46 protein-coding genes are annotated in these 46,501 nt (G+C 49.4%); 14 read left to right on the top strand and 32 right to left on the bottom strand.

Going from position 1 to position 46,501, the window contains the following annotated elements; genetic code table 11:
* Nucleotides 1–103: 103 nt before the first annotated feature.
* The 12 genes from HMPREF2700_RS08210 to HMPREF2700_RS08155 all read right to left on the bottom strand — a co-directional run bounded on the left by HMPREF2700_RS08210 (nt 104) and on the right by HMPREF2700_RS08155 (nt 11,353).
* Nucleotides 104–2,086 carry a monovalent cation:proton antiporter family protein gene (locus HMPREF2700_RS08210; protein ID WP_070591474.1) on the bottom strand — a complete coding sequence of 661 codons (1,983 nt, stop codon included), beginning with the start codon at nt 2,084–2,086 and terminating at the stop codon, nt 104–106.
* 268 nt (nt 2,087–2,354) lie between these two features.
* Nucleotides 2,355–3,101, bottom strand: coding sequence for a 3-oxoacyl-ACP reductase FabG (fabG, locus tag HMPREF2700_RS08205; protein WP_070591472.1), 747 nt, complete (start codon nt 3,099–3,101; stop codon nt 2,355–2,357).
* A gap of 45 nt (nt 3,102–3,146) precedes the next feature.
* Nucleotides 3,147–4,184, bottom strand: a complete 1,038-nt coding sequence (locus HMPREF2700_RS08200) for a glycosyltransferase family 8 protein (protein ID WP_070591471.1) — start codon at nt 4,182–4,184, stop codon at nt 3,147–3,149.
* Nucleotides 4,177–5,247, bottom strand: a complete 1,071-nt coding sequence (locus HMPREF2700_RS08195) for a WaaS/CpsH family glycosyltransferase (RefSeq protein WP_070591621.1) — start codon at nt 5,245–5,247, stop codon at nt 4,177–4,179. The genes HMPREF2700_RS08200 and HMPREF2700_RS08195 overlap by 8 nt, the downstream gene beginning before the upstream one ends.
* 55 nt (nt 5,248–5,302) lie before the next feature.
* On the bottom strand, nt 5,303–6,304 hold the full coding sequence (locus HMPREF2700_RS08190; RefSeq protein ID WP_070591468.1) for a WaaS/CpsH family glycosyltransferase: 1,002 nt from the start codon (nt 6,302–6,304) through the stop codon (nt 5,303–5,305).
* 72 nt (nt 6,305–6,376) lie between these two features.
* A complete protein-coding gene (fabD, locus tag HMPREF2700_RS08185) occupies nt 6,377–7,303 on the bottom strand; it encodes an ACP S-malonyltransferase (RefSeq protein ID WP_070591466.1) in 927 nt (308 codons plus the stop codon).
* Nucleotides 7,304–7,312: 9 nt separating this feature from the next.
* The gene (locus HMPREF2700_RS08180) at nt 7,313–7,660 is read right to left on the bottom strand and encodes a DUF1294 domain-containing protein (protein ID WP_070591465.1); all 348 of its coding nucleotides are present in this window, start codon (nt 7,658–7,660) and stop codon (nt 7,313–7,315) included.
* 51 nt (nt 7,661–7,711) lie between these two features.
* Nucleotides 7,712–8,674 carry a beta-ketoacyl-ACP synthase III gene (locus HMPREF2700_RS08175; protein ID WP_070591463.1) on the bottom strand — a complete coding sequence of 321 codons (963 nt, stop codon included), beginning with the start codon at nt 8,672–8,674 and terminating at the stop codon, nt 7,712–7,714.
* 152 nt (nt 8,675–8,826) lie between these two features.
* Entirely contained in the window at nt 8,827–9,897 is a 1,071-nt protein-coding gene (gene plsX / locus HMPREF2700_RS08170; RefSeq protein WP_070591461.1) for a phosphate acyltransferase PlsX, read from the bottom strand.
* A gap of 122 nt (nt 9,898–10,019) precedes the next feature.
* Nucleotides 10,020–10,544 carry a phosphoribosyltransferase gene (locus HMPREF2700_RS08165; RefSeq protein ID WP_003684500.1) on the bottom strand — a complete coding sequence of 175 codons (525 nt, stop codon included), beginning with the start codon at nt 10,542–10,544 and terminating at the stop codon, nt 10,020–10,022.
* Nucleotides 10,545–10,636: 92 nt separating this feature from the next.
* Nucleotides 10,637–10,816: a 50S ribosomal protein L32 gene (gene rpmF / locus HMPREF2700_RS08160; RefSeq protein ID WP_003751054.1), complete on the bottom strand. Its 180-nt coding sequence runs from the start codon at nt 10,814–10,816 to the stop codon at nt 10,637–10,639.
* Between the two features lie 33 nt (nt 10,817–10,849).
* Nucleotides 10,850–11,353, bottom strand: coding sequence for a YceD family protein (locus tag HMPREF2700_RS08155; protein WP_004520416.1), 504 nt, complete (start codon nt 11,351–11,353; stop codon nt 10,850–10,852).
* 55 nt (nt 11,354–11,408) lie between these two features.
* On the opposite strand from HMPREF2700_RS08155, the gene HMPREF2700_RS08150 reads away from it, so the two are divergent.
* Together HMPREF2700_RS08150 and HMPREF2700_RS08145 are read left to right on the top strand one after the other, a co-directional pair.
* Complete coding sequence (locus tag HMPREF2700_RS08150; protein ID WP_070591620.1) at nt 11,409–11,999, top strand: Maf family protein; 591 nt, start codon at nt 11,409–11,411, stop codon at nt 11,997–11,999.
* Nucleotides 12,000–12,053: 54 nt separating this feature from the next.
* Nucleotides 12,054–12,764 (top strand): SAM-dependent methyltransferase, encoded by a 711-nt coding sequence (locus HMPREF2700_RS08145; protein WP_070591459.1) that lies wholly within the window; start codon nt 12,054–12,056, stop codon nt 12,762–12,764.
* Between the two features lie 91 nt (nt 12,765–12,855).
* On the opposite strand, the gene yidC is transcribed toward HMPREF2700_RS08145, so the two are convergent.
* The 4 genes from yidC to rpmH form a co-directional block, all read right to left on the bottom strand.
* Nucleotides 12,856–14,502 (bottom strand): membrane protein insertase YidC, encoded by a 1,647-nt coding sequence (gene yidC, locus HMPREF2700_RS08140; RefSeq protein WP_070591458.1) that lies wholly within the window; start codon nt 14,500–14,502, stop codon nt 12,856–12,858.
* Nucleotides 14,503–14,620: 118 nt separating this feature from the next.
* Entirely contained in the window at nt 14,621–14,842 is a 222-nt protein-coding gene (gene yidD, locus HMPREF2700_RS08135; protein ID WP_003682178.1) for a membrane protein insertion efficiency factor YidD, read from the bottom strand.
* On the bottom strand, nt 14,839–15,180 hold the full coding sequence (gene rnpA, locus HMPREF2700_RS08130) for a ribonuclease P protein component (protein WP_070591456.1): 342 nt from the start codon (nt 15,178–15,180) through the stop codon (nt 14,839–14,841). The genes yidD and rnpA overlap by 4 nt, the downstream gene beginning before the upstream one ends.
* 2 nt (nt 15,181–15,182) lie before the next feature.
* Complete coding sequence (rpmH, locus tag HMPREF2700_RS08125) at nt 15,183–15,317, bottom strand: 50S ribosomal protein L34 (RefSeq protein ID WP_002214728.1); 135 nt, start codon at nt 15,315–15,317, stop codon at nt 15,183–15,185.
* A gap of 320 nt (nt 15,318–15,637) precedes the next feature.
* Between rpmH and dnaA the strand changes: the two genes are divergently transcribed.
* On the top strand, nt 15,638–17,206 hold the full coding sequence (gene dnaA, locus HMPREF2700_RS08120; RefSeq protein WP_070591455.1) for a chromosomal replication initiator protein DnaA: 1,569 nt from the start codon (nt 15,638–15,640) through the stop codon (nt 17,204–17,206).
* A gap of 106 nt (nt 17,207–17,312) precedes the next feature.
* Complete coding sequence (dnaN, locus tag HMPREF2700_RS08115; protein WP_070591453.1) at nt 17,313–18,416, top strand: DNA polymerase III subunit beta; 1,104 nt, start codon at nt 17,313–17,315, stop codon at nt 18,414–18,416.
* Nucleotides 18,417–18,562: 146 nt separating this feature from the next.
* Here dnaN and HMPREF2700_RS08110 read toward each other — a convergent pair whose 3' ends face one another.
* From HMPREF2700_RS08110 to orn, 6 genes are all read right to left on the bottom strand, one after another.
* Nucleotides 18,563–18,925, bottom strand: a complete 363-nt coding sequence (locus HMPREF2700_RS08110) for an ACP-like domain-containing protein (RefSeq protein WP_049328541.1) — start codon at nt 18,923–18,925, stop codon at nt 18,563–18,565.
* Nucleotides 18,926–19,222: 297 nt separating this feature from the next.
* A complete protein-coding gene (locus HMPREF2700_RS08105; RefSeq protein WP_070591452.1) occupies nt 19,223–20,809 on the bottom strand; it encodes an L-lactate permease in 1,587 nt (528 codons plus the stop codon).
* 331 nt (nt 20,810–21,140) lie between these two features.
* Nucleotides 21,141–21,776 (bottom strand): 7-carboxy-7-deazaguanine synthase QueE, encoded by a 636-nt coding sequence (locus HMPREF2700_RS08100; RefSeq protein ID WP_070591450.1) that lies wholly within the window; start codon nt 21,774–21,776, stop codon nt 21,141–21,143.
* 106 nt (nt 21,777–21,882) lie between these two features.
* The gene (locus tag HMPREF2700_RS08095) at nt 21,883–22,254 is read right to left on the bottom strand and encodes a DUF1304 domain-containing protein (RefSeq protein ID WP_070591449.1); all 372 of its coding nucleotides are present in this window, start codon (nt 22,252–22,254) and stop codon (nt 21,883–21,885) included.
* Nucleotides 22,255–22,327: 73 nt separating this feature from the next.
* Nucleotides 22,328–22,750, bottom strand: a complete 423-nt coding sequence (gene queD, locus HMPREF2700_RS08090) for a 6-carboxytetrahydropterin synthase QueD (protein ID WP_003748900.1) — start codon at nt 22,748–22,750, stop codon at nt 22,328–22,330.
* A 63-nt stretch (nt 22,751–22,813) separates the two neighbouring features.
* Nucleotides 22,814–23,371 carry an oligoribonuclease gene (orn, locus tag HMPREF2700_RS08085; protein ID WP_039862353.1) on the bottom strand — a complete coding sequence of 186 codons (558 nt, stop codon included), beginning with the start codon at nt 23,369–23,371 and terminating at the stop codon, nt 22,814–22,816.
* A gap of 133 nt (nt 23,372–23,504) precedes the next feature.
* Here orn and dxs point away from each other — a divergent pair, with 133 nt between their 5' ends.
* Genes dxs through HMPREF2700_RS08070 form a run of 3 tightly spaced genes read left to right on the top strand, consistent with a single transcriptional unit; the run spans nt 23,505 to nt 27,880 of the window.
* Nucleotides 23,505–25,394 carry a 1-deoxy-D-xylulose-5-phosphate synthase gene (gene dxs / locus HMPREF2700_RS08080; RefSeq protein ID WP_070591447.1) on the top strand — a complete coding sequence of 630 codons (1,890 nt, stop codon included), beginning with the start codon at nt 23,505–23,507 and terminating at the stop codon, nt 25,392–25,394.
* Between the two features lie 35 nt (nt 25,395–25,429).
* Nucleotides 25,430–26,440, top strand: coding sequence for a glycosyltransferase family 2 protein (locus HMPREF2700_RS08075; RefSeq protein ID WP_070591446.1), 1,011 nt, complete (start codon nt 25,430–25,432; stop codon nt 26,438–26,440).
* 39 nt (nt 26,441–26,479) lie between these two features.
* Nucleotides 26,480–27,880, top strand: a complete 1,401-nt coding sequence (locus HMPREF2700_RS08070; RefSeq protein ID WP_070591444.1) for an L-serine ammonia-lyase — start codon at nt 26,480–26,482, stop codon at nt 27,878–27,880.
* A gap of 67 nt (nt 27,881–27,947) precedes the next feature.
* Here the strand turns inward: HMPREF2700_RS08070 and HMPREF2700_RS08065 are convergent, their stop codons facing one another.
* The 6 genes from HMPREF2700_RS08065 to HMPREF2700_RS08040 form a co-directional block, all read right to left on the bottom strand.
* Entirely contained in the window at nt 27,948–28,391 is a 444-nt protein-coding gene (locus HMPREF2700_RS08065) for a hypothetical protein (RefSeq protein WP_070591443.1), read from the bottom strand.
* On the bottom strand, nt 28,388–28,813 hold the full coding sequence (locus tag HMPREF2700_RS08060) for a hypothetical protein (protein WP_070591441.1): 426 nt from the start codon (nt 28,811–28,813) through the stop codon (nt 28,388–28,390). Before HMPREF2700_RS08060 ends, HMPREF2700_RS08065 begins: the two co-directional genes overlap by 4 nt.
* An 18-nt stretch (nt 28,814–28,831) precedes the next feature.
* Nucleotides 28,832–29,212, bottom strand: coding sequence for a hypothetical protein (locus HMPREF2700_RS08055; RefSeq protein ID WP_070591440.1), 381 nt, complete (start codon nt 29,210–29,212; stop codon nt 28,832–28,834).
* Entirely contained in the window at nt 29,209–30,153 is a 945-nt protein-coding gene (locus HMPREF2700_RS08050; protein ID WP_070591438.1) for an ATP-binding protein, read from the bottom strand. Before HMPREF2700_RS08050 ends, HMPREF2700_RS08055 begins: the two co-directional genes overlap by 4 nt.
* A gap of 331 nt (nt 30,154–30,484) precedes the next feature.
* Nucleotides 30,485–30,706, bottom strand: a complete 222-nt coding sequence (locus HMPREF2700_RS08045; protein ID WP_070591437.1) for a hypothetical protein — start codon at nt 30,704–30,706, stop codon at nt 30,485–30,487.
* Between the two features lie 8 nt (nt 30,707–30,714).
* Nucleotides 30,715–31,344 (bottom strand): C40 family peptidase, encoded by a 630-nt coding sequence (locus tag HMPREF2700_RS08040; RefSeq protein ID WP_070591436.1) that lies wholly within the window; start codon nt 31,342–31,344, stop codon nt 30,715–30,717.
* A gap of 260 nt (nt 31,345–31,604) precedes the next feature.
* On the opposite strand from HMPREF2700_RS08040, the gene hslO reads away from it, so the two are divergent.
* Nucleotides 31,605–32,501: an Hsp33 family molecular chaperone HslO gene (gene hslO, locus HMPREF2700_RS08035; RefSeq protein ID WP_070591434.1), complete on the top strand. Its 897-nt coding sequence runs from the start codon at nt 31,605–31,607 to the stop codon at nt 32,499–32,501.
* A gap of 170 nt (nt 32,502–32,671) precedes the next feature.
* Here hslO and tyrS read toward each other — a convergent pair whose 3' ends face one another.
* The 4 genes from tyrS to ppc all read right to left on the bottom strand — a co-directional run bounded on the left by tyrS (nt 32,672) and on the right by ppc (nt 41,049).
* The gene (gene tyrS, locus HMPREF2700_RS08030; RefSeq protein ID WP_070591433.1) at nt 32,672–33,967 is read right to left on the bottom strand and encodes a tyrosine--tRNA ligase; all 1,296 of its coding nucleotides are present in this window, start codon (nt 33,965–33,967) and stop codon (nt 32,672–32,674) included.
* Nucleotides 33,968–34,042: 75 nt separating this feature from the next.
* A complete protein-coding gene (locus tag HMPREF2700_RS08025) occupies nt 34,043–35,902 on the bottom strand; it encodes an acyltransferase family protein (RefSeq protein ID WP_070591431.1) in 1,860 nt (619 codons plus the stop codon).
* 486 nt (nt 35,903–36,388) lie between these two features.
* The gene (ychF, locus tag HMPREF2700_RS08020) at nt 36,389–37,480 is read right to left on the bottom strand and encodes a redox-regulated ATPase YchF (protein WP_003741207.1); all 1,092 of its coding nucleotides are present in this window, start codon (nt 37,478–37,480) and stop codon (nt 36,389–36,391) included.
* An 866-nt stretch (nt 37,481–38,346) separates the two neighbouring features.
* Nucleotides 38,347–41,049: a phosphoenolpyruvate carboxylase gene (gene ppc, locus HMPREF2700_RS08010; protein WP_070591428.1), complete on the bottom strand. Its 2,703-nt coding sequence runs from the start codon at nt 41,047–41,049 to the stop codon at nt 38,347–38,349.
* A 187-nt stretch (nt 41,050–41,236) separates the two neighbouring features.
* Here ppc and HMPREF2700_RS08005 point away from each other — a divergent pair, with 187 nt between their 5' ends.
* From HMPREF2700_RS08005 to HMPREF2700_RS07980, 6 genes are all read left to right on the top strand, one after another.
* Complete coding sequence (locus HMPREF2700_RS08005; protein WP_049328553.1) at nt 41,237–41,701, top strand: cyclic pyranopterin monophosphate synthase MoaC; 465 nt, start codon at nt 41,237–41,239, stop codon at nt 41,699–41,701.
* Nucleotides 41,702–41,750: 49 nt separating this feature from the next.
* Complete coding sequence (locus HMPREF2700_RS08000) at nt 41,751–42,497, top strand: HesA/MoeB/ThiF family protein (protein ID WP_210389889.1); 747 nt, start codon at nt 41,751–41,753, stop codon at nt 42,495–42,497.
* A gap of 186 nt (nt 42,498–42,683) precedes the next feature.
* On the top strand, nt 42,684–43,028 hold the full coding sequence (locus tag HMPREF2700_RS07995) for a CidA/LrgA family protein (protein ID WP_049328555.1): 345 nt from the start codon (nt 42,684–42,686) through the stop codon (nt 43,026–43,028).
* Between the two features lie 5 nt (nt 43,029–43,033).
* Complete coding sequence (locus HMPREF2700_RS07990) at nt 43,034–43,726, top strand: LrgB family protein (RefSeq protein WP_137041576.1); 693 nt, start codon at nt 43,034–43,036, stop codon at nt 43,724–43,726.
* Nucleotides 43,727–43,768: 42 nt separating this feature from the next.
* Nucleotides 43,769–44,989 (top strand): bifunctional glutamate N-acetyltransferase/amino-acid acetyltransferase ArgJ, encoded by a 1,221-nt coding sequence (argJ, locus tag HMPREF2700_RS07985; RefSeq protein WP_070591424.1) that lies wholly within the window; start codon nt 43,769–43,771, stop codon nt 44,987–44,989.
* A gap of 77 nt (nt 44,990–45,066) precedes the next feature.
* On the top strand, nt 45,067–46,437 hold the full coding sequence (locus tag HMPREF2700_RS07980) for a chloride channel protein (protein WP_049352046.1): 1,371 nt from the start codon (nt 45,067–45,069) through the stop codon (nt 46,435–46,437).
* The last annotated feature ends 64 nt before the right edge of the window (nt 46,438–46,501 follow it).

The raw sequence follows: 46,501 nt of genomic DNA, 5'->3' as shown, positions 1-46,501 counted from the left end.
AAGGCAGACGCTCTACCAACTGAGCTAATCACCCATGCGCAAAATTGCGAAGACGCTATTAAACCAAAAAATCCTGATGCGCGCAAGATTTATTTGCCGATAATTAGATATCTCCCTGCAAGCACCAGTTTTCAAAGGAAATAATTTCTTCCTGCTTGCCTGCGACAACCAAAATGTCACCGGCTTCCAGAACAAAATCAGGGTCAAGGTCTTGGATTTTTCCGGTATTGCGGCGGATAAACAATAGTTTCAGATAATGCGCTGCCAATGGCAATTCACGGATGGTTTTACCGATGGCGTGCGCTTCGCCTTGCAATGGGAAGGCATGGCGGCAGACGGCCTTGCTGTCCTCGTCGGAGAAGCTGTCATCATCACTGCCGACAAACAAGTCTTGCAAAGATGCATAGCGGCTGTGACGGATGTGGGTTATGGTTTGATAAACATGGTTGTAGGAGAGACCGTGGCCCAACATGGCATAGCTTGCCAGCACCAAGCTGGTTTCTTTGGTATCGGAGACGGTTTCTTCCGCACCCATTTCGGTAAAGGTTTTGACGTAATCGTCATTGGTGGCGCGAACATAAACCGGCATGCTCGGATGCATGGACATGATGTTGCCGAGAACATGTTGGGTCTCGTGCATATTGTTCAGCGTGATGACCACCATTTTGGCGCGTCCCAAGCCGGCGGCTTCCAAGACTTCACGGCGTTTGGCATCGCCAAAGGAAACCGGTTCGCCTGCGTTGCGTGCCACTTGTACGCGGGCAATATCCAAGTCAAGGGCAAAGTAGGGGATGCCTTCTTGCGCCAATACACGGGCAACCGATTGACCGCCGCGTCCGAAACCGATAATCAGGACGTGTTCTGATTTGCTCATGGTTTCCACCAGCATGGAGTGCAAGTCCAAGGCTTTCATGTCCCAGTCGGATTTAACGAAGCGGCTGACGATGGCATCGCTGCTGCCCAAAATGAATGGTGCAGCAATCATGGAGAGCAAGACGGCTGCAGTGGCTGCTTGTTCCAATTCGGGCGAAACCATATTGATTTTGCTGGAAATGGCCAGCATCACAAAGCCGAACTCGCCGCCTTGCGCCAAATAAAGCGCACTTTTGAGGCTGTCGCCCACAGGGTTTTTCATGCGCAAAGCGATGATGAAGACGACCAGTGCTTTCAAGACCAACAGGATTGCCAATAAAATCAGGATTTGCTGCCAGTTGCCGATCAGCGCCTGAATATCCAGCTTCATACCGACGGTAATGAAGAAGAAGCCCAGCAGGATATCGCGGAATGGACGGATGTCGTCTTCCACCTGAATGCGGTATTCGGTTTCGGAAAGCAACATACCGGCGACGAATGCGCCCAATGCCATAGACAGGCCTTCAAGCTCTGTCAGATAGGCCACACCCAAAGTAACCAGCAAAACGTTGATCATGAAGAGTTCGGACGATTTGCGTTTGGCAACCAGTCTGAACCAGCGCGACATCACACGGCTGCCGACAACAAACAAAATGCCCAAGGTCAGCAACATTTTCAAACCGGCCAAGCCTAGCTCTACCCACAAGTTGCCTTCGCTGCCGCCAGCCAGTGCCGGAATCAGAATCATCAGCGGTACAACGGCAATATCTTGCATCAGCAAAACGCCCATGGCCATTTGACCATGCGGCTGACCCAGCTCGGTTTTCTCCGACAGAATGCGGCTGACGATGGCGGTGGACGACATGGTCAGTGCGCCCGCAGTGGCAAACGCCCAGTTAAATGGTGTGCCCATTGCCATCAAAATGCCCATAATCGAGAGCATGGTAATGATGACTTGCAAACCGCCCAAGCCGAATACGAGGCGGCGCATGGCTTTGAGTTTGGGCAGGGAGAATTCGAGACCGATGCTGAACATCAAGAATACAATGCCGATTTCGCCCAAATAGTCGGTAGCGTGGCTTTGCGGAATCAGTTTGAACATACCCGGACCGGCAATAAAACCGACCAAAAGATAACCGAGCATGGAAGGAATGTTGAACTTGCGACAGTAGATAACCGTAATGACGGAAACCAACAGGACAATGACAATGGGACCGAGGGAGAATTCGTGCATAGAGTGGGCGGCCTTTCGTTAAAAGTAGCTATTGTTATATAGGCCGTCTGAAACACGTCGAAAACCGACAGCAAACCCAAATAAAAACGCACAGAATGAACTTCATTTCTGCGATTTGATTTCCCGTATCATGCTTATTTGGACTTACTGTTTCGAGCGTTATCTAACGGATTATTAAGATTATATCAAGATAGAATGTAAAGTAGTGTTTTGATTGAAAAAAAGGGCCGTCTGAAATATTCAGACGGCCTTTAAATAAACAAACGGTTTAAGGCATCAACATGCCGCCGTTGACATGAAGTGTCTGACCGGTAATGTATTTTGCCTGATCAGAAGCCAAGAACAAGACTGCATCGGCAATATCTTGTGCTTCACCGAATTTGCCCAAAGAAGTTTGCGCTTCAAAGGTTTTGCGGGTTTCTTTCGGCAGGGCGCGGGTCATATCGGTGTCGATAAAGCCGGGGGCAACGCAGTTGACGGTAATGCCGCGGCTACCGACTTCACGCGCCATAGATTTGGAGAAGCCGATTAAGCCTGCTTTTGCCGCCGCATAGTTGGTTTGGCCGGCATTGCCCATCACGCCGACAACAGAAGTGATGTTGATGATGCGGCCGGCACGCTGTTTCATCATGCCGCGCAATACGGCTTTGGAGGCGCGGAACACAGATTTGAGGTTGACCTGCATGATGTCGTCCCATTCTTCCTCTTTCATGCGCATCAGGAGGTTGTCGCGGGTAATGCCGGCGTTATTGACCAGAATATCCAGTTTGCCGAATTCTTTCTCGATGTCGGCAATCAGGTTTTCGATGGTTTCAGGTTCGGCAGAATTCAATGCACGGCCTTCGCCGCCCCATTGTGCCAAGCGTTCGCCGATTGCAGCCGCACCGCTTTCACTGGTGGCTGTGCCGATAACTTTTGCACCAGCCGCAGCCAAAGTATCGGCAATCGCCGCACCAATACCGCGTGATGCGCCGGTTACCAAAGCGATTTTGCCGCTCAAATCTTGTGTACTCATGTTTTATTCCTTAATTGCGATTGGGAAAAATGGTTTCAGACGGCCTTATTTACCTAGGGAGGGTGCTTGATACCGTCGTTTGTTGATTCTTCGTAATAAATATTCTTTGTAGTATGCCCATGCTTGCTTTTTTTGTCCTTGTTTCCAAAGTCGTTTGGCTGCTTGTCTAAATTTCCTTTTAGGATTTGGAAAGGGCAACCAAGTTGATAGAGGTTGTTCTAGATATCCGTTATTCCATGGGGAATTCTTAAAATATTGATCATATGCAGGGTGGAAGCCTAATTGATGCCACGGTTTGATATGACCAACAAAATGGACTAAGCGGATATTGTTGGGATTGTCGATTAATTCACTGTATTTTTGATGCCAATGTATCCAGTTAAAGTTTTCTGAAAGCCAGTGCACATGACCTATACAGGCTAAATTCAAAATATCTTGGTCCGGACAGGAGAGTTTAAAATTCTGTTTTTCTACGGCTTGCATTTTTTCAGACAAAATTTTATCTATTGCCATATCATTCCATTTGTCAATATTGAATAGAATGACCCCAGAGTTGAAATAAGGCTCAGTATCTGTAAAACCAAATTGATTGAGTTGTTTTATATATGCTCTGTATAAGATTACATCAGGTACGGCAGCAATCAAAGAATTTGAAATGTCGATTTCAAATAAATCATCAATGTTGCCCAAGCACAGTACATCAGTATCTAAATAAAGCGCAGTATGAGCAATACCTTTTAATAAGCAAGGAATACTCATACGGTAATACATAGCGATAGTAAAATAATGGGTAGTCTGCAGGGTAGAAAAGTATTCTGTATTTAAATGGTAAACGCTTATTGCGTAGTTTTGATTTGATGTTTCAATTTGATCGAAAATATTAAAATCATAACCTTCTGAACCACTAACTAACAAATGAAAATGTATTGGACTGGTATTGTTTTGCAGCACAGAAAGTAGCGCAGTGCCGATGTGTTTGATATAGTTTTGATCGGCTGCATAAACAATATGTTTCGGCTGTTCAATAAATTCTCGTTTGCGGATATGAACAGTTTCTAATACTAATTTTTCTCTATCAAACATTTAAATTCTCCACAACTTCTCTATTGATTTCAGGTAATCTGATAGGGATATTCGGTTCAATATCAAATGCGCAGCTGATCCAGTTGCTGAAGCTGTATTTGTGCTTCAGGCCGGGGGCAAGCGGTACATACGGCAAGGTCAGGAAGGCTTTGAGTTCGTCAAGGTTGCTTCCATTCCAGTAGAACATATTGTTCGGGTGATAAAAATCGTAATGTACGATGGTCGGATTGGTCGTAATCAGTTTTTTGTCCAAACCAATCGCTTCGAAAATCCGCAAAGAGAGGCCGTAGTGCTTGCGGTTGAGGAAATCTACCAATACGGAGGATTTGGCTGCTTCTTCTAAGTTTTGACGATAGGAGAGGGCGTTTTCAAATGAGAAGAACTCGACCTCGGGAATGCCCAAAGCCGCTTTTTCTTCTTCAATTTTCTTACTGGCCAAGCGGAAATCTATTTCTAAACCGATTGAACGTGCAGCTTCGCAAAATGCACGGATGTCATTGTTGCGGTCGGCAGCGTACGAGCCGATAAACAAGATTTTGTTTTGCGGGTTTTCAGACGGCCTGAAGCTGTCAAAGTAGAAGCTGGTGGTTGGAAAGAGTTTTTCGGCGTATTCGGGGTGTTTGCCTTGGTCAAACGGATCGAAAAAGTAAAATTTGTCGAAAAATTCGATGTTGTCGAAGTCTTCTTTTAAGAAGGTCAGGGCTTCCCAGTTGTAGTACACCATCAATTTTGAATGCGCTCTGAGCTTGGCGATGAAGTCTTTCGGGTAGGCGCCCAGCCAAATCATGAAGCAATAATCCGCTTGTTCGGGATGTTCGCTTAACAGGGTATTGAGGCGTTCTTCTACGGCGCGGAACATGGTCCGTTTTTTGAAGTCTTTTTGTCCAAGAATATTTCGATACCAAATTTTTTTCAGCCGTTGAAATACATTTTTGTATTTGAACTCTTTTTCTTCATAGGTCAGGGACAGCACTTCAAATCCGCATTTCTCCAAGTTCTCAATAATGAGTTCGTGGATCTTGAAGAGCTCCGGCATGGCGAGAATGACTTTTTTCTTACTCATAATGTATTCAATATAATATTTTGTCAGGCAGGTATATTTGCCATAGGCAATAAGGTTAATCAATGCCGAGCAGGCGGTTTAGCCATTGTGTAAACGAATAATAGGCTTTGATTTCAGGGGCAGGTTGCTGATACGGACCTGCCAAAAATTCAGGCAATGCGTCTAAATTACCACCGTCCCATACGAACACGCGGTCCGGGTGGTATAGGTCGGTTTCCAAGATATGTTTGTTGGTGGTAATCAGTTTTTTATCGAAACGCAACGCATCGAAGATACGGAATGATAAGCCGTAATGTTCGAATTGTGCAAAATCGACGACCGCACCGCAACTTTGCACTTGGCTGAGGTTTTCTTCAAAGCTGAGAATGCTGCTGCGGTCGAGATAGCGGATGCCGTTGTGTCCAAAAGCTTTTTCAGCCCTGTCGTCTTTGCAGTAGATATGAAAATCCAAGGGCAGGTTGAGGCGTTCGGTTTCTTGGATAAAGCGTTTGGTTTGCTCTTCGCGTCGGAGTTCGTAGCCGCCTAAAAAGTAGAGTTTGTTGGTGGGTGCATATTCTGCCACAGGAAAGTCAAAGTAAAAATTGGTGGTGGCTTTGAAATGGCATTGTGGATATTTTTGAATATCATCGGGGTCGAAAACCCAGCATTGGTCAAAATAATCCAAATATTCAATAATGTCTGGGAAACGACCTACGCCATCCCATTGATAATTCACGCAAACATTGCTGTGTTCGCGGATGGTGGCGATAATTTCTTTGGGGTAAATATTGGCGCGGATACAGAGCGCATAATCGGCTTTTTTGCCGTTTAGCAAGGCCAATTTTTGCTGAATGTCGTCGAGGTGACGGCTGTATTTGAGGTATTTTTTATAGTTGCCGTTTTTGGTGATGTGTTTGTGGTAGAGGTTTTTGAGTCTGCTGCCTAAGTTCGGATAATAGGAATCTCGGTCGTCATAGCAAAGATTAATGACATCAAAACCAAGAAAACGCAGATTTTTTTCGATACATTGATCCAGTCCGTATATGTAGGGAACGGCAAGAATAATGGTTTTTTTCATAATGTATTCGGATTGGAGTGGACTGATTTTTCAGACGGCCTTGCCTGACAGGATAGGCCGTCTGAAAACGTTTTAGTGGGCTTCGATAAATGCAGCTACTTGGTCGGCATTGGTCAATGCGCTGCACGCGGCTTCTTTGTTGATGCGTTTGGCGAGGCCAGCGAGGACTTTGCCGGGGCCGCATTCGGCGGATTCGGTGATGCCTTCGGAAACAAGCGCGTTGACGGTTTCTGTCCAGCGCACTGGGCTGTACAGTTGGCGTACCAAGGCATCTTTGATTTTGTCGGTATCATCGTAAGAGGCAACGTCGGCGTTATGAATGACACGGATTTGCGGTTGTTTGATGGTGATGTCTTTCAATGCTTCGGCAAGTTTTTCCGCTGCAGGCTTCATGAGACTGCAATGTGAAGGAACGGAAACGGGCAGTGGCAGGGCGCGTTTGGCTCCGGCTTCTTTGGCGGTAGCCATGGCGCGTTCGACTGCGGCGGTATTGCCGGCAATCACGACTTGGCCTGGGGAGTTGAAGTTGACGGCTTCAACGACTTCGCCTTGTGCAGCTTCGGTACAAATGGCTTTTACTTGTTCATCTTCCAAACCCAAAATAGCGGCCATTGCGCCTACGCCTTGCGGTACGGCAGATTGCATGAGTTCGGCACGCAGGCGGACCAGTTTGACCGCGTCTGCGAAATCCAATGCGCCGGCAGCGACGAGGGCGGTGTATTCGCCGAGGCTGTGGCCTGCAACGACGGAAGGGATTTTACCGCCGGCTTCCAAGTAGGCGCGGTAGGTGGCAATGCCGGCAGCCAGCATGATGGGCTGGGTGTTGACGGTTTGTCCGATTAATTCGGCATCTTCGCCGTTAATCATTGCCCACAGGTCTTGACCCAATACGGCGGAAGCTTCGTCAAATGTGGCTTTAACGATGGCTTGTTCGGCAAAGCCGTTCATCATGCCTAGGCTTTGTGAGCCTTGTCCGGGGAAGAAGAATGCGAAAGACATGGTAATTCCTTATTGGTTTGAATGTTTGAGGGTGTCTGCCAGCAGAAGGAGGGTGGCAACAGTATTGGTTGCGGCGGTCAGCCGGAAGGTGCGGACAAATCCGGGTTTGCTGGTTTTGTGCCTGAATGCGAGGCTGCCGCAATAACCGCCCGGCCAGCCGCCAAGCAGGTTGAGCAGGTGAAATTTTGCTTCGGGTATGCGTCTGCCGTGGTTACGTGCGCGCTGTTTGTCTAGGTAGTAAAGCAGGAAAACGTATGTACTCAGTGCGAGATAGGCGATTGCCAGTTTGGGCAATATTGCAGCTGTTATGCTGAAAAACAGGCTGCTGATGCAGAGTGCAAACGTTAGGGATTTCATGGGTTTGAGCAGAATAGGCCGTCTGAAAGGGGTGTTCAGACGGCCTAACCATTAGTATTTCACCAAAACCGCACCCCAGGCAAAACCGCCGCCGATGCCTTCGAGCAAGAGGTTTTGTCCGCGTTTGATTTGGCCGTTTTTAATGCCGACATCCAGTGCCAACGGAATGGAGGCTGCGGAAGTGTTGCCGTGGTCTTGGACGGTCAAGATCACTTTGTCCATGCTCAAACCCAAGTGTTTGGCGGTAGAGTCGATAATGCGCTTGTTGGCTTGGTGCGGCACAATCCAATCGATTTGGTCGGCGGTGTAACCGGCTTCTTCGATAACGTCATCTGCAATTTTTGCCAGCATTTTGACGGCAAATTTGAATACGCCGGGGCCGTCCATGCTGATGTAGGGCGAGCCGCAAACCTGGCCGTTGGCGATTTGTCCGGGGACGTTTAAAAGGTTGAGATAGTTGCCGTCGGCTTTGAGTTTGCTGTGGATGATGCCCGGTTCGTCAGATGCGCTTAAGACAACCGCGCCTGCGCCGTCACCAAAGAGGACGCAGGTGGTGCGGTCGTTCCAATCGACGATGCGGCTGAAGGTTTCCGCGCCGATAACCAAAGCGTTTTTCGCCATGCCGCTTTTGATGTATGCATTGGCAGTGGTCATGGCATACATAAAACCGGCGCACACGGCTTGGACGTCAAAGGCAGGGCAGCCGTTGGTTATGCCTAATTTTTGCTGAACGATGGTTGCCGTAGAAGGGAATTGCATATCGGGAGTGGCTGTGGCGACGATAATCAGGTCGATATCGTCAGCCTGTAAATTGGCATCTACCAAGGCACGGCGTGCTGACTCGGCGGCCAAATCGCTGGTTTTTTCGCTATCGTCTGCAATATGGCGAAATTTGATACCTGTACGCGTGGTAATCCACTCGTCGGAAGTGTCCACTTTTTTGGCAAGGTCGTCATTGCTGACGCGGTTGGCAGGAAGGTAGCTGCCTGTACCGGAAATTTTGGCATATTGCATGAGAACGGCCTTTTTAGAGAGTTGATTCAGATAGTCGGGTATTGTAAGCGAAAATGGGAAAATTCCCAATATTAAGAATGAAGCCGGTAATCAAAGATAAAAACAGGCCGTCTGAACATTTTGAAGTTTCAGACGGCCTGTGTATATCAGCCTTAAGCTTCCGTTGCTGGAGTAGCGGTTTCTTCCAGTTCGGCTGCTGCTTTGGCGGCTTCCAAAGCGACCAACTGGGTGGCTACGCCTTGTTCGATTTGGGCGAGACCGGCAGATTTGGCTTCGTGATAAGCTTCTTCCAAAGCATAACGGAAGCCGACTTCGTCGGTTCCGCCGTGGCTCTTAATCACGATACCGCGTAAGCCAAGCAGGATGGCGCCGTTAAATTTACGCGGATCCAGTTTGCCTTTCAAACCTTTGAGCGCGGGCAGGGCGGCAATGGCGGCAAGTTTGTTGAACAGGGTGCTTTGGAATTCTCGGCGGATGGCGCCGCTCATGAATTTAACCGCGCCTTCGATGGTTTTGAGCATAACGTTGCCGACAAATCCGTCTGCGACAACGACATCGGCTTCGCCATACAAAACGCTGTTGCTTTCGATATTGCCGATAAAGTTGAGTTTGCTGCTGCTCAACAGTTTAAAGGTTTGTTTGACGGCATCCGTACCTTTAATGTCTTCTGTACCAACGTTCAAAAGGGCGACACGCGGGCTGCCTTTTTCAGGGTGTAACGCGTGTACCAGCTCGCTGCCGATGATGGCAAATTGAACCAGTTGTTCGGGTGTGCAATCGACATTTGCACCCAAATCCAAAGCCAGGGTAACGTGTTCGCTGTCGGAAGGCAGGAATTTGGCGATGGCAGGACGCTCAATGCCGGGAATGGTTTTGAGGACGAATCGGGCGGTCGCCATCAGTGCGCCGGTATTGCCTGCCGATACGGCGGCTTGCGCGTTGCCTTCTTTGACTTGGTTGATGGCGATGCGCATGGAGGATTCTTTTTTGTTTTTCAGCGCGGATTGCGGCGCTTCATCCATTTCGACGACTTGCGCTGCATGGCAGACGGTAATGCGGTCCATAGGCGCGCCTGCCGAGCTTAATGCTTGGCGGACTGCTGCTTCATCTCCGACCATAATCAGGTGTACGTCGGATTGCTGTTTCAGGAAATCCACTGCACCGGGGACGGTCATCGCAAGGCCTGCATCTCCGCCCATGGCATCTACGGCCAGTGTAATCATGTTGTTCTCCGGTTTGTGTGTTTCAGACGGCCTCAAACAATCGGACAAGCACACTCATCTGATTTTCAGGAAATTGAATTGAAAATCAGATGAAAAGGCTTGTTGCGACGGTCGTGCCAGATTTATTGGTTTTGCGCGGCCAATTTGTTGTGTTCGTCAATGTCCAGCGCGTCCCAAGGATAGTTGATCCACCAGTCTTCAACGGTGATGCCGCTGAAATAAGGGATACCTTCAGGAATTTTGCCGACTTTGGCTTTGATTTTTTCATGCAATACTGCCACGCCGACAGTGCCGAAATCTTCTTTCAACAATTCGTTCAGGCAGAATTCCATGGTAACGCGGCTGTCGTCCACTTCGTCAACGACCAGTACGTTTTTGCCTTTCAGGGCATCTGGAACGGGATCAAGCCATTGGACTTTTTTCACTTCCTCGGTAACTTGGCCTTCGTTATCACTGTCGTAGTAGGCTGTGGTGACGGCGTAAATCGGAATTTCCAAGAAGCAGCGCAACATGCGGGCAGGGATAAAACCGCCGCCGCCAATGGCAATCATGGCATCGTATTTGGTGCCGGAGTTTTGGATTTTTTCCGCCAATCCTTTGATTACGCGGTGGATATCGTCGTAGGTGTACCAGATTTTACGTTTCATGGTGTGCTTCCGAAGAGGAAAATACAGGGTGCAATGCAAAAAAGCCAGTCATTGCATGGCAATATTCTGGCTTTTTCAGTCAGACGAACGGATTATTCGCCTTTAGCTTTTACCACTTTACGGCCACGGTACATACCGTTTGGAGAAATGTGGTGTGGACGATGTACTTCGCCGGTTGTGCTGTCAACAGACAGAGAAGGCGCAGTCAGAGCGTCGTGTGAACGGTGCATACCGCGTTTAGAAGGGGATTTTTTGTTTTGTTGAACGGCCATTTCAAGCTCCTAGATAAATAAACTGTGTCCTAATTAACTGCTTTTCAAACCTGCTAAAACAGCGAAGGGGTTTGGTTTGTCCCGATTGACTTCGTCCAGTGTTCCATTGTTGCCGCAGTCTTCGTGTCGAGGGGAGAAAGGGAGCGACATCAGGATTTGGTCTTCAACCAGAGTCCGCACGTCAAGCTCTTTTTCGAGCAGCATGCCTTCCAATTCTTCATCGGCAAGCATGGCTTCGTCCAAACTCTCTTCATCGGCAAACAGGACGATACGGCTGGTTTCATCGAGCAGAAACGGCATGGGCGTAATGCAACGCTGGCAAATCAGGGGCATGTCGGCTTTGACGTTTAAATCGAGAAACAGACGTTGCAGCCGGTCGCGACCGCCTTGCAGCGTAAACGACACGCGTGTCTGTTTGTCGGCCGGATAATCGTGCGAACTGACTCGTTCATCCAATTCTTCGAGCAGGAAGCTGCCTTGCAGATTCTGCCCTTCGGCGGCGAAAACTTCTGGGTCAATCAAATTAGGGTATGACATAAACGGAGTATGATATAATTTCGGCAGTCTAACGTCAATGTTTTTAAGTAAAAATATGGAAGTAAAACTGCCTTTGGTTTTAGGGTCGAGTTCGGTTTTCCGCTGCGGACAGCTTCGCCGTTTGGGTATCGATTTTCAGACGGCATCGCCTGATTTTGACGAAACGCCTATTGCGGGCGAGCATGCGAGCGAAACGGCGCTGCGTTTGGCGGAAGGCAAAGCCCGTTCATTGGCGGCAACTTTCCCTGCCGCGCTGATTATCGGTGCAGACCAAGTCGCATGGTGCGAAGGACGGCAGTTGGGCAAGCCGATGAACGTCGCAAATGCACAACAGATGCTGGCGGACTTGAGCGGGAAACGGATTGGATTTTACAGTGCAATCGTGCTTTTGAATACTGCTACGGGCAAGGTTCAGCATCATGTCGATCATACGGTGGTTGCCATGCGCCAGTTGACGCAGGAACAAATCAGCCGATATTTGGAACGCGAGCCGGATGCGGTTTATTGTGCCGGTGCGGCGAAGAGCGAGGGTTTGGGCGCCGCTTTGTTGGAGCGGATTGAAAGTACGGACCCGAATGCTTTGATCGGTCTTCCGATTTTCCGTCTGATTGATTTTTTGAAAAACGAAGGTGTGGAAGTTTTATAGTTTGAGGCCGTCTGAATGTGTTCAGACGGCCTGAGATTTTTTGGAGTTGCAAGAATGAAACCGATTTTGTATTTGATTCCCACCCCTTTGGGTGCGCCTGATACGCCATGCCTGTTGCCGCATGAACAACAGGCGATTGTCGGGCTGACGGATTTTGTTGTGGAAGCGGAAAAAACAGCGCGCGCGCATTTGAAGCATTTGGGCGTGACTACGCCTATCCGCGAGCTGAATCTGCAAACGTTGAATGAACACACGGATTTGAAGACTTTGCCGGAACTGCTGAAACCTTTGCAAGAGGGGCGCAGTCTGGGTATTGTCAGCGAGGCGGGCTGTCCGGCTGTTGCCGATCCGGGTGCGAATTTGGTGGCATTGGCGCATAAACACGGGTTTGAAGTACGGCCTTTGGTTGGGCCGTCCAGCTTGTTGCTGGCGCTGATGGCTTCGGGTGCGAATGGGCAAAACTTTGCATTTAAGGGTTATCTGCCGTCTGAAAAAAATGAGCGGATTCAGAGTTTGAAGGCTTTGGAGCAACGTTCGCGCCAGCAGAATGAAACGCAGCTGTTTATCGAAACGCCGTATCGCAACGATGCGTTGTTGGCTGATGCGGTGGAAAACCTGCATCCTGAAACGTGCTTATGTGTGGCTACGGACTTGACCTTGCCGACACAGGAAATCATCAGCCAGACGATTGCGCAGTGGCGAAAAAGAAAAGAAATGCCGAATTTGAAAAAACGCCCGACGATTTTTGTGTTGCATGCCGCTTAAAACTGGATTTGATTCAATCTAAAACTGTATTTGAGGAAATAAAAAAAGGCCGTCTGAACAACAGACGGCCTTTGTGTTGCCTAAACCTTTATCAAGAAACGACTTCACCTTGTGCGCGTTGTTTTTCGATGCTGCGGTTGATGTGCCATTGTTGGGCGATGGTCAAGAGGTTGTTGACTACCCAGTACAGAACCAAACCGGCAGGGAAGAAGAAGAACATGATGGAGAAAACCAAAGGCATGATTTTCATCATTTTCGCCTGCATTGGGTCGGTTGACGGCGGATTCAGATAAGTTTGTGCAAACATGGTTACCGCCATAATCAAAGGCAGGATGTAGAAAGGATCCGGACGGCTCAAGTCGGTAATCCAACCCAACCATGGCGCTTGGCGCAATTCTACGGAGGCGAACAATGCCCAATATAGACCGATGAAGACGGGGATTTGCAACAGCATAGGCAGACAGCCGCCCAGCGGATTAATTTTCTCGTCTTTATAAAGCTGCATCATGGCTTGTTGTTGCGCCATGCGGTCATCGCCGTATTTCTCTTTGATGGCTTGTAATTTAGGTGCGGCAGCACGCATTTTTGCCATAGAGCGGTAAGAGGCGTTGGTCAATGGATACAGTACGGCCTTGACGATGATGGTCAAAACGATGATTGCCCAACCCCAGTTGCCGATGATGTTGTGCAGTTGGTTCAAGAGCCAGAAGAGCGGGGAGGCGAACCAGTGTACTTTGCCATAGTCTTTGGCCAGTTGCAGTTTGTCGGCGATATTGGCAATAACGGAAGTGGTTTGCGGACCGGCATACAGGTTGATGGCGGTTTCAGCTTTTGCGCCGGATTGGATGGCGGCTAAAGGCACGCTGACGCTTGCGCTGTACAGGTTGTCGCCACGACGTTTGATGTCGATGTTGCATTCGCCTGCAGAGCATACGCTTTGGCCGTCTTTAGGCTGCAAAATCCAAGTGGACATGAAGTGGTGTTCAATCATGCCAAGCCAGCCGGTCGGGGTTTTGCGGATGTATTCGGCTTCGGATTTGCCGGATTTGGCATCGTCGTCCAAATCAGAGAAGCTGACTTTTTGGAAGCCGCCTTCAGGGGTGTAAACCACCGGGCCGACGTAAGAGCGGGTGAAGTAGCCTTGGCCTTCAGGTTCGCTGTGGTCGCGGACGATGCGGTAGTCTGCGCTCAGGTTGACGGGTTGGCCGTTGCTGTTGGTAATGTCAAAGCGGACGTTAACCAAGTAGCTGCCTTTGGTAAAAGTATAAACTTTGTCGATTTTCAGGCCGTTGGTTTCAGGTGCGCTCAGGCGGACTTCAACTTTGTCGCCTTCCAAACTGTATTGTTTTTGTGGAGCGGTAAAGCTGATGCCTTTCAGAACGTTGTTGCCTTGTGCGTCTAAAAGCTCAGATTGGGCAACGTAGGTGTATTCCTTGCCGTCGTTAAACAGGACGAAAGGTTTGTGTTCGTCGCCGGTTGCTTTGTATTGCAAGAGGGTCAGCTGACGCAGGTCGCCGCTTTTCTCATCGATGACGGCTTTAACCGTGTCTGTGGTAACGGTAATGGGAGAAGCCGGGGCAAGCGCGGCTTCGGCAGCGGCTTTTGCCGGAGTGGCGGCCGTTTGCTGTTGCGCGGCTTGTTGCGCCGGATTAGGTTTGGGGCTGGGAAAAAAATGTTCCCAGCCGGCAAAGATTGCCACTGAAATGGCAAAAAACGCCATTAGTCTTTTAAAATCCATAAGAGATTCCTGGAATTGACGGATAGGTAATCGAGATGAAAACTGCTTCAGACGGCATTATATAGAAACCGACGGGAAATTAAAGGAAATCGTGTTCTTTAAATGGTTGACAGCAGCATTATGGAACAGGGTCATGTCCGTGTCCGCCGAAAGGATGGCATCGTGCGATGCGTTTGATTGCCAGCCATCCGCCTTTGAATGCGCCGTATTTTTTGACGGCTTCGACTGCGTATTGTGAACAGGTCGGGGTATAGCGGCAGCGCGGCGGAATGAGGGGGCTGATGCAGTATTGGTAAAAGCGGATGAGTGCAAGGAGGAGCTTGGAAAGCAGGGTGTTCATCGGCGTTTTTTCATCAGCTGGGCAAGTTGGTTTCGGGCTTCCGGAGCAGTTTCCCGATTAAACGCCTGACGCACGCGCACAACAAAATCATGCGGCGGCAGCTGGTGTTGATTCAGCCTGAACCAGTCGCGGATGACGCGCTTCATGTAATTGCGCTCATGGGCGCGTTTGGCGGTCTTTTTGCTGATGACCAAGCCAAGGCGCGGATGGCCGAGTGCGTTGTCTGCGGACTGGGAGACTTGCAGCAAATCGCGGCTGCGTCGGTTTTTCAACGCAAAAACGGATGAAAAATCATCCGTTTTTAATAAGCGATACTGCTTCGAGAAGCCGTAATTCAAAATTATACAGCCAGGCGTTTGCGGCCTTTGGCGCGACGGGCAGCCAATACTGCGCGACCACCGCGGGTTTTGGAGCGAACCAAGAAGCCGTGGGTGCGTTTGCGTTTGGTAACGGAAGGTTGATAAGTGCGTTTCATGATGTTTCCTAAAAATTGGTAGATAATTAAACCGTGAATTACACTCCAATTTGCTGCTTTTGTCAATCAATATAAAAACTTTTCGTTGGCCAAAGTGTGACAACGGGTTTTATGCATTGATAGAATTTGTGGATAAAATTTTGCGGCGGTTGTGGATAAAAAAGAGCGGAATGGGTATAATCGCCCAACCTTGCTTTTCTCTGTGCGCAAGGCCGTCTGAAAGCAGCGGGAGTATCGTAAAAATTTAATTTTTTATCGGATTGCCTGTCTGCTCTGCCTTCTTGTATTTCCCAAATCTTCCATTTTCCGAGCTTAATCTCATGACGTTAGCTGAATTTTGGCCGCTGTGCCTTTGCCGCCTTCACGAAATGTTGCCTGCCGGGCAGTTTGCGCAATGGATTGCGCCTTTGACCGTGGGCGAAGAAAACGGCGTATGGGTGGTGTATGGTAAAAACCAATTTGCCTGCAATATGCTCAAAAGCCAGTTTGCTGCCAAAATTGATGCCGTGCGTGCCGAGTTGGTGCCTCAGCAGGCTGCTTTCGCGTTTAAGCCGGGCGTAGGTACGCATTATGAAATGGCGGCTCAGGCTGTTGCGCCGATGCAAGTGCAAGAAGTCATTGAAGTTGAAGAATTTGTAGAGCCTGTTCAAATGCCTTTGCAAACTGCTGCTGCAACGGAAGAAGATAGGCCGTCTGAAACGGTTTCCAAACCTGCCGCTGCTATGACGGCTGCCGAGATTTTGGCGCAACGCATGAAAAACCTGCCGCATGAGCCTCAAGTGCAAACTACTGCTCCGGCTGAATCTAAAGCAGTTGCCAAAGCCAAAACCGACGCGCAACACGATGCGGAAGAAGCGCGCTACGAACAGACCAATCTGTCGCGCGACTATACATTTGAAACTTTGGTAGAAGGTAAGGGCAACCGCCTTGCTGCCGCAGCCGCCCAAGCGATTGCTGAAAATCCTGGACAGGGCTACAACCCGTTTTTCTTATACGGCAGTACCGGTTTGGGTAAAACCCACTTGGTGCAAGCCATCGGCAACGAATTGCTGAAAAACCGTCCTGATGCCAAAGTGCGTTATATGCACTCGGACGACTATATCCGCAGCTTTATGAAGGCTGTGCGCAACAACACTTACGATGTGTTCAAGCAACAATACAAACAATATGACCTGCTGATTATCGACGATATCCAGTTCATCAAAGGCAAAGACCGTACGATGGAAGAATTCTTTTATCTGTACAACCATTTTCACAATGAGAAAAAACAACTTATCCTGACGTGCGACGTATTGCCTGCCAAAATCGAAGGTATGGACGACCGTCTCAAATCTCGTTTCTCATGGGGTTTGACGTTGGAACTCGAACCGCCCGAATTGGAAATGCGCGTGGCGATTTTGCAGAAAAAGGCAGAAGCAGCCGGTATCAGTATCGAAGATGAAGCCGCTCTGTTTATCGCCAATCTGATCCGCTCCAATGTGCGTGAGCTGGAAGGCGCGTTCAACCGTGTCAGCGCCAGCAGCCGGTTTATGAACCGTCCTGTCATCGACATGGATTTGGCGCGTACGGCTTTGCAGGATATTATTGCCGAGAAACACAAAGTCATTACCGCCGACATCATCATCGATGCGACAGCCAAATACTACCGTATTAAAATCAGCGATATATTGGGCAAAAAACGCACGCGTAACATTGCCCGTCCGCGCCAAGTTGCAATGAGCCTGACCAAAGAGTTGACCACGCTCAGCCTGCCTTCTATCGGTGATGCCTTTGGCGGCCGCGACCACACGACTGTGATGCACGGTGTCAAAGCGGTGGCAAAACTGCGCGAAGAAGATCCCGAATTGGCGCAAGACTACGAAAAACTGCTGATTTTGATTCAGAACTGACCCAATGCAATATTTAGACGGCCTGATGTCAATGTGAGACCGTCTGAATACAAAAAATATTTTAAAATACCCAAATCAACCGATTTCAAATTCAAAGGAATGGAACATGCTGATTTTACAAGCCGATCGCGACAGTCTGCTCAAGCCGTTGCAAGCCGTTACCGGTATTGTCGAACGTCGCCATACTCTGCCGATTTTGTCCAATGTGTTGCTGGAAAGCAAAGACGGACAAACCAAACTTTTGGCAACCGACTTGGAAATCCAAATCAATACCGCCGGCCCTGAAAGTCAGGCAGGCGATTTCCGCATTACGACCAACGCTAAAAAATTCCAAGACATTTTGCGCGCCCTGCCTGACAGTGCGCTGGTGTCACTGGATTGGGCGGACAACCGTTTGACTCTGCGTGCGGGCAAATCTCGTTTTGCCCTGCAAACCCTGCCTGCTGAAGACTTTCCGTTAATGAATGTCGGCAACGACGTCAGCGCAACTTTCTCGCTGACTCAAGAGACCTTCAAAACCATGCTTTCGCAAGTGCAATACAGCATGGCGGTTCAAGATATCCGCTATTACCTCAACGGCTTGCTGATGCAGGTTGAAGGAAACCAGCTGCGCCTTGTTGCAACCGACGGCCACCGCCTTGCTTATGCGGCCAGCCAAATTGAAGCAGAGCTGCCGAAAACGGAAGTGATCCTGCCGCGCAAAACGGTATTGGAACTCTTCAAGCTGTTGAACAATCCGTCCGAGTCCATCACCGTTGAGCTTTTGGACAATCAAGTACGCTTCCAATGCAATGGCACGACCATTGTCAGCAAAGTCATCGACGGCAAATTCCCTGACTTTAACCGCGTGATTCCTTTGGATAACGACAAGATTTTCCTCGTATCCCGTACCCAGCTTTTGGGTGCGCTCGAACGTGCCGCCATTCTTGCCAATGAAAAATTCCGCGGCGCGCGACTGTTCCTGCAGCCTGGTTTGCTGAGTGTCGTATGTAGCAACAACGAGCAGGAAGAAGCGCGCGAAGAGCTGGAAATCGCTTACCAAGGCGGAGAACTCGAAGTCGGTTTCAATATCGGCTACCTGATGGATGTGTTGCGTAACATCCACTCCGACGATATGCAGCTTGCTTTTGGCGATGCTAACCGTTCAACGCTGTTTACCGTACCGAATAATCCGAACTTCAAATACATCGTAATGCCGATGCGTATTTAATTAGTGTGTGAACAAACAAAAAGAGCGTGTACGGTTACGGTACACGCTCTTTTTTATAGGATCGAATCAAAAGGCCGTCTGAAAATTGTTTTTCAGACGGCCTTTCTATCAAACCGGGATGATTCGGTTAAATAGGAAAACTGGGATTAACGTGGACGTGGTTCGCAGTTTTTTACCAGGAATGAGCCGTTGGGGGCGTTCACGCCAACTACTTCAGAAGTAGTGTGGGTGTTTTTGTCGATGAAACCGGCAGACATTGTATAGCCGCGGCGGTTGGTGAAAGTAGTGCCAGTGCTGTCAGAACGTTTTTTGTCGACAACCAAAGAGGCTTTTTTGCCACCGGCGTTTACGTCGGCAGTAACTGCACGGCCGCTACGGTCAAAGCCGTACATCACGTTCAGTGATTTGCCACCGTCACAACTGTAAGAAACGAAGCCGGCAGGTGCAGCGGCAGCGGAGAAGGAAACAGTAGCCAATGCGGCTGCAGTGATAACAGAAAGTAATTTCATGATCTAAGCTCCATATGAGGGTTGTGTGTTATCTTGCAAAGTGAGAAAGAGTTTTCGTTTGCAGATGAAGCGTATTTTAGGCGTTTTGTCGGTAGTGGCAATTAGGTAAATTGCAAAACAGTGTTTACTTATGGTTACCCGATTGTTTATTAATAGAAAGTTGTTTGTGATTTGGTGTTGCAAAGTGGTTATGCGGGTTGTTGCGGAATATATACATTAATGATTCTTTAAGAAATATAGCGAAAGAATACAAAAAAGGCCGTCTGAATATTCAGACGGCCTTTGATATGAAGCGGTTTACAAGAAGAAAATTGCAGCTACAGTCACGGCGATGATGCCGTAGATGGTCATCGGGATGACAGTTTTCTTGATGATGGCACCTTCGGCGTTGTTCACGTTCAACACGCTGCACACGGCGATGATGTTGTTGATGCAGACCATGTTGCCCATTGCGCCGCCGACAGATTGCAGGGCGAGGATGAGGGTAACGGACAGACCGGTATCAAGCGCGATTTGTTGTTGAATCGGACCAAAGGTCAGGTTGGATACAGTGTTTGAGCCGGAGAAGAATGCACCGATTGCGCCCAGGTATGGGGAGAAGTACACCCAGTGTTCACCGGCCATATTGGCAAATTCTTTACCGATGATTTTCACCATGGAGTCGTCGCCGCCAACCATCATCAGTTGGACCATAATCAACGCACCCATCAGGGCAAGCAGAGGTTTTTTGGTTTGGTTGAAGGTTGCAGCGTAGAAAGACCACGCATCTTTGAATTTGGTTTTGTACAGCAGGATGCAAATCCAAACGGTGAAGACAAACGGAATCCATGCCGGAACGTAGAGGGTTTGGTAGGAAGCGTTTACACCTTGGCCGAAGATGTTGCCGAAGGTAATGGTCAGAGAGTCGCTGACGGTGATTTTGGACAAATCAAACGGCAGTTGGAAGCTGAACCATTCTTCTTTGCTGGTCAGCAGGCCTTTGATGCCGAGCTGTTTGATACGGGTAACCACCAGCATACCGATCAGCATACCCAGAGGGGCAAGTGCTTTGGCAACTTGGGCGAAAGGTACTTTTTCGGCATTCGGGTCTTTCGGATGGTCTTTGCTCAAGCCCCAGCCGTGGTTGGCCGCGAATACGGACACCATCAGACCGATTGCGCCGGCAACGAGTGATGGGAATTCTTCATTGACCATTGCCAATGCAACATAAGGAAGGGTACAGGAGAATACGGCGATACCGATGAAGCCCAAATTTTTGCGGATTTCAGCCCAAGGAACGATGAAGCTCAAGCCGATAACAGGGATCACGAAACCTGCGAAGAAGTGCATCACACCGGTTTGTCTGCCGATAGCCAAGATGTTTTCAGCACTCAAGTTCAACGGTGCGAAACCGAACCAAGTCGGGGTACCAACTGCACCGAAGGAAACAGGTACGGAGTTCATCACCAAAGCGAAGATAGCTACTTTTAACGGGTTAAAGCCCAAGCTCATCAGGATTGGCGCGGCAATGGCGGCAGGCGTACCGAAACCGGATGCGCCTTCAATCATAAAGGCGAAAGACCAGCCGATGATCATCAACTGGGCAATCGGATTCGGGCTGATGGTAGCCAGCCATTTGCGGATGACGTCGATACAGCCGGTGGTTTCCATCATGCGGTTGAACATAATGGCACCGAAAATCACGGTAATCGGGGTCAGGGTAGAGACGAGGCCTGACGCTGCCGTTGCGTTGAGCAACATGGCGTTGTCGCCGAAATAAAACAGTTTGATGACGTAAATCAGCGCGGCGGTAATCGGTAGCGCAATGTAAGACGGCATACTGTTTTTCTTAACCATCAGCCAAATCAGCAGGATGATGGGGAAAATGCTGAGAAAGAGAGCCATAGGAATATCCTCGGGGCAACAAGCACCATAACCGTCAATGCAATGGCGGTTTGATACGATGTGTTGAGCAATAAATGTTTTTCGAATAGATATTTGCATCCTCAGATGCGTTCAGTTATCAGGTAAATTGGTTATACCAATTTATGAAAACTGTTGCACACTTTACGTAATCTTATGTAATCGGTCAAGAGGTTTGTAACAAAAAAGGCCGTCTGAAATTGGGTTTTCAGACGGCCTGAGCGCTTTGCCAGTAGTGCATTTGGTCGAATATCGAATGGTATTTACATTCAATATTTTGTAAAGGTTTAATTTTTGATTGATTTCAAACGAATTATTCTATTCCTGCCCACTTATGCGTCTGTACGCTCAGTTGCCAATGGACGGGGGCATCGGCTCGGCTGTTTAACACGCCAATTTGGCGGATGGTGTCGTAGATATTCATCGCGCCGTCTTGTTCGCAGGGGGAAAGGTAGTAATGTCGGGCGCGGATTTTGCGTTCCATTTCCTGACAAAACGCAATGACTTCGCCGTCGGCGACAATGCGCACTTCGTCTGCTTTTTCGATGCAGCTTTTTTCATATTTGGCGGCGTAACAGGCTTTGGGGCTGGTGGCAACGTAGTCGATTTGCGGCGGAGCGGGGTTGAGGCCGTTGGTTTCGATACACAGAAAATAGCCTTCGGCTTTGAGTGCATTAAGCAGAGCGTCTAAATGCGGTTGGATGGTGGGTTCGCCGCCGGTAATAATGATGTTGCGCGCCGTGCAGGTTTTCAGACGGCCCAAAATATCGGACAGGCTCATCATGCCGAATTTGAGGTAGTCGGTATCGCACCAGCTGCACGCGAGATTGCATTTGCCCAGGCGGATGAAAACGGCGGGCATGCCTGTATTCCAGCCTTCGCCTTGCAGGCTTTCAAAAATTTCGACAATGCGGTATTGGGGATTGTTCGGCGTGATGTGAATGGTCATGAATATTAGGTGTGTGGGATTGAATTGTTGTCGTGAAGCGTTTGAAGAAGTGATGTGAGGCAGCCATTCTTTCTGTTAGGTTGAGGGGAAAGAATGGCTGGTGTGTTTAAGCGGTAATGACGGCTGCGGCGGCCAAAAATGCCGGCAAGCCTTGTTTGAGCAAAATGCCTTTGTTTCCGGATGAAAACGCGCCCCATGCGGCGGCGATGAGGACGAAGCCGAGGAACAGAATCGTCGCGCCGTAAACGGCGTTGTCGGGTGCGGCAAAGCGTGCCCATACCAAGCCGATGGCGAGGAAGCCGTTGTACAGGCCTTGGTTGGAAAACAGGGTTTGCACGTGCTTTTGTTCCATAAATTCGTAAGGCATGTTGAACAGCTCTGACGCTTTTTCGCTTGGGATTTGCGTCATTTCGAGCCAGGCGATGTAGAAATGTTCGATAGCGACGAAGAGGACGAGGAGGGTGGAGAGGAGTTTCATGAAGATTCCTTTTGATGTTTAGTGTATGAGGTATTTATGGGAACTGGCCGTCTGAAAAATACAGGATGGCGGTTTATTCCCCTTCATATTCCGCACACGAAGTCGGCGTTTCCCATAGTTTCACGCTGCATACTTTGACACCGGCGTTTTTCAGACGGCCGTACATTTCTACGCTCATGTTTTCGGCGGTGGTGCGGCAGGGCAGGCGCAGGGTTTTCATGTTCCAGCCTTCCAAAAGCGCGGCGATTTGGCTTTCGCGTTCGTTGTTGCCGTGATAGATGAAGGCATGGTCGAACGGGTCGGTAATGTGTTGTTTGACGATGGCTTTCAGGTCGGTAAAGTCCATCACCATGCCGTCTTTTGCGCCGCCTTGGATAACGGGTGCGGAGACGGTGATTTCGAGTTTGTAGGTGTGGCCGTGCAGGTTTTGGCACTTGCCGTCATGCCCGTCGAGCATGTGCGAGGAATCGAAGGTAAAGATTTTGGTAATTTTCATGAGATGAAGGACGCCGATGAGGCCGTCTGAACGGTGTAAAACCTGTTTCAGACGGCCTTGAGATTATTGTTCGGAAGGGAGTTTGAGGAAATGCTCGCGATAATGGCGCATTTCTTCGATGCTTTCGAGGATGTCGTCCAATGCCTTGTGCGAACCGCGTTTGACCACACTTTTGGCAACGGCCGGATTCCAGCGTTTGGCCAATTCTTTCAGCGTGGATACGTCTAAGTTGCGGTAGTGGAAATAGGCTTCCAAACGCGGCATGTATTTGACCATGAAGCGGCGGTCTTGATGGATGGAGTTGCCGCACATGGGCGTGGATTTCTCAGGTATCCATGCGGACATGAAGTCCAACAGGTTTTGCTCGACTTCGGCTTCGGTCAGTTTGGATTCACGTACGCGTTGGGTCAGGCCGGTACGGCCGTGGGTGGCGGTGTTCCACTCGTCCATGCCGTCGAGCAACTCGTCGCTTTGATGGATGACGTAAACGTCCGATTGCGCCAGTACGTTCAAATCGGAGTCGGTAATGATCATGGCGACTTCGATAATGCGGTCGTGTTCCGGATTGAGGCCGGTCATTTCCATATCGAGCCAGCAGAGATTGTTTGCGTTTTGGGTCATTTCAGACGGCCTTGTGTTTTCAGTTGGCAGTATTATAAAGGATAAAGGTTCGGGCCGTCTGAAAGCATTTGTAACAAGTTGTGCAATCTCTTGATATAATCGTCCGTTACACAAAAAATCACCGCCAAAAATCATGAACCCAAGCCCTTTGCTCGATATTATCGATACGCCTCAGGATTTGCGCCGTCTGGAGAAAAAACAGCTGCCGCAAGTCGCCGCCGAATTGCGCGAATTTCTGTTGGATTCCGTCGGTAAGACGGGCGGCCATTTCGCCAGTAACTTGGGCGCGGTCGAGCTGACGGTGGCGCTGCATTATGTGTACGACACGCCCGAAGACCATCTGGTCTGGGATGTCGGCCATCAAAGCTATCCGCACAAAATCCTCACCGGCCGCAAAAATCAAATGCACACCATGCGCCAATACGGCGGTTTGGCCGGTTTTCCGAAACGCAGCGAGTCGGAATACGACGCGTTCGGCGTGGGGCATTCTTCCACATCCATCGGCGCGGCATTGGGCATGGCCGTTGCGGACAAACAGTTGGGCAACAACCGCCGCAGCGTCGCCATCATCGGCGACGGAGCCATGACGGCGGGTCAGGCGTTTGAAGCCTTGAACTGCGCAGGCGATATGGATGTTGATTTGCTGGTTATCCTTAACGACAACGAAATGTCGATTTCCCCCAATGTCGGCGCGTTGCCGAAATACCTTGCCAGCAACGTCGTGCGCGATATGCACGGCCTGTTGAGCACCATCAAAGCCCAATCGAGCAAAGTGTTGGACAAATTACCCGGCGCGATGGAGCTTGCCCAAAAAGTTGAAAACAAAATCAAAACCTTGGCAGGCGAAGCGGAACACGCCAAACAATCGCTGTCTTTGTTTGAAAACTTCGGTTTCCGTTATACCGGCCCTGTGGACGGCCACAACGTTGAAAATCTGGTTGATGTATTAAAAGACTTGCGCGGCCGCAAAGGCCCTCAGTTGCTGCACGTCATCACCAAAAAAGGCAACGGCTACAAATTCGCCGAAAACGATCCTGTCAAATACCACGCTGTCGCCAAGTTGCCGAGCGAAGTACCTGCTCCGGAAGTCAAACCTGCCGCGGCCAAACCGACTTATACGCAAGTGTTCGGCCAATGGCTGTGCGACCAAGCGGCGGCGGACGAGCGTTTGGTTGCCATCACGCCTGCCATGCGCGAGGGCAGCGGCTTGGTTGAGTTTGAACAGCAATTCCCCGACCGCTATTTCGACGTCGGTATCGCCGAGCAACACGCCGTTACCTTTGCAGGCGGTTTGGCATGCGAAGGCATCAAGCCTGTCGTGGCGATTTACTCCACTTTCCTGCAACGCGCTTACGACCAGTTGGTACATGATGTTGCCTTGCAAAACCTGCCTGTTTTGTTCGCCATTGACCGCGCAGGTATTGTCGGTGCAGACGGTCCGACCCATGCCGGTTTATATGACTTGAGCTTTTTGCGTTGCGTGCCGAACATGATTATTGCTGCACCAAGCGATGAAAACGAATGCCGCCTGCTGCTCTCAACTTGCTATCAGGCAAATTCGCCGTCCGCCGTCCGTTATCCGCGCGGTACAGGCACGGGTGCAACCGTTTCAGACGGCCTGGAAACCGTTGAAATTGGCAAAGGCATCATCCGTCGCGAAGGCGAGAAAATTGCCGTTATCGCCTTTGGCAGCATGGTTGCCCCCTCATTGACCGCCGCCGACAAGCTGAATGCGACTGTTGCCGATATGCGCTTTGTCAAACCGATAGATGAAGAGCTGATCGTCCGCCTTGCCCGAAGCCATGACTACATCGTTACAGCCGAAGAAAACGCCGAACAAGGCGGCGCAGGCAGCGCGGTGTTGGAAGTGTTGGCGAAATACGGCATTTGCAAACCGGTATTGCTGCTGGGTGTAGAAGACAAAGTTACCGAACACGGCGATCCGAAAAAACTTTTAGCGGATTTGGGGCTGAATGCCGAAGCCATTGAAAAACGCATTGCCGGTTGGATAGAAGCCGTCTGAAAAATATTAAAACATCTCAATACATTGCGTAATTTATGGGAAAAAAATTAATCAGCATCAGTATGGTGCGCAACGAAAACGACGTTATAGAATCGTTTGTCCGTCATAATCTCGAGCTGATGGATGAAATGCACATCATCGATCATGGCAGCAGCGATGGTACAAGGGAAATCCTGATTCAATTGAAAGAAGAAGGTTTACCGGTATTTATCTATCAATATCAAGCGCTCAAGTTCAATCAAGACCAATTGGTAAACCTGCTTATGAAGCAGCTTGTAGCAAAAGATGAAGCGATAGATTTCGTTTTTCCGCTGGATGCGGACGAATTTATTTCATGTTCTAGCCGTACCATGCTGGAACAACTCTTGGATGTCATCGGAGAAAACAGGATCGGCATGTACCTTTGGCGTGGCTATTTGCCGACATCGTTGCAATACAACCCCGATTTCACCACACAATTTACCGAGCAACGCCTCGAAACGCTCTTTACTCCCAAAGTCATTATTCCCAGATGGGCTGCTGAATCTTGCAGCGTGATTATCGGCAGCCATTATATGTTGGATAAAGATGGCAATAAGGTTAAATCAACCCTGTTTCATTCGCCGGATTATCGAGGCTTACATTCTTGGTTTATAGAGCAGTTTTCCGCACAATTTGCAGAGACCGATTTGTTGTGGCTGGGGCATTTCCCAATCCGCTCCTTGAATCAGCACATCAAAAAAATCCTTGAAAAGTCCATCCTGATTGCCATTAAAGACGGAAGTACCGATATTGCCTGGGAAAACCAGTTGCGCGAATTGCTGGACAACGGCATGAAGATGGACTTGAACAATTTACGGCTGTTGGCGTACAAATACCGTGCCGGTTCTGTAAGTTTAGAGGCCTCACAGTGTGAAGTCAGCCATTACGAACCCTTGCGTAAAAAACCGCTGACGCTGAAATACACCTCGCCGGAAGCAGGCGATCCTTTGATGGTTGTCGGACATTTGGTACTTGCATTGGCAAGCGGCGCGAAAGATTCCTCTTTAGGCCTTAAGGCCGTCTGAAAAACAGCCAGCCCGCACACACAATGATAGGAAAACCTTATGATCAGCATCTTTGATATTTTTAAAATCGGCATCGGCCCGTCCAGCTCGCACACCGTCGGACCGATGAAGGCCGCGGCCGCTTTTGCCGATTTGCTGCATGCCGAAAACTTGGATACACAAGTGGCGCGCATTGTCATTGAAGTGTACGGCTCACTTGCTTTGACCGGCATCGGACACGGCACATTCGACGCATTATTGCTCGGTTTAGAAGGCAGCCTGCCGCACGATATCCCGCTTGCAGACATCCCCCAACGCTTGGAACGTATCCGCACGCAGCACGTTTTAAAACTCAACGGCCGTGAAATGGCCTTCAATCCTGAAAAAGATTTGGATATTCGCGGCGATAAAGTGTTGCCCAAACATCCGAACGGTTTGAACTTTATCGCCTACAATTCAGACGGCCTGAAGCTGAAAGAGCAGATTTATTATTCGGTCGGGGGCGGTTTTATCGTAACAGATGAAGGGTTTGCACAAGAAGCGCAGGAAAATTCGAACGTGCCATATCCTTACAAAAACTGCGACGAGTTGCTGGCACAATGCCGTCAGAACCAGTTGAATATTTCCGAAGTCGTGTTGGCCAATGAAGCAGCGTTGGCAGGTTGCGATGAGGAGGAAGTCCGCCGTCGTGTGGCTGCCGTGGCCGATGTGATGGAAAACTGCATCAAACGCGGCTTGGGTGCGGAAGGGAAGTTGCCGGGTGGCTTGAACGTCCGCCGCCGCGCGCCGCAGTTGGCGGCCAAACTCAAAGTCCTGCGCGAGAGCGAAATTGTCAATACCCAACTTTGGCCGATGGTGTACGCCATGGCGGTCAATGAAGAAAACGCCGCCGGCGGTCGCGTCGTAACCGCACCTACCAATGGCGCGGCAGGCATTATTCCTGCCGTTTTGCACTATTTCCGTAAATTTAATCCGCACGCCAACCAATCGCGTGTCGAAGATTTCCTGCTGACTGCCGGCGCCATCGGCATTTTGTACAAAACCAACGCGTCGATTTCCGGCGCGGACGTTGGCTGCCAAGGCGAAGTCGGCGTAGCGTGTTCCATGGCGGCGGGCGCATACGCCGAAGTTATCGGCGGTACACCGAAACAAGTGGAAAACGCCGCCGAAATGGCCATGGAACACCACTTGGGCCTGACCTGCGACCCTGTCGGCGGCTTGGTGCAAATCCCCTGTATCGAGCGTAACGGCATCGCCGCCGAAAAAGCCCTCAAGCTCGCCACCCTCGCGCTTTTGGAAGACGGCACAGACAAAAAAGTCTCACTTGATGAAGTGATTCAAACCATGTTGCAAACCGGCCGCGATATGAAGGCAACCTATAAAGAAACCTCACTCGCAGGCTTGGCCATTACCTTGCAGAAAAAAGCCATACCTGTATCCGTGCGCGTGGTGGAATGTTAGCAATAGAGTAAGGGATCTGCACGATAAAAAAGGCCGTCTGAAAAACTTTCAGACGGCCTTCATACAATCAGATATTGATAATTTGTTTTTGAATTTCAGCCCCTTCAAATGTAGAAAGCCAAACAGTATTCTCATTAATTTCGTTGTTGATTTCATCCGTTAAAGGCTGAATTATTCCTTGAGTACGCATATATCGTAGAGTGTCAGTGATGGTTTTGATGGCTAAATCGTCATCGTAAAGGCAATTATGTTCTTTTAAAAACATAATAACATCATGTATGCTCCCTACCTTATGACGTTGGAAGTATAGAACAACGTGATTTTCGGTTTTCTTAAGTTTGTCTTCTGTACTGTTAATAAAGCAAGAAAATAGGGATTTCAGGAAATATCCTGCTGCTAGAGTGGCAATTCCGTAGTAAATCCATGAAGATGTATGGCTGGCATCACTGATAGCAACAGAAAGACTGCCCAAGAAGATGATTGCGTAAAATATTGGGCGAAGTAGCTTCATGATTCTGTAACAGGCTTGGTTACAGCAAATTTCATTTCCTGAGCGATAAGCAGCTCCTCGGCAGCCATTTGATTTAAGTAAACATCTATATCCATCAACGGGCTTTCAATCTGTTTTTGAAACCAGCTACCTTCACTATTTTGATAGTAGAGATCTGCTTTAAACTGCATTTTTCTATCTGATGTTGTGCGAAGAATAATATTGCCGGCTTGATAGTCTAAAGATTCCTTTTTTTCTGTAGACAAAATAGTGTTATCCAATGTTTTGGAAAACATGGCAATAAAATCATTTAAAGACAGAAGCTGGTGGCGTTGCAGTTGCTCCAGTTTTTCTAGAAAATCGATGGTAAGATGTTTGCTTATAGCTTTCAAATCATCTATCAATTCTGAAGTTTGCGTTTTCTTTTTTTTGTTTTCAAACATAGTTTGTCATCCAATAAATTAGTTTGCAAGCTGCAATTCTTGGGCTACCTGCTGGCTTATTTCCATTTCTCGCCCATGGGTATTTTGAATTTGCAGTTTTATATCTTGTGGTATATCTTGAAAAGAGACAGCGCGAGTCAATACAGTTTCTTGCCATTGACCATTTGCAGATCGAGAATAGAATTTTTGAATAGCAACTTGTCCGGCCTGATAAAGTGCTTTTGCAAGGTTTCCTTCTTGCAGGAAAGTTTTAAAACCAACAATACTGGCAGGGATAAGAATTTCTTTAATACGATCGAATGATTCTATAACGAATTTTTTAATATCATTCCAAAATGCTCCGATGACTACACCTACACCGATTAATAATGCTGCTCCTGCAATTAAATATGGAATCATGATAATTTTTCCTTGTTGAGTTGTTGTTTGACAAAGTTTTCTGAAACCTCGCGGGTTTCAGTCTTGAGGATTTCCCCTGAGGAAATATCAAATTTTTTACCGGCATTGGCTTCTTTGCCTTTGCGAATATTTTCAATTTTTTCCATTAGGTTTTGATGGGTAACTTCGTGAGCATCCTCGTTTTTTGCGGCAAAAGCCGAAAGTAGGATACCATTGGCAATGTCAGAACCACTGAGCGTGGCTGAGTTTGCGGCAGCATCTACCAAGTCAATGGAATGCGGAAGCTGCTTGGGAATATATTTTTCAAACAAGCGCAGGCGCGTGGTTTCATCAGGCAGGTCGAATTCGATATGCATCAGAATGCGACGCATGAAGGCTGGGTCGTAGTTGCTAATAAAGTTGGTAGCAAAGAGGACGGTATCGTTGTAATCATTTAATAATGTCAACATGACGGAACGCGTTTGGTTGACGCTGGTATCTGTCGCACTAGTCATATTGGTTACGCGTCTGCTCAAAATAGCATCTGCTTCATCAAAAAATAAAATAGCATTGTTCTCTTTTGCAAATTCAAACGCAGCTTGAATATTTTTTGGAGTTTCGCCGACGTATTTGGATTCGATGTCACCATAATTGACTAAAACTAAAGGGCGGTTGAGATGCTTAGCAATAGCATGTGCCGCCATGGTTTTGCCTGTACCCGGTTCGCCATAGAGGTTGATGATCATTTTGTTGTCGTACTTGTGGGTATGTTTGAAACCCCATTCTTCAAATACGGCAGATTGGTGTTCTCGCAGGCTGATGGCGCGCTTAAGTTCGTTGAGTGTATGTGCGGGCAGAATCAGATCGGACAGGCTGTAAATCGGCTGACTCAAATCGAATGCAATAGTATTTTTTTTAGGTGCAACTGTTTCTTTTTTAACAGTATTGGGTACGATAGGCATTCTGTTTAGATGATGATGAAATAGAACATATGGATTTTATGTTTTTTTATTTTCTTTTTCAATTATTTATTTTATTTTTAGAAGAAGTTATTGTATGTAAAAGGAAATAATTATTTTCTGAAAAGTAAGGATAAAAAATGTCGTTGGGAAAAATAGTTCCTAGGGGACTTTTTTCTTTATTAAACAAGCAAGTATTTTGATGACATTATTCGTTGGGTGGATTTATGTTTATATACTCATTCATGAGGGTGAATAGAGTTTGGTTGAAACAGTAAATAAAAAAGGCCGTCTGAAAAACTTTCAGACGGCCTTTTTTGTATGGATTGAATAACTAACTGTTTTTTTGATAAGGGTTTTCCAGTCCGGCCATTAAGTCGCGGAAGTATTCGCGCAACTGTTTTTCGGAACAACCCATCAGCAACGCGTCTTCAAATGCGTCCTGCGCTATTTGGTACAGTTCGTTCAAGTTTTCGGTCATGACTTTGACTTTTTCGGTGCAGGAAACAATCTGACCGTCGTCGTCATACCATTTAGGCATTTGCGGCATCGCCATCGTGTACCTCAATTCAAGAAACGGGATGGATCGTTTTTCTTCACGCGGCGGCCGAAGGCGTATTTCGCGTTCCAATATTTGTGGCCGAGGCTGGTAATTTCGATACGTTTGCCCGTTCTCGGCGCATGAATGAAATTGTTGTTGCCGATGTAAAGACCGACGTGGGAAATGCGGCCGCGCCCCATGGTGCGGAAAAAGACCATGTCGCCCGGCTGCAATTCTGAACGGCTCACGGCAACGCCCATTTGCGCTTGTTCGGCAGAGGTGCGCGGCAGGTTTACGCCCATGGCGCGTTTAAAGATGTGTTGCATGAAGCCGCTGCAGTCAAAGCCGGTAGAAGCCGATGTGCCGCCGTAACGGTAGGCCACACCGAGCAAGCCCATGGCGCTGCCGATTAACTCATCTGCATTGCCCGAAGGTGCGCGCGTATTGTTGCTTGCGGCAGGATAGGTATTGGTGGGATGGACAGGGGTTGCCTGACGCGTATTGCCGTAAACGTTGGCGTTGTCGTTGAATTGGTTTAAAACACGCTGACGGGTGGTAATCAGGTTTTCCAAATCATCGGCGTAAGAAAAATTGACGCTCGCAAGCATGGCGACCGAAGTCCAAACTGCTGCGAGCCGGAGTAAAAAATTCATTATAAAAACTTCCGTTTCAGAAGGCATTCCCTGCCGATTGCAGGCACATTGCCGGTTTCTGAGATGTTATCCCGTATCATTCTCTTGTTATCTGCTTGATTGTATTCAAAAACCGTCTTTTTGGCAAAAAAACTGCTGTTATTTTGCGTTAAACCCTTGTTTCCAAACAAACTAGAAAAACATTAAATGCGGTTTCGCTTGATTTATCCTCTGCTGCAACCATATAAGCGGCATTCATTGATTTATTTTCAGAGACTGACATGACACAAAATCACAGCGATATCCGTACACGCTTTATTTTCGACGATATGCCTATCCGCGGCATGCACATCCGCCTCGAAAAGGTTTGGCACCACATCGTCAACCAAAAACATTATCCTGTCGCCATCCGTCGCGCATTGGGCGAATTGTTGGCCGCCGGTTCTTTATTGTCTGCCAACCTTAAAAACGAAGGCACGCTGATTGTTCAGGTTCAAGGTCAGGGCCGTCTGAAAATGTTGGTGGTGGAAGCGACTTCTGAAAATACTGTCCGTGCTACCGCGCGTTGGGACGAAACCGCTGAAATTCGTGATGATGAAAGCTTGACTGTGCTGTTGGGCGAAAACAGCGTGTTCGTTTTGACCCATCAGCCTAAAGATGCCGACCCTTGGCAAGGTGTTGTGCCGCTGGAAGGCGACAGCATTGCGCAAATGTTGGTCAACTATATGAAACGTTCCGAGCAGCTTGATACCTATATTACGCTTGCCGCCGACGACCAAGCCGCAGGTGCATTATTGCTGCAACGTCTACCGGAGGAAGAATTGGATGATGCCGCATGGGAGCATGTGACTACGCTTGCGCAAACGCTTACTTCGCAAGAATTGACCGGTTTGGACGCTCATCACGCCCTTTACCGCCTTTACCATGAAACCCCGCCCCGCGTTTTTGAACCGGAAACCATTGAATTTGCCTGCACCTGCTCCCGCGGCAAAGTCAGCGATATGCTGTTGATGCTTGGCGGTCAGGAAGTCGGCGGCGTGGTGGCGGAACAAGGCAGCATTCAAATTGACTGCGATTTCTGCCATAGCAAGTATGTGTTTGATGAAACTGATGTCAACGCTTTGTTTGGTGCGGATGTGGTGAATGCCGTCCGTCAAGAAAATGAGCGTTTGCAGTAAGCAGGGAATAAAAGTTTTTTAAGGAAATTGGCTTAATAGAAGGGCAGGTACAAAACCTGCCCTTTCTTTTTGGGAAATTGAATACCATCAATAGAAAATGCCGTCTGAAAAAAGCGTGGCTGATTTCAGACGGCATGATTGTTTTAAACGATGAGTTTAATGTTTAACGATTATTTCCAAACCAACAAAGCGTGGTTGCGTTTGCCGCGGCGGACGATGGTGTATTTGCCGAAACGTTTGTGTTCGTCGGTCAGCATGTAGGCATCGTCAGGTTTTTCAGCGGCATGGTTCGGATTGTTGGCTTCAGCAGGTTTGCCGTTGAGCAAAACCGCTTTGCTGTTTACAAAACCGCGCGCTTCTTTGTTGGAAGACGCCAAACCGGTTTTCACCAAAGTCTCAACTACGTTGAGGCTCTCGGAAACTTCAAAAGTCGGCAGGCCGTCGAGTGCCAGCTGCTCGAAGTCGCTTTCGGTGAGATGGCTTTGGTCTTCGGCAAACAGGCTTTCAGAAATGCGTTGGGCGGCGGCAAGGGCCTCTTCGCCGTGAATCAGACGGGTCATTTCCTCGGCGAGAATGCGTTGCGCTTCTGGCTTGGTGCCGCTGGCTTTGTCTTTCGCTTCGATGGCATCGATTTCTTCGATGGACAGGAAGGTGAAGTATTTCAGGAATTTATACACATCGGCATCGGCGACTTTCAGCCAGAATTGGTAGAACTGATACGGAGAAGTTTTCTTCGCATTCAACCATACCGCGCCGCCTTCGGTTTTACCGAATTTGGTGCCGTCTGATTTGGTTACCAAAGGCAGGGTCAGGCCGAATACTTGTTTTTGGTGCAGACGGCGAGTCAAGTCGATACCGGCAGTGATGTTGCCCCATTGGTCGGAACCGCCGATTTCCAGGACTGCGCCATGACGTTTGTTCAATTCGGCAAAGTCGTAGCCTTGCAGCAGGGAGTAGGCGAACTCGGTAAAGGAAATGCCCACATCGTCGCGCTCGATACGCTGTTTGACGGATTCTTTATTCAGCATGGCGTTGACGGAGAAATGCTTGCCGATGTCGCGCAGGAAGTCGAGGCAGTTCATGCTGCCGAACCAGTCGGCGTTATTGGCCATAATGGCTGCGTTATCGCCGTCAAAGCTTAAGAAAGGGGTCAGTTGATTGCGGATGCTTTCTACCCAGCCGGCAACGGTTTCGGCAGAATTCAAGCTGCGTTCGGTGGCTTTAAAGCTTGGGTCGCCGATCATGCCGGTCGCACCGCCCACCAAAGCAATCGGCGTATGGCCGGCTTGTTGGAAACGGCGCAATGCCAATACAGGCAGCAAGTGGCCGATGTGCAGGCTGTCGGCTGTCGGGTCAAAACCGCAATAGAGGGAAATTTTTTGTTCGTTTAGCAAAGCGTCTAAGGCTTCGATGTCGGTAGTTTGGGCGATTAAGCCACGCGATTGTAGGTCTTTGATGACGCTCATTGTTATCTTCCAAAAAAATTAGCAGTTTTACAAACTGCTAATTGTAACAAATTTCATCGGATGAATGGCTATGGCTTACTGAAGAAGCGTGTGTTTTTCAGAAAAACGCTTGGCCAGTTCTCTGCCGCCGTAAGGGTTGATGTGGTCTCTATCGGAATAAACCGGCAATCCGTTAATTTTGAAATTTTCCGGAATATAGGCAGTGGCATCAATAATGTGCACATTGGCATATTTTTCTGCCAATTCTTTGATGCGTTCATTTCCTTTGGAAGTAACTGTTTCATCAATGGCAAGATTCTGACTAAATCCCGGTATGCGGTAAGACAGAATATAGGCGCGCAAGCCGTTGTATGACAGATTAGGGTTGTCTATCATCAGGTAAACCGCTTGTTTTTCCGAAGAAAGTTTTTGCAACATGAGGTCGAATTTTTTGAAAAAATCGGCATCGTAAGCAAGGGAGTGGCTGTTTTCAGGCATTTGGCTGCCCCAGCGCATGACCAAAAGCACTTTTGAGTATTGGGGCAGATGCTCTTTGGCATACTGATAAACGGCACGGCAGGAGGCGTTTTGCTTGAATACGGGGGCGGCATAACCCTCTACATAGGCACAACTGTCCGCGGAAACCATTGCTGCCGACCAGTTTTCTTTTTTGCCGACGGTATCAAAAAACGTTTTATATTGGTCGGCATGCGAATCACCTAGAATCAGTAATTCCGGCTGTTTGTCGGTATCGCCCCAAATACACTGTTTGTCGGTATTGTTGTGACAAGAAGTGTAGGAACGCGCTAATCCCATACGGTCGTATTGCTCCATAAACGGGAGCTTCATGGCAAGAAAAGGCGTAATGGCCAAAACAAGCATGGGGACGGCATAAACCCATATCACAGATTGGGCAAAAGAGCCTTTCCAGTGTTTAAACGGCTTCTCGACAAAATAATAAGAAAGCAGAGAGAGTGCAAACATTAAGACAATCGCGACCGCAGTCGAATACGAAGGCAGATTGTTTGAACCGATGTATCTCATAAAAGCCAATACAGGCCAATGCCACAGATACAGTGAATAGGAAATCAAGCCTATGCCGACAGTAATCTTCCATTGGAAAAATTTTTTCAGCCGGTGTTCAAATTGATTGAAATAAATGAATGCGGCGGCGGCCAAACAAGGAATCATGGCGGCAGGCCCTGGGAAATAGGCGGTTTTTTCCGTATAGGTAAACAGGCAGAAAAACAGTACGCATACGGAAAGTAATACGCCTACCGCTGCATATTGATTGCCGGTATCCAGCCCTTGTTGTTGCCGGTATTGCATCCACACTGCCGTCAATGAGCCGATCAGCATTTCGCAGGCGCGCAGATGGGGAAGATAATATTTATCCAGTGCAGTTGGTATAAAAGAGGCCAAAATGCTGAATACGCATAGCGTGATGAGGAAGGCAAACTGGGTGCGCCAACTTTTGCGGACAACCAGTAACAGCAATATCGGGAAGACGAAATAATATTGCTCTTCGACCGATAAAGACCAAATGTGAAGCAAAGGTTTTTCTTCTTGTATGGGGTCGAAATAGCCCTGACCCTTTGCAAAAAAGATATTGGAGATGAACCCCAAGGTGGACAGGGCTGTCCTCCATAAAAGGAAGAAATCATCTTTGGTGAATAAAAGAAAGCCGCATATCAGCGTTACCGTCAATACGGTAAAAAATGCGGGCAGTATCCGCTTGATACGGCGGATGTAAAATTTTTTGAACGAGAAAATCCCGCTGCTCATTTCACGATGGATAATCATCGTGATCAGAAAGCCGGAAATGACAAAAAAGATATCAACACCAAGAAAGCCGCCAGGCAGCCAGTTTTTTTCAATATGGAAAACGACAACGGATAGAACAGCAACGGCACGCAATGTATCAATATCTGGGCGGTAAGATAAAACTTTGCTCATAATATTTTGATTTTAATAAATTTTATTTTAATAGCGTCGTCTGAAAAGTGATTCCTGCCGAGAATGGCAGTATTTCGGAGGTCGGCCATCGTTTGTCAGTACTGGGCAGTTTGTTTGCCTTCTTAGAATGATTGCTGATGATATGCGTTTGAATAGTAATAGATTAGAGTAGGAATACAGTTGATAGTTTCAACATAATATTTAATATGTTGTTTTTATAATGAATCAATACGATGTGGTATTGTTTAATTATTTATTGTCATATCAATGGTATTGTTATTGATGATGTAACCTTGCGCTATTTTTAGGTAAGGCGTCGACAAGAAACGAGAGATTTTAAGAGAGAAAAATTACGGGCTATGCCCGCATTTATTATGGAGATGATGTCTTGTTTTGTTGATATTTCAAGACATGAGGTCGTCTGAAAATAAATTCAGACGGCCTTAATCTTAGAAAAGGCCGTCTGAAAAAAGCGTTACGCTGGGTTTATACGTTAAACAGGAAGTGCATCACATCGCCGTCTTGTACGACGTATTCTTTGCCTTCCACACGCATTTTGCCGGCTTCTTTGGCTTTGGCTTCGCCGCCGAGCGAGACAAAGTCGTCGTAGGAAATGACTTGGGCACGGATGAAGCCGCGTTCAAAGTCGGTGTGAATCACGCCGGCGGCTTGTGGGGCTGTGTCGCCTTTGTGGATGGTCCAAGCGCGGACTTCTTTTACGCCGGCGGTAAAGTAGGTTTGCAGGCCCAAGAGGTCGTAGCCGGCACGAATCAGGCGGTTCAGGCCCGGTTCTTCCAAGCCCATTTCGGCGAGGAATTCGGCTTTTTCGTCGTCTTCCAGTTCGGCGATTTCGCTTTCCATCGCGGCGCATACGGCCACAACCGGCGCGTTTTCTTTTTCAGCCAATTCTTTCAGGCGGTCGAGGTGCGGGTTGTTTTCAAAACCGTCTTCGGCAACGTTGCCGACATACATGGCAGGTTTGGCAGTCAGCAGGAACAGCGGCTTGAGCATGGCGAGTTCTTCTGCGTCCAAACCGAAGGAGCGTACAGGCTTGCCTTCGTCCAAATGCGGCAGCAGTTTTTTGCACAGATCGACCAGTTTTTGCGCGTCTTTGTCGCCTGAGCGTGCGCGTTTTTCTTCACGGACGATGGCTTTTTCGACGCTGGCCAAGTCGGCCAGTGCCAACTCAGTGCCGATGGTTTCGATGTCGGCAATCGGATCGACTTTGCCTGCAACGTGAACGATGTTGTCGTCGTCAAAGCAACGTACAACGTTAACAATCGCGTCAGTCTCGCGGATGTTGGCGAGGAACTGGTTGCCCAAGCCTTCGCCTTTGCTCGCGCCTGCAACCAAACCGGCGATGTCGACAAATTCGACGATGGCAGGCTGCATTTTTTGCGGATTGACGATTTTTGCCAATTCGGCCATACGCGGATCGGGGACTTCAACGATGCCGACGTTGGGTTCGATGGTACAGAAAGGATAGTTTGCCGCTTCGATACCCGATTGGGTCAGCGCGTTAAAGAGGGTGGATTTGCCGACGTTGGGCAAACCGACGATGCCGCATTTCAAGCTCATGTTTTTTCCTGAAAAGATAAAAGTTTAACGGCGGATTATAGCATATTGTGGAGGTACTCAAAACAGCTGCAATGCTGGCGTGTTCTTATGATAAAAGGCCGTCTGAAAAAAGAGGGGTAGGCATTCAGCTTATTATTCCTCAGAAGAATGAGTAAATGAATAAAGCCGTTAAATAAAACAATTTTTCGGACAGGAGGCTTAAGATCAAACCTGAAAGAATGCCCAGTACCCAATAAATCATCTGACGGTATTTCGGGTCGGATGCGCTACGCAACATTTTAAAATACAAAACCAGACAGCCGAACATGCAGATTGTTTGAAACAGAATGAGGGGGAGGCTGTCAATGGCTCCGGGAATCGAATCATGAACGATTATTGTCCCTATGCGTATGCATAAATAAATTAAAGCCGAGCCTGACGCCGAATGCCCAAAAGGGACGGGCGTGTCGGATGAATCGGGTGTTTTGTGGGGTTGAAGCCTGCCGAATAACAAGATAAATACAATGTCAAACATAATGATAGTTGCCTTGGCGTAAGATGTTTTCGTTTTTCAGACGGCCTCAGGAGTGTCTGAAAGCTTATTGTGCGGCGATATGGGGCAGTGTCGCGGTAAGGTATGTCAGTAGGTCGACCATCCATCATGCTGAAGTGCTTGCCATGCTTAAGTGAACACTTTGAATTAGCAGAGGGTTATCTGCTATTTCCCAAAATAGTCCGAAATACAGGACAAGCTTAATGAATAGGGGGAAGAGTGGCAAGCAGGTTGAGAAACCGAATGGGTTCGCAGGTAAAACCTTTACCGCGGTTCGCAGTTAGTTTAAAGGCCGTCTGAAAATTGTTTCAGACGGCCTTTTTTCCGTGCTGCCTTAGCCGGTATTACGCAGACCTTGCGCCACGCCGTTGATGGTCAGGTGAACCATCAGCAGGGCGTGCGGATTGTCGGGTTCTTTGCGCAGGCGTTTGAGCATGGCGACTTGCAGGCCGTTGAGGGCGTTCAGGTATGGAATCCTCAAGGCAAGCGAACGGGCGAGGCTGCGGTTGTCGCGCAGGAGCTCTTCGGTTTGCAGCAAGTCGAGCAGTGCTTTGCGGCTGCGTTGGTATTCTTCCTTGATCATGCCGAAGATGACTTTTGCTTTATCGGGTGACTCGCTCAAGCCGGCATAGTTTTCCGCCAAGGTGATGTCGGTTTTCGCCATCACTTGTTCCATGTTGGAGAGCATGGCTTGGAAAAACGGGTTGCTTTGGGCGTGTTCGCGCAGTGCGGCCAGTGTGTCGGGTTTGCCTTCGCACAAGGTTTCCACTGCGCTGCCGAAACCGTACCAAGCCGGCAGCATGAGGCGGTTTTGCATCCATGAGAATACCCATGGAATCGCGCGCAAGTCCTGAATCCGCGCCAAGGTTTTGCGGCTGGCGGGACGGCTGCCGAGGTTGAGGGTGGCGATTTCCTGAATCGGGCTGGTTTGCAGGAAGTAGTCGATGAAGTCGGGATGGGTAATCAGTTCGCGGTAGTATTTGAACGATACGTCCGACAAATCCTGCATCAGTTTGGCATCAGGGTCTTTTTTATCCGGCAGGATGCTGGCTTCCAAAGTCGCGGCAACCAAGGTTTCCAAGTTGCGTTGGGCATTGCCCGGGTCGGCGTATTTGGCGGTAATGACTTCGCCTTGCTCGGTAATGCGGATTTGTCCGGCAACGCTGCCTGCTGGTTGCGCCAAAATGGCTTGGTAAGATGGGCCGCCGCCGCGACCTACGCTGCCGCCGCGGCCGTGGAACAGACGCATGCGGACATCGTATTTTTTGAAGAGTTCGACCAAGCCCAACTCTGCCTGATACAGACACCATGAGCTGGTAACGTAGCCGCCGTCTTTGTTGGAGTCGGAGTAGCCGAGCATGATTTCTTGGATGTTGCCGCGGCTTTCGAGCAGGGCATCATACCAGTCGAGGCGGAACATGGTTTCCATGACAGGACAGGCGTTTTCGAGCGCTTCAATGGTTTCAAACAGAGGCACGATATTGATGCGGCTGTGCGGTTTGCCGTTTTCCACCACCAACAGGCCGCTTTCTTTCAGCAGCAATGCCAAGGCGAGCAGGTCGCTGGGTTGTTCGCAGTTGGAAATAATGCTTTGTGTGACGGCATCTTCACCGAATTCGTCTTTGATTTTGCGCGCTTCGTTGAAAATTGCCAGTTCGTGGCGGGTATGGTCGCTGTATGTGATGAACGGGCTGTACAGCGGACGTTGATGGCTCAATTCGCGCAATAAGGCGGTTTGTTTTTGCTCTTCGTTCAGGCTGTTGTAGTCTTCCAAGCCTGCATGTTGGAAAAGCTCGGCAACCACATCGGCGTGTTTGCCTGCGTGTTGGCGCAGGTCGAGCGGCATCATGTGGAAGCCGAACACGGATACGCTGCGGATAATATTGGCCAGACGGCCTTCCGCCAGCAGTTGGCTGCCGTTTTCGTGGAGCGAGCGTTGCAGTTTTTTCAGGTCGTTGAGGAACTCTTCGACCGTGGCATAAGGCTCGAGGAAGCCGAATTTGCAGCCCATGCCCAAACCGAGTGAGCGTGCTTTGCCCATAGCGCGTGCCATGATGTAGGCGATGGCGCGGCGGTAGGGTTCTTCGGTGCGGGCGATTTCTTCGTCAGGCGAGAGGGCGGCCAGTGCCATCACGTCGTCGTTGACTTTGACGCGGCGGATGGAGAGCGGCAATTCGCGGTAAAGTTTGTCGAGTTCGCCGCGATAGAAGCGAAATACTGCGTCGGCATGCCGTCTGAACGCAAAACGCAAGGTTTCGGCAGAAACGAACGGGTTGCCATCGCGGTCGCCGCCGATCCAGCCGCCGATTTTGAGGATATTCGGAACGCGGACGCCGGGATAGGCCGTCTGAAAATCGCGTTCCATTGTGCGGTAGAGCTTGGGCAGGGCTTCAAAGAAGCTCATCGGGAAGATGGATACACCGTTATTGATTTCGTCGTTGACGCTGAGTTTGTGGCGGCGCGTTTCGCTGGTCTGCCACAGGCCCAAAAGGACAGTGTCGATTTCGCGGCGCAACTGAGCTAGTGCTTCGGGGTTGGTGCAGCGTTCGCGTTGCGGCAGCAGCGCGCGGATGCGGCGGTTGAAGCTCAAGACGGTTTGACGTTGTACTTCGGTCGGGTGCGCGGTCAAAACGGCGGTAACGACCGTGTTGTCCAGTTGTTGCTGCACCGCTTTGCCGTTGACTTTTCCGGCTTTGAGCTTGCGCACGGTTTCCGTCAGGCTGCCTTCGGCACTGTTGTGTCCGGCCTCTTCGTGGATTTGGCGGCGGCGTTCGTGGTGTACGTCTTCGGCGATGTTCAAAATCTGCGCGAACAGGCCGCAGGCCAAGGTTAAATCGTGGGTTTGTTGTTCGTCCAATTGCGGCAACACCTTCTCAATCAGGGCAGCACTGTCGTCTGAGGTCGATAATAGCTTAACGGTTTCGACCACCAAAGGCGATGCTTCCTCATGCAGCAGATTGAAAAGAGACTGTTTTAAAAATTCCGCATCCGCTGCCAGAGCGGCATCTTTTGGATTATTCAAGATATGCAGTTGCATGATTTTTCTCTTATTTAAATGTTAATTTGGGTGTATCGTGAATCCATTGTATAGCAGATTTTTATAAACTGCCAATGGTAACACCCGATACATTTCAAACCGGAAAACGGCCGTCTGTATCCGCCGCGTGGTCGCTGTCTGTAAAATGCCGTAAAATATTGCCCATCAAAACAGAGGCGAGAAACCCATGATTGAATTTCCCAACCAACCCGATTTTCCTGAGCAACACACCGCCGTCGCCGTCGGCACTATCAACATGAGCCAGCAGGCGATAAGGGTGTTGATAGAGAATGCCACCGAAAAGGCAAGTATCCTGACCATTGCCCGCGTTGCCGCCATTCAGAGCATCAAACAGACTGCCAACCTGATTCCGCTGCACCTGCCCGGCCGCATCATCGGCGTGCAGGTTGATTTCGATATTAACGTTGAGTTGGCCTGCCTGAAGGCCACGCTGACCGTCCAAGCGCACAGCAACGGCAGCATTGCCACTGAAGCTCTGACCGGCCTCAATTTGGCGCTCTTGAGCGTTTACGACATGATGAAAGACGTTGACCGCAATATGATGCTCAGCGGCATCCGCCTAGAATCCGAAACCAGCAGCGAAGGCCGTCCTTTCCTGTTTGACAACGCATACGAAAATATTAATTTCTAAACCATTCAGGCCGTCTGAACATTGGGTTTCAGACGGCCTTATTATTATGATGAACGATCAACAACTCTTGCGGTTCAGCCGCCATATCTTGCTTGACGAAATCGGTATCGAAGGCCAAGAAAAACTCTTGGCTGCCCATGTGCTTGTTGTCGGTTGCGGCGGGCTGGGTGCGGCGGCCTTGCCGTATCTTGCCGCCGCCGGCATCGGCAGCCTGACGATTGCCGATGCTGATACCATCGACGAGACCAATCTTCAACGCCAAATCACGTTTACCGAAGCCGACATCGGTAAAAACAAGGCTTTGGTGATGCAAGGCCGTCTGAAACAAATCAACAGCCAAACACACATTACAGCTATTGCCGAATTTCTCGATGAGGCCAGGCTTGTCGAATTGGCAAACGCCGCCGACATCATCCTTGATTGTTCCGACAATTATCCCACACGCCAAGCGGTCAACCGCGCCGCCGTTGCCGCGCGCACGCCTTTGGTTTCCGCCGCGGCCGTCGGCTTTGACGGACAAATCGCCGTGTACCGTCCCGATCTTCCCGATACGCCTTGCTATGCCTGCCTGTTTGACGGCGAACAAGCCAGCGACGGCGCTTGTGCATTGTTCGGCGTTTTTTCGCCATTGGTCGGCGTTATCGGAACGACCCAAGCCGCCGAAGCGCTTAAAGTGCTGATCGGTATCGGTACGCCGTCGCACGGCAAACTTTCTACCTACAACGCGTTGAGCGGAAAATGGCAGCAATACGGGGTGAAACACAATCCCGAATGCCCGGTTTGCAGCGGCCGTTAAAGACAAAAAGCAGGGTAGGGGTTTCAATATTGCCTCAGCCAATCCGCTAGAGTAATCATACTTATCTTTCATTAAACTTGAAGGAAGGCGTTTCTTCCCTTTTCAGACGGCCTGTGGCACGATATGATTCAATGATTAATAAATTTTTTGAGGCCGTCTGAAAAGGGATAAGGAGAAACCGGCTTAATGAATATTATTCGTGCCTTATTGGTGGTATTGGGTTGCCTGGCTTTGGGCGAGGCAACCGTTTGGATTTTGGGGTTGAAGCTGCCGGGCAGTATTGTCGGCATGGCTTTGCTGTTTGCCGCGCTTCAGGCGGGCTGGGTCAAATTGTCTTGGGTGGGCGAACTGGCAGACATTTTGATGGCAAACCTGACTTTGTTTTTGGTGCCGCCTTGCGTGGCCGTCATCAGCTATTTGGACGTGATTGCAAACGACTGGTTTTCAATTTTGACGGCCACAATCGGCAGTACGATCTGCGTATTGTTGGTGACCGGCAAAGTGCATGAGTGGGTCAGGAGGCGGATGTGATGAATATAGACGGGCTGTTGCGCATGCCCTCAGTCATGCTGTTCCTGACTTTGGCCGTATATGCTTTGGCGGTGCAGATTCGGACGCGCACGGGGAATGTGCTGTGTAATCCGGTATTGATCAGTACGCTGGTGTTGATGGGGTATTTGAAGGTATTTTCCATCGATTACGAGCTGTACCATTCTGCCTCGCGCTTTATTGATTTTTGGTTGAAACCGGCAGTCGTGTTGCTGGCCGTGCCGCTTTATCGAAATTGGGACCGTATCCGCAGCCAGTGGTTGCCGGTGGTGTTGTCGCAGTTGGCGGGCAGCGTGACAGGCATTGTTACGGGCGTGTATTTTGCCAAATGGTTAGGTGCTTCGCATGAAGTGATTTTGTCGCTGGCTTCCAAATCCGTGACGAATCCGATTGCGATTGAAATCACAGCGTCTATCGGCGGTATTCCGGCGATTACGGCGGCAACGGTGATTATTGCCGGACTTTTTGGCCAGATGGCCGGATATAAAGTGTTGAAAGGAGCATTGTATATGCCTTCTTCAGTGGGAATGTCTTTGGGTACGGCCTCACATGCGATGGGTATTGCGGCGTCTTTGGAATACGGCCGCCGTATGGCCGCGTATGCCGGCTTGGGCTTGACGCTCAACGGCGTGTTGACGGCGATATTGGTGCCTATCTTGATTCCCTTATTGGGCGTATAGCGTTTAGGCCGTCTGAAAATAGTGTAAACAGGAGAAAATAATATGGCTGTAAATTTGACTGAAAAACGTGCAGACGAATTGTTGGAAATCGACGGCATCCGTCTGTTTACAGGTCGTGCCGGCATCAAACAACAAGACCGCGACGATTTGACACTGATGGTGTTGGGCGGCGGACATACAGTGGGTGCGGTGTTTACGCAAAACCGTTTCTGCGCCGCGCCGGTGCATATCGCCAAGTCACATCTGTTTGACCAAGACGGCGTGTGTGCCTTAGTCATCAATACGGGCAATGCCAATGCGGGTACCGGCGCACAAGGCCGTCTGGACGCGATTAAAGTGTGCGCGGCGGCGGCAGAACAGGTCGGCTGCCAATCCAATCAGATTATGCCGTTTTCAACCGGCGTAATTTTAGAGCCGCTGCCTGTGTATAAAATCGTGGCCGCTTTGCCGCAAGTACGACCTGCATTCTGGTCGGACGCGGCGCGTGCCATCATGACGACGGATACTGTACCGAAAGCTGCTTCACGCACAGGCTTGGTCGGCGAAAAGCACACAGTCCGCGCTACCGGCATCGCCAAAGGCTCGGGCATGATTCATCCGAACATGGCGACCATGTTGTCGTTTATTGCCACTGATGCCAAAGTGTCCCAACCGATTTTGCAGCTGATGACGCAAGAAATCGCAGACGAGAGTTTCAATACGATTACCGTGGACGGCGATACCAGCACCAACGACAGCTTCGTGATTATGGCGACAGGCCGTTGCGGTCAGAGCGAAATCGACAATACCGCCGATCCGCGCTATACGCAGCTCAAAGCCTTGCTCGGTTCGCTGGCTTTGGAACTGGCGCAGGCGATTGTCCGTGATGGCGAGGGTGCGACCAAGTTCATCACGGTTGAAGTGCAAAACGCTAAAACCCGCGAAGAGGCGCGCAAAGTGGCTTATGCCGTCGCCCATTCGCCTTTGGTGAAAACCGCTTTCTTTGCCTCCGACCCGAACTTGGGCCGTCTGTTGGCAGCCGTCGGCTATGCCGGTATTGAAGACTTGGATGTTGATGCTTTGAAAATGTGGCTGGATGACGTGTTGGTGGCCGAAAACGGCGGCCGTGCGGAAAGCTATACCGAAGAAGCAGGACAAGCGGTGATGAACCGTCCGGAAATCACCGTCCGCATCGATTTGCAACGCGGCGATACGACGGCGGCTGTTTATACCTGCGATTTGTCGCACGAATATGTGTCGATTAACGCGGATTACCGTTCTTAAAAACCTTTATCCTTGTTTTCAGACGGCCTTTGAGAAAAGTATCAAGGCCGTCTGAACACATTGACTGCGTGTTTATGATGAAATTTCCCCAGACTTGGGCGGCGCGCCTTGCCCACAAAATCCGCCAAACCAAACGCCTGTCGAAAAAGAGCATTGCCCTTCTGTTTTTGCTGGCAGGATCGGCATTGGTTGCCCTGACGGCTTTGATGTTTGCGTACTTGGCGGATTTGGCTTTGGAATGGAACGCCTTGTTGGTGGGAAAATATCCGTGGTTTGCGTGGGTGGCTTTGCCGTTGGGTTTGCCGCTTTTGGCATGGTTTACGCGCAAATTTGCGCCGTACACTTCCGGCAGTGGTATTCCGCAGGTCATCGCTTCGTTGTCTTTGCCTTATGGCGCGCAGAAAACCCGTTTGATTCGTCTGGGCGAAACCTTTTTTAAGATTCCGCTGACGTTTTTGGGCATGATTTTGGGGGCGTCGATCGGCAGGGAAGGGCCGTCTGTACAAGTGGGTGCGGCGGTCATGAACGCTTGGGGTGCGTGGTGTAAAAAGCACGGGCTGGCGTTTAGGGGCATGCAGGAAAATGATTTGATTGCCGCAGGTGCGGCCGGCGGTTTGGCGGCGGCATTTAACGCGCCTTTGGCCGGCGTGGTCTTTGCCATCGAAGAATTGGGGCGCGGCGTGCTTTTGCGTTGGGAGCGCCAAATCCTGATGGGAGTGTTGGCGGCCGGTTTCATTCAAGTGGCGATACAGGGCAACAACCCGTATTTCTCAGGTTTTCAAGGGCATGAGCTGCCAAACATGCTGATGTGGGCCGCGGTGTCGGGCATAGTCTGCGGCGTGGCCGGTGGATTGTTCGGCAGCTTTTTGTATCGCGGAGCGGCGGCATTCGCACCGGTACGCTGGCGCAGTTTCATCCGCCGCCATTTGTTGGTGGTCGCCTTTGCAATGGGTATCTTGCTCGCGCTGCTCGGCACGTTTTATCAAGGTAAAACCTATGGCACGGGCTATCACGAAGCCGCAGCTGCACTCAAAGGCGCGTATGAAGCGCCGTTCGGCTTGGCAGTCGCAAAATGGGCGGCAACCGTGTTCAGCTATTGGGCAGGCATTCCCGGCGGCATCTTCACGCCGTCGTTAACCATCGGTGCGATGATAGGCGAACACATGGCTTCTTTCGCACAACTGGGCGACGCGTCCAATGTCGCGGTTTTGCTCTGCATGGCCGCATTCCTTGCCGCCGCGACCCAATCGCCGTTGACCGCAGCCGTGGTGGTAATGGAAATGACGGGCGGACAGAATTTACTGTTTTGGATGCTGCTGACTTGTATCTTCGCTTCGCAAGTCTCGCGCCAATTCTCGCCGCATCCGTTTTACCATGCCGCAGGTTTGCGCTTCAGACGGCATATTGAAGCCGAAAGCGGACATGTTCAGCACGAGAAAAAAGAATAGGTCGGTATATAAAAGGCCGTCTGAAAATCAGATTTCAGACGGCCTGAGACCTTTGCAAAATTCC

This window comes from Neisseria sp. HMSC068C04 (assembly GCF_001810105.1).
GTDB lineage: Bacteria > Pseudomonadota > Gammaproteobacteria > Burkholderiales > Neisseriaceae > Neisseria > Neisseria flavescens_B.
This window is presented reverse-complemented; position numbering and strand designations above follow the sequence as displayed.

Coding starts and splice junctions, on each gene's coding strand:
- HMPREF2700_RS08000 (WP_210389889.1), top strand. CDS start 41,751: ATGAACGATCAACAACTCTTGCGGTTCAGCCGCCATATCTTGCTTGAC.
- HMPREF2700_RS08210 (WP_070591474.1), bottom strand. CDS start 2,086: ATGCACGAATTCTCCCTCGGTCCCATTGTCATTGTCCTGTTGGTTTCC.
- HMPREF2700_RS08155 (WP_004520416.1), bottom strand. CDS start 11,353: ATGTCATACCCTAATTTGATTGACCCAGAAGTTTTCGCCGCCGAAGGG.
- rpmH (WP_002214728.1), bottom strand. CDS start 15,317: ATGAAACGCACTTATCAACCTTCCGTTACCAAACGCAAACGCACCCAC.
- HMPREF2700_RS08110 (WP_049328541.1), bottom strand. CDS start 18,925: ATGAAATTACTTTCTGTTATCACTGCAGCCGCATTGGCTACTGTTTCC.
- HMPREF2700_RS08200 (WP_070591471.1), bottom strand. CDS start 4,184: ATGTTTGATAGAGAAAAATTAGTATTAGAAACTGTTCATATCCGCAAA.
- HMPREF2700_RS08095 (WP_070591449.1), bottom strand. CDS start 22,254: ATGAAACTCCTCTCCACCCTCCTCGTCCTCTTCGTCGCTATCGAACAT.
- dnaN (WP_070591453.1), top strand. CDS start 17,313: ATGCTGATTTTACAAGCCGATCGCGACAGTCTGCTCAAGCCGTTGCAA.
- HMPREF2700_RS08025 (WP_070591431.1), bottom strand. CDS start 35,902: ATGAGCAAAGTTTTATCTTACCGCCCAGATATTGATACATTGCGTGCC.
- fabD (WP_070591466.1), bottom strand. CDS start 7,303: ATGTCTTTCGCATTCTTCTTCCCCGGACAAGGCTCACAAAGCCTAGGC.
- HMPREF2700_RS07995 (WP_049328555.1), top strand. CDS start 42,684: ATGAATATTATTCGTGCCTTATTGGTGGTATTGGGTTGCCTGGCTTTG.
- ychF (WP_003741207.1), bottom strand. CDS start 37,480: ATGAGCTTGAAATGCGGCATCGTCGGTTTGCCCAACGTCGGCAAATCC.
- HMPREF2700_RS08175 (WP_070591463.1), bottom strand. CDS start 8,674: ATGCAATATGCCAAAATTTCCGGTACAGGCAGCTACCTTCCTGCCAAC.
- dnaA (WP_070591455.1), top strand. CDS start 15,638: ATGACGTTAGCTGAATTTTGGCCGCTGTGCCTTTGCCGCCTTCACGAA.
- rpmF (WP_003751054.1), bottom strand. CDS start 10,816: ATGGCCGTTCAACAAAACAAAAAATCCCCTTCTAAACGCGGTATGCAC.
- HMPREF2700_RS08050 (WP_070591438.1), bottom strand. CDS start 30,153: ATGCCTATCGTACCCAATACTGTTAAAAAAGAAACAGTTGCACCTAAA.
- HMPREF2700_RS08075 (WP_070591446.1), top strand. CDS start 25,430: ATGGGAAAAAAATTAATCAGCATCAGTATGGTGCGCAACGAAAACGAC.
- HMPREF2700_RS08055 (WP_070591440.1), bottom strand. CDS start 29,212: ATGATTCCATATTTAATTGCAGGAGCAGCATTATTAATCGGTGTAGGT.
- HMPREF2700_RS08040 (WP_070591436.1), bottom strand. CDS start 31,344: ATGAATTTTTTACTCCGGCTCGCAGCAGTTTGGACTTCGGTCGCCATG.
- yidD (WP_003682178.1), bottom strand. CDS start 14,842: ATGAACACCCTGCTTTCCAAGCTCCTCCTTGCACTCATCCGCTTTTAC.
- HMPREF2700_RS08065 (WP_070591443.1), bottom strand. CDS start 28,391: ATGAAGCTACTTCGCCCAATATTTTACGCAATCATCTTCTTGGGCAGT.
- HMPREF2700_RS07980 (WP_049352046.1), top strand. CDS start 45,067: ATGAAATTTCCCCAGACTTGGGCGGCGCGCCTTGCCCACAAAATCCGC.
- queD (WP_003748900.1), bottom strand. CDS start 22,750: ATGAAAATTACCAAAATCTTTACCTTCGATTCCTCGCACATGCTCGAC.
- yidC (WP_070591458.1), bottom strand. CDS start 14,502: ATGGATTTTAAAAGACTAATGGCGTTTTTTGCCATTTCAGTGGCAATC.
- HMPREF2700_RS08180 (WP_070591465.1), bottom strand. CDS start 7,660: ATGAAATCCCTAACGTTTGCACTCTGCATCAGCAGCCTGTTTTTCAGC.
- HMPREF2700_RS08100 (WP_070591450.1), bottom strand. CDS start 21,776: ATGACCATTCACATCACGCCGAACAATCCCCAATACCGCATTGTCGAA.
- plsX (WP_070591461.1), bottom strand. CDS start 9,897: ATGATTACACTGGCCGTAGATGCCATGGGCGGAGATGCAGGCCTTGCG.
- HMPREF2700_RS08070 (WP_070591444.1), top strand. CDS start 26,480: ATGATCAGCATCTTTGATATTTTTAAAATCGGCATCGGCCCGTCCAGC.
- fabG (WP_070591472.1), bottom strand. CDS start 3,101: ATGAGTACACAAGATTTGAGCGGCAAAATCGCTTTGGTAACCGGCGCA.
- HMPREF2700_RS08190 (WP_070591468.1), bottom strand. CDS start 6,304: ATGAAAAAAACCATTATTCTTGCCGTTCCCTACATATACGGACTGGAT.
- HMPREF2700_RS08195 (WP_070591621.1), bottom strand. CDS start 5,247: ATGAGTAAGAAAAAAGTCATTCTCGCCATGCCGGAGCTCTTCAAGATC.
- HMPREF2700_RS08060 (WP_070591441.1), bottom strand. CDS start 28,813: ATGTTTGAAAACAAAAAAAAGAAAACGCAAACTTCAGAATTGATAGAT.
- dxs (WP_070591447.1), top strand. CDS start 23,505: ATGAACCCAAGCCCTTTGCTCGATATTATCGATACGCCTCAGGATTTG.
- orn (WP_039862353.1), bottom strand. CDS start 23,371: ATGACCCAAAACGCAAACAATCTCTGCTGGCTCGATATGGAAATGACC.
- argJ (WP_070591424.1), top strand. CDS start 43,769: ATGGCTGTAAATTTGACTGAAAAACGTGCAGACGAATTGTTGGAAATC.
- HMPREF2700_RS08145 (WP_070591459.1), top strand. CDS start 12,054: ATGAAACCGATTTTGTATTTGATTCCCACCCCTTTGGGTGCGCCTGAT.
- ppc (WP_070591428.1), bottom strand. CDS start 41,049: ATGCAACTGCATATCTTGAATAATCCAAAAGATGCCGCTCTGGCAGCG.
- tyrS (WP_070591433.1), bottom strand. CDS start 33,967: ATGAGCGTCATCAAAGACCTACAATCGCGTGGCTTAATCGCCCAAACT.
- hslO (WP_070591434.1), top strand. CDS start 31,605: ATGACACAAAATCACAGCGATATCCGTACACGCTTTATTTTCGACGAT.
- HMPREF2700_RS08045 (WP_070591437.1), bottom strand. CDS start 30,706: ATGGCGATGCCGCAAATGCCTAAATGGTATGACGACGACGGTCAGATT.
- HMPREF2700_RS08165 (WP_003684500.1), bottom strand. CDS start 10,544: ATGAAACGTAAAATCTGGTACACCTACGACGATATCCACCGCGTAATC.
- HMPREF2700_RS08005 (WP_049328553.1), top strand. CDS start 41,237: ATGATTGAATTTCCCAACCAACCCGATTTTCCTGAGCAACACACCGCC.
- HMPREF2700_RS08105 (WP_070591452.1), bottom strand. CDS start 20,809: ATGGCTCTCTTTCTCAGCATTTTCCCCATCATCCTGCTGATTTGGCTG.
- HMPREF2700_RS08150 (WP_070591620.1), top strand. CDS start 11,409: ATGGAAGTAAAACTGCCTTTGGTTTTAGGGTCGAGTTCGGTTTTCCGC.